The organism is Streptomyces sp. NPDC046821, from assembly GCF_040645335.1.
Lineage (GTDB): Bacteria > Actinomycetota > Actinomycetes > Streptomycetales > Streptomycetaceae > Streptomyces.
Genome location: NZ_JBEYYB010000015.1, coordinates 168,640 through 212,450, shown reverse-complemented (window position 1 = coordinate 212,450; position 43,811 = coordinate 168,640). Strand labels below are relative to the sequence as shown.

The 43,811-nt window shown below is 69.3% G+C and carries 46 protein-coding genes (1 of these 46 running past the window's edge); 22 read left to right on the top strand and 24 right to left on the bottom strand.

Annotated elements, in window-relative coordinates:
• Positions 1-82: 82 nt before the first annotated feature.
• Positions 83-493 (bottom strand): VOC family protein, encoded by a 411-nt coding sequence (locus ABZ893_RS29700; protein WP_361409698.1) that lies wholly within the window; start codon positions 491-493, stop codon positions 83-85.
• A 684-nt stretch (positions 494-1,177) separates the two neighbouring features.
• Between ABZ893_RS29700 and ABZ893_RS29695 the strand changes: the two genes are divergently transcribed.
• Positions 1,178-3,079 (top strand): protein kinase, encoded by a 1,902-nt coding sequence (locus ABZ893_RS29695; protein ID WP_361409695.1) that lies wholly within the window; start codon positions 1,178-1,180, stop codon positions 3,077-3,079.
• Positions 3,080-3,143: 64 nt separating this feature from the next.
• Here ABZ893_RS29695 and ABZ893_RS29690 read toward each other — a convergent pair whose 3' ends face one another.
• From ABZ893_RS29690 to ABZ893_RS29670, 5 genes are all read right to left on the bottom strand, one after another.
• Complete coding sequence (locus ABZ893_RS29690) at positions 3,144-3,437, bottom strand: zf-HC2 domain-containing protein (protein ID WP_361409692.1); 294 nt, start codon at positions 3,435-3,437, stop codon at positions 3,144-3,146.
• Between the two features lie 314 nt (positions 3,438-3,751).
• Complete coding sequence (locus ABZ893_RS29685) at positions 3,752-4,441, bottom strand: response regulator transcription factor (RefSeq protein WP_361409689.1); 690 nt, start codon at positions 4,439-4,441, stop codon at positions 3,752-3,754.
• Positions 4,438-5,700: a sensor histidine kinase gene (locus ABZ893_RS29680; RefSeq protein ID WP_361409686.1), complete on the bottom strand. Its 1,263-nt coding sequence runs from the start codon at positions 5,698-5,700 to the stop codon at positions 4,438-4,440. The genes ABZ893_RS29685 and ABZ893_RS29680 overlap by 4 nt, the downstream gene beginning before the upstream one ends.
• 159 nt (positions 5,701-5,859) lie before the next feature.
• On the bottom strand, positions 5,860-6,423 hold the full coding sequence (locus tag ABZ893_RS29675) for a hypothetical protein (RefSeq protein ID WP_361409683.1): 564 nt from the start codon (positions 6,421-6,423) through the stop codon (positions 5,860-5,862).
• Complete coding sequence (locus tag ABZ893_RS29670; RefSeq protein WP_361409680.1) at positions 6,420-7,226, bottom strand: ferritin-like protein; 807 nt, start codon at positions 7,224-7,226, stop codon at positions 6,420-6,422. Before ABZ893_RS29670 ends, ABZ893_RS29675 begins: the two co-directional genes overlap by 4 nt.
• Positions 7,227-7,454: 228 nt before the next feature.
• On the opposite strand from ABZ893_RS29670, the gene ABZ893_RS29665 reads away from it, so the two are divergent.
• Complete coding sequence (locus tag ABZ893_RS29665) at positions 7,455-8,576, top strand: aromatic ring-hydroxylating dioxygenase subunit alpha (protein WP_361409677.1); 1,122 nt, start codon at positions 7,455-7,457, stop codon at positions 8,574-8,576.
• A 15-nt stretch (positions 8,577-8,591) separates the two neighbouring features.
• Here the strand turns inward: ABZ893_RS29665 and ABZ893_RS29660 are convergent, their stop codons facing one another.
• The 6 genes from ABZ893_RS29660 to ABZ893_RS29635 all read right to left on the bottom strand — a co-directional run bounded on the left by ABZ893_RS29660 (position 8,592) and on the right by ABZ893_RS29635 (position 14,984).
• The gene (locus tag ABZ893_RS29660) at positions 8,592-9,260 is read right to left on the bottom strand and encodes a GntR family transcriptional regulator (RefSeq protein ID WP_361409674.1); all 669 of its coding nucleotides are present in this window, start codon (positions 9,258-9,260) and stop codon (positions 8,592-8,594) included.
• A gap of 86 nt (positions 9,261-9,346) precedes the next feature.
• A complete protein-coding gene (locus ABZ893_RS29655; protein ID WP_361409671.1) occupies positions 9,347-10,753 on the bottom strand; it encodes an amidase in 1,407 nt (468 codons plus the stop codon).
• A gap of 13 nt (positions 10,754-10,766) precedes the next feature.
• Positions 10,767-12,137 (bottom strand): amidohydrolase family protein, encoded by a 1,371-nt coding sequence (locus ABZ893_RS29650; RefSeq protein ID WP_361409668.1) that lies wholly within the window; start codon positions 12,135-12,137, stop codon positions 10,767-10,769.
• Positions 12,134-13,117 (bottom strand): polysaccharide deacetylase family protein, encoded by a 984-nt coding sequence (locus tag ABZ893_RS29645; protein WP_361409665.1) that lies wholly within the window; start codon positions 13,115-13,117, stop codon positions 12,134-12,136. The genes ABZ893_RS29650 and ABZ893_RS29645 overlap by 4 nt, the downstream gene beginning before the upstream one ends.
• On the bottom strand, positions 13,114-13,611 hold the full coding sequence (locus tag ABZ893_RS29640) for a nucleoside deaminase (protein ID WP_361409662.1): 498 nt from the start codon (positions 13,609-13,611) through the stop codon (positions 13,114-13,116). The genes ABZ893_RS29645 and ABZ893_RS29640 overlap by 4 nt, the downstream gene beginning before the upstream one ends.
• Entirely contained in the window at positions 13,611-14,984 is a 1,374-nt protein-coding gene (locus ABZ893_RS29635; protein ID WP_361409659.1) for an MFS transporter, read from the bottom strand. The genes ABZ893_RS29640 and ABZ893_RS29635 overlap by 1 nt, the downstream gene beginning before the upstream one ends.
• A 652-nt stretch (positions 14,985-15,636) precedes the next feature.
• Here ABZ893_RS29635 and ABZ893_RS29630 point away from each other — a divergent pair.
• The 6 genes from ABZ893_RS29630 to ABZ893_RS29605 all read left to right on the top strand — a co-directional run bounded on the left by ABZ893_RS29630 (position 15,637) and on the right by ABZ893_RS29605 (position 22,590).
• Positions 15,637-17,043: an MFS transporter gene (locus ABZ893_RS29630; RefSeq protein WP_361409656.1), complete on the top strand. Its 1,407-nt coding sequence runs from the start codon at positions 15,637-15,639 to the stop codon at positions 17,041-17,043.
• A 226-nt stretch (positions 17,044-17,269) separates the two neighbouring features.
• The gene (locus ABZ893_RS29625) at positions 17,270-18,781 is read left to right on the top strand and encodes an MFS transporter (RefSeq protein ID WP_361409653.1); all 1,512 of its coding nucleotides are present in this window, start codon (positions 17,270-17,272) and stop codon (positions 18,779-18,781) included.
• A 68-nt stretch (positions 18,782-18,849) separates the two neighbouring features.
• The gene (locus ABZ893_RS29620) at positions 18,850-19,926 is read left to right on the top strand and encodes a sugar phosphate isomerase/epimerase family protein (RefSeq protein ID WP_361409650.1); all 1,077 of its coding nucleotides are present in this window, start codon (positions 18,850-18,852) and stop codon (positions 19,924-19,926) included.
• Positions 19,927-20,002: 76 nt separating this feature from the next.
• A complete protein-coding gene (locus tag ABZ893_RS29615; RefSeq protein ID WP_361409647.1) occupies positions 20,003-21,022 on the top strand; it encodes a DUF6282 family protein in 1,020 nt (339 codons plus the stop codon).
• Between the two features lie 122 nt (positions 21,023-21,144).
• Positions 21,145-21,885 (top strand): aspartate/glutamate racemase family protein, encoded by a 741-nt coding sequence (locus ABZ893_RS29610; protein WP_361409644.1) that lies wholly within the window; start codon positions 21,145-21,147, stop codon positions 21,883-21,885.
• Positions 21,886-21,939: 54 nt separating this feature from the next.
• Positions 21,940-22,590, top strand: a complete 651-nt coding sequence (locus ABZ893_RS29605) for a GntR family transcriptional regulator (RefSeq protein ID WP_361409641.1) — start codon at positions 21,940-21,942, stop codon at positions 22,588-22,590.
• Positions 22,591-22,614: 24 nt separating this feature from the next.
• Here the strand turns inward: ABZ893_RS29605 and ABZ893_RS29600 are convergent, their stop codons facing one another.
• A complete protein-coding gene (locus tag ABZ893_RS29600) occupies positions 22,615-23,088 on the bottom strand; it encodes an SgcJ/EcaC family oxidoreductase (protein WP_361409638.1) in 474 nt (157 codons plus the stop codon).
• A gap of 95 nt (positions 23,089-23,183) precedes the next feature.
• Here ABZ893_RS29600 and ABZ893_RS29595 point away from each other — a divergent pair, with 95 nt between their 5' ends.
• Complete coding sequence (locus ABZ893_RS29595; RefSeq protein WP_361409635.1) at positions 23,184-23,684, top strand: MarR family transcriptional regulator; 501 nt, start codon at positions 23,184-23,186, stop codon at positions 23,682-23,684.
• Positions 23,685-23,752: 68 nt separating this feature from the next.
• Here ABZ893_RS29595 and ABZ893_RS29590 read toward each other — a convergent pair whose 3' ends face one another.
• Complete coding sequence (locus ABZ893_RS29590; protein ID WP_361409632.1) at positions 23,753-24,253, bottom strand: SgcJ/EcaC family oxidoreductase; 501 nt, start codon at positions 24,251-24,253, stop codon at positions 23,753-23,755.
• A 65-nt stretch (positions 24,254-24,318) separates the two neighbouring features.
• Between ABZ893_RS29590 and ABZ893_RS29585 the strand changes: the two genes are divergently transcribed.
• The gene (locus ABZ893_RS29585) at positions 24,319-24,783 is read left to right on the top strand and encodes a MarR family transcriptional regulator (RefSeq protein ID WP_361409629.1); all 465 of its coding nucleotides are present in this window, start codon (positions 24,319-24,321) and stop codon (positions 24,781-24,783) included.
• Between the two features lie 16 nt (positions 24,784-24,799).
• Here the strand turns inward: ABZ893_RS29585 and ABZ893_RS29580 are convergent, their stop codons facing one another.
• Complete coding sequence (locus ABZ893_RS29580; RefSeq protein WP_361409626.1) at positions 24,800-25,624, bottom strand: methyltransferase domain-containing protein; 825 nt, start codon at positions 25,622-25,624, stop codon at positions 24,800-24,802.
• Between the two features lie 352 nt (positions 25,625-25,976).
• Between ABZ893_RS29580 and ABZ893_RS29575 the strand changes: the two genes are divergently transcribed.
• From ABZ893_RS29575 to ABZ893_RS29565, 3 genes are all read left to right on the top strand, one after another.
• Entirely contained in the window at positions 25,977-27,335 is a 1,359-nt protein-coding gene (locus ABZ893_RS29575) for an aminotransferase class V-fold PLP-dependent enzyme (RefSeq protein WP_361409624.1), read from the top strand.
• A gap of 274 nt (positions 27,336-27,609) precedes the next feature.
• On the top strand, positions 27,610-28,533 hold the full coding sequence (locus tag ABZ893_RS29570; RefSeq protein WP_361409622.1) for a DUF2599 domain-containing protein: 924 nt from the start codon (positions 27,610-27,612) through the stop codon (positions 28,531-28,533).
• A 109-nt stretch (positions 28,534-28,642) separates the two neighbouring features.
• Positions 28,643-29,101, top strand: a complete 459-nt coding sequence (locus tag ABZ893_RS29565; protein WP_361409621.1) for a hypothetical protein — start codon at positions 28,643-28,645, stop codon at positions 29,099-29,101.
• Between the two features lie 108 nt (positions 29,102-29,209).
• On the opposite strand, the gene ggt is transcribed toward ABZ893_RS29565, so the two are convergent.
• The 3 genes from ggt to ABZ893_RS29550 form a co-directional block, all read right to left on the bottom strand.
• A complete protein-coding gene (ggt, locus tag ABZ893_RS29560) occupies positions 29,210-31,000 on the bottom strand; it encodes a gamma-glutamyltransferase (protein WP_361409619.1) in 1,791 nt (596 codons plus the stop codon).
• Positions 31,001-31,322: 322 nt separating this feature from the next.
• Positions 31,323-31,640, bottom strand: a complete 318-nt coding sequence (locus ABZ893_RS29555) for a metal-sensitive transcriptional regulator (RefSeq protein WP_361409618.1) — start codon at positions 31,638-31,640, stop codon at positions 31,323-31,325.
• Positions 31,637-32,038: a DUF302 domain-containing protein gene (locus ABZ893_RS29550; RefSeq protein WP_361409615.1), complete on the bottom strand. Its 402-nt coding sequence runs from the start codon at positions 32,036-32,038 to the stop codon at positions 31,637-31,639. The genes ABZ893_RS29555 and ABZ893_RS29550 overlap by 4 nt, the downstream gene beginning before the upstream one ends.
• 129 nt (positions 32,039-32,167) lie before the next feature.
• Here ABZ893_RS29550 and ABZ893_RS29545 point away from each other — a divergent pair, with 129 nt between their 5' ends.
• The 7 genes from ABZ893_RS29545 to ABZ893_RS29515 all read left to right on the top strand — a co-directional run bounded on the left by ABZ893_RS29545 (position 32,168) and on the right by ABZ893_RS29515 (position 37,492).
• Positions 32,168-33,538 carry an MBL fold metallo-hydrolase gene (locus tag ABZ893_RS29545; RefSeq protein ID WP_361409612.1) on the top strand — a complete coding sequence of 457 codons (1,371 nt, stop codon included), beginning with the start codon at positions 32,168-32,170 and terminating at the stop codon, positions 33,536-33,538.
• A gap of 72 nt (positions 33,539-33,610) precedes the next feature.
• Complete coding sequence (locus ABZ893_RS29540) at positions 33,611-33,979, top strand: rhodanese-like domain-containing protein (RefSeq protein ID WP_361409609.1); 369 nt, start codon at positions 33,611-33,613, stop codon at positions 33,977-33,979.
• Positions 33,976-34,719, top strand: coding sequence for a sulfite exporter TauE/SafE family protein (locus ABZ893_RS29535; RefSeq protein WP_361409606.1), 744 nt, complete (start codon positions 33,976-33,978; stop codon positions 34,717-34,719). Before ABZ893_RS29540 ends, ABZ893_RS29535 begins: the two co-directional genes overlap by 4 nt.
• A 51-nt stretch (positions 34,720-34,770) precedes the next feature.
• Positions 34,771-35,340 carry a rhodanese-like domain-containing protein gene (locus tag ABZ893_RS29530; RefSeq protein ID WP_361409603.1) on the top strand — a complete coding sequence of 190 codons (570 nt, stop codon included), beginning with the start codon at positions 34,771-34,773 and terminating at the stop codon, positions 35,338-35,340.
• Positions 35,341-35,420: 80 nt separating this feature from the next.
• A complete protein-coding gene (locus tag ABZ893_RS29525) occupies positions 35,421-36,161 on the top strand; it encodes a class I SAM-dependent methyltransferase (RefSeq protein WP_361409600.1) in 741 nt (246 codons plus the stop codon).
• A gap of 36 nt (positions 36,162-36,197) precedes the next feature.
• On the top strand, positions 36,198-36,635 hold the full coding sequence (locus tag ABZ893_RS29520) for a glutaredoxin domain-containing protein (RefSeq protein ID WP_361409597.1): 438 nt from the start codon (positions 36,198-36,200) through the stop codon (positions 36,633-36,635).
• Positions 36,626-37,492, top strand: coding sequence for a GNAT family N-acetyltransferase (locus ABZ893_RS29515; protein WP_361409594.1), 867 nt, complete (start codon positions 36,626-36,628; stop codon positions 37,490-37,492). The genes ABZ893_RS29520 and ABZ893_RS29515 overlap by 10 nt, the downstream gene beginning before the upstream one ends.
• A gap of 76 nt (positions 37,493-37,568) precedes the next feature.
• Here ABZ893_RS29515 and ABZ893_RS29510 read toward each other — a convergent pair whose 3' ends face one another.
• Positions 37,569-38,147: a TetR/AcrR family transcriptional regulator gene (locus ABZ893_RS29510; protein WP_361409591.1), complete on the bottom strand. Its 579-nt coding sequence runs from the start codon at positions 38,145-38,147 to the stop codon at positions 37,569-37,571.
• 91 nt (positions 38,148-38,238) lie between these two features.
• On the opposite strand from ABZ893_RS29510, the gene ABZ893_RS29505 reads away from it, so the two are divergent.
• Together ABZ893_RS29505 and ABZ893_RS29500 are read left to right on the top strand one after the other, a co-directional pair.
• Positions 38,239-38,685, top strand: coding sequence for a DUF1772 domain-containing protein (locus tag ABZ893_RS29505; RefSeq protein WP_361409588.1), 447 nt, complete (start codon positions 38,239-38,241; stop codon positions 38,683-38,685).
• 34 nt (positions 38,686-38,719) lie between these two features.
• Complete coding sequence (locus ABZ893_RS29500) at positions 38,720-39,070, top strand: antibiotic biosynthesis monooxygenase family protein (protein ID WP_361409585.1); 351 nt, start codon at positions 38,720-38,722, stop codon at positions 39,068-39,070.
• A gap of 100 nt (positions 39,071-39,170) precedes the next feature.
• On the opposite strand, the gene ABZ893_RS29495 is transcribed toward ABZ893_RS29500, so the two are convergent.
• The 5 genes in view from ABZ893_RS29495 to ABZ893_RS29475 are tightly spaced (at most 40 nt apart) and all read right to left on the bottom strand, a layout consistent with a single transcriptional unit that may run on beyond the window.
• A complete protein-coding gene (locus ABZ893_RS29495; protein WP_361409582.1) occupies positions 39,171-40,817 on the bottom strand; it encodes an ABC transporter substrate-binding protein in 1,647 nt (548 codons plus the stop codon).
• A gap of 40 nt (positions 40,818-40,857) precedes the next feature.
• Positions 40,858-41,661, bottom strand: a complete 804-nt coding sequence (locus ABZ893_RS29490) for an ATP-binding cassette domain-containing protein (protein WP_361409718.1) — start codon at positions 41,659-41,661, stop codon at positions 40,858-40,860.
• Between the two features lie 23 nt (positions 41,662-41,684).
• Positions 41,685-42,788, bottom strand: a complete 1,104-nt coding sequence (locus ABZ893_RS29485) for an ABC transporter ATP-binding protein (RefSeq protein WP_361409579.1) — start codon at positions 42,786-42,788, stop codon at positions 41,685-41,687.
• Positions 42,785-43,660, bottom strand: coding sequence for an ABC transporter permease (locus tag ABZ893_RS29480; protein ID WP_361409576.1), 876 nt, complete (start codon positions 43,658-43,660; stop codon positions 42,785-42,787). Before ABZ893_RS29480 ends, ABZ893_RS29485 begins: the two co-directional genes overlap by 4 nt.
• Positions 43,660-43,811, bottom strand: the 3' end of a protein-coding gene (locus ABZ893_RS29475; RefSeq protein WP_361409573.1) for an ABC transporter permease. Its footprint extends 802 nt past the window's final position; 152 of the gene's 954 nt are visible here — the last part of the coding sequence; its start codon lies beyond the right edge, outside the window; the stop codon is at positions 43,660-43,662. The genes ABZ893_RS29480 and ABZ893_RS29475 overlap by 1 nt, the downstream gene beginning before the upstream one ends.

The window sequence follows — 43,811 nt, the reverse complement described above, 5'->3', positions numbered from 1 at the left end:
GGGAGCGCTTCCGACGCGGTGTACCGAGAACCGCGTCGGCGGCCCGATCGGGCCGCCGACGCGTGAGATCCCGGGACTGCGCCTACTGCTCGCTGACGTTGACCATCCATGTGATGCCGAACTTGTCCGTGCACATGCCGAACACGTCGCCCCACATCTGCTTCTCCAGGGGGACGGACACGGCTCCGCCGGTGGACAGCTTCTCCCAGTAGCCGCGCAGCTCGCCCATGTCGTCGCCGCTGAGACTCACGGAGATGTTGTTCCCCGGCTTGTGCTCCATGCCGGGCGGAGTGTCGGCGGCCATCAGCGTGAAGCCGCCGGTGGTCTGGAGGCTGCTGTGCATGATCTTGTCGGCGAATCCGGGGGGAGCCTCGGAGCCGAAGGCGCCGAAGGTGTTGAGGGACAGCTCGCCCCCGAACACCTCCTTGTAGAACTCCATGGCCTGCTTCGCTTCACCGGAGAAGCTGATGTAGGGATTGAGACGAGAAGCCACATTCAGTCCTTTCGTCACGAATGGTCGGTGCGGGCAGCGTACGTGCGGCGGACCTGAATTCGGACGACCCGCACCCGCAATGAACCCGTCCGGGCGCGACCCCCGTCCCCATCCCTGCCCGAGACGGGGTGTGACCTGCGGATTTCGATTCGGCGTGCGAATTTTTCGGGGACCTCTTGACTTCGGTCAAATGGCGAGGAAACTAGTCATTACACCAGAAAAACCGCAGGATCGCACCGACGGCGGAGACGTCTACCGGCAAGAGATCCTCGTAGGCTCTGGCCAGGCCCTCGAAGCCCTTCGCTACCGGAGCCTCAGCGACGACTGAGGTAGATGGCAACGCGAGGACTCCGAGGACTGATTTTTTTGTGCGTCCGGGCCGGCCCGAAGCATTTGTGCGTCTGGGTCGGCCCGAAGCAGGTGCACCCGGAGGCCCGACGGAGACCTTCTCGAAGGTCCGTCGCCGGCCCACCCGGACTAGAAGATCTTTCTAGAATTTGTGCTCGAAAGCAGTTCCAATCTCCGTGGGTTGTGCATCAGACTGAACACCCGCTGCCGGTGATCACGAAGCAGAACTGACCCTGCCGCACCCAGCGTCCCCACTTCTGACGACCTATCAACAGCACCTGTCTCCACGCCGGTTCGCCATGCGGTGGTGGGGAACCGCGGGGGAGTGCACCGAACATGACCAATACGCCGGACCACGCCGGGACCAGCGAGGGCGCCGACGACAACCTCGACGGCGGCATCAAGCCGCTGACCGTCACCGACCCCGCCCGGATCGGGCCCTATCTGCTGCTCGGCAGACTGGGCGCCGGCGGCATGGGCCGGGTCTACCTCGCCCGCTCCGAGGGCGGCCGCACGGTCGCGGTCAAGGTGGTGCACGAGGAGCACATCGCGGACCCGCAGTTCAGAGCCCGTTTCCGGCGGGAGATCGACGCGGCCCGGCGCGTGGGCGAGCGTCACACCGCGCCCGTACTGGACGCGGCCCCCGACACCGAATTCCCCTGGGTCGCCACCGGCTACGTACCCGGGCTCTCCCTCGAACAGGTCGTACGCGGACACGGTGCGTTGCCCGAGGAGTCCGTACTCGCCCTCGCGGACGGGCTGTTGCGCGCCCTCCAGGACATTCACGCGGCCGGAATCGTCCACCGCGACCTCAAACCGTCGAACGTGATGCTCACGGTCGAAGGCCCCAAGGTCATCGACTTCGGCATCGCCCGCGCCGCCGAGACCTCCGTCGAATCCCTGCTGACCAGCACGGGAATGGTCATCGGCTCGCCCGGCTTCATGGCCCCGGAGCAGGTGCGAGGCGAGAGCGCGGTCCCCAAGAGCGACGTGTTCACCCTGGGCTGTGTGCTGACGTACGCGGCCACCGGCACGCTGCCGTTCGGGCACGGGGCAAGCAACCAGCACGCGGTCATGTACCAGATCGTCGAGGCCGAGCCCGACCTCGGAAGGGTCCGCGACGAGCGCCTGCGCGCCCTGATATCCCGCTGCCTGGCCAAGCCGGTCGACGAACGCCCTTCCGTGGACGAGCTGTTGGACGAATTCGGCGACGATCTCGTCGCCCCGTCCGGATCGTCGTGGCTGCCCGCGGAGGTCGTGGGCCACCTCGCCCGGCAGTCGGCGCGACTGCTGGACGCGGAGGCGGCGCCGGTGCGCGAGGAGAGCGTCGACCGGGGGACGGTCCGGCTCCGGTCCGACGGGGAGGCCGCCGGCGCCGAGGTCGTCAAGGCCGGCGGGGCGACCGCGGAGGAGCGTAAGGCCGAGGAGCGTAAGAAGGAGAAGCGCCGCCGCCCGTGGTTCGTGTCCGTCCCCGTGGCACTGGTCCTGGGCGTGGGCGGCGGAACGATCGTGATGGTGCAGCCGTTCGGCGGCGGGATCGGCAACAGCGCCACGCCCCCGTCGAGCGGGGCGCCCGCGACGCCCGCCTCGGCGTCCCCGTCACCGGCGGACGCCTCACCCTCCAAGGCCGAGAAGAGCCCCCAGGCCTCCAACAGCAAGGACAAGAAGGGCAAGGCGGGGGCGGACGGGAAAAACGGTAAAGACGGCTCGGACGGGGCGAACGGCGCCGATGGCCACAACGCCCCTGCTCGGGGCGGGAGTTCGGGCTCCTCCGGCGGCTCCGGTTCGGCGTCCGGAGGCGGCGGCCGAACCAGCACCTCGTCCGGGGGAGGCGGGTCGGCTTCCGGAGGCGGCTCCAGTAGCTCGTCCGGCGGCGGGAGTTCGAGCGGTGGCGGCTCGGGCGGCGGCAGCAGTAGCTCGGTCCCGTCGTCCTTCGTCGGCACCTGGAAGTTCGCGGAGACCTACAACACCGGGCAGCCCGGCACCATCACCATCTCCCGGGCGGGCGCGGTCCGGATGAGCGACTTCCCGTACAACGACTGCCCCTACTCGGCCAAGGTGACGTCCTCGTCGGCCAACGGCAGCCGCATCAACGTCAGTTCGGGAAGTCTCGTCGGCCCCAACCCGGGTTACTGCCAGCGCGTGATGAACGCGTCGTTCTTCATCGTGAACGGTAGCGGTGTGCGGCACGACGTCGGCGACGGCACGGCCAACGGGTACTACTACAAGCGAGGTTGAGACGTTGTCGGGCGGGCGGCCCGGGCCCGCCCGACACGTACCCCGGAATCAGCCGCGGCGGCCGTCAACTTGCCGCGGCCCACGTGTTCGACCTGACCCACTGGGCGAGCGTGAGCCGGGTGGCGCGCACCTGGTGGCGGCGGCCGAGTACGCGTCGGTGCGAGTCGTGGGCCAGTGCTTCCTTCAGCGGGGTGAGGTGGGCCGACACGGCCGCCAGGCAGTAGTGCTCGTCCTGGCAGTCGGCACACGTCGCCAGGTGGGTCCTGATGGCCGCGGCCTCATCCTTGGGGAGCGCGCCCAGCACGTAGTCGGCCAGTCGCTCGCGGGTGGTGTGGCATTCCTGCGTCGTGCTGAACATGGCGCCACGTCCTCTCTCGGCTGTGGGCCACGCGCGGGGCGCGGCCCGAACACCATGAGACGGAAGGTTTCCGTTCTCCCGTTCACTGTGGCCGATCCCGGGGGCGTTCCGCGTCGTCCCCCTGAAGCGAATCGCGTGTACTGCATCGGTGGTACTCGGAGCCCGGGGCTACCACTGACGTGGCCCTGAAGGGCGGCTCGACGTGGGCCTCAGCGCTCGGGCGACGTGGGCCTCAGCGCTCGGGCGACGTGGGCCTCAGCGCTCCGGCGACGTGGCCGTCACCGCTCGAGCCGGCCGGAGCGGCGACGTGGCCGTCACCGCTCCGGCCGGCTCGCCTCCACCGCCGGGCTGACCAGCCCGCTCTGGTACGCCATGACCACGAGCTGGGCGCGGTCGCGCGCCGCCAGCTTGGTCATGGCCCGGTTGACATGCGTCTTCGCGGTGAGCGGGCTGACGAAGAGCTTCTCGGCGATCTCCTCGTTCGAGAGACCCAGGGCCACCAGGCACATCACGTCGCGTTCCCGTGGCGTCAGGTACTCCAGCCGCTCCTGGACGACCGCCGGACACAGCTCGGGCTGCGCCAGGAACCGGGAGATCAGCGCGCGGGTCGCCATCGGCGACAGCAGCGCCTCACCGGCGGCCACCGTGCGGACGGCGTCGAGCAGGACCTCGGGCCGCACCCCCTTGCCGAGGAAGCCGCTCGCCCCAGCACGCAGAGCCTCGGCGACATGCTCGTCGTCCTCGAACGTCGTGAGGATCAGGACCTTCACCCCGGCGAGATCCTCGGACTCGCTGATCACCCGCGTCGCCGCGAGCCCGTCCGTCTCGGGCATCCGGATGTCCATCAGGACGACGTCGGGACGCAGCGCGTCCGCCAGTTCCACGGCCTCCCTGCCGTCGGAGGCCTCGCCCACGGTCTCCATGTCCTCCGCGGAATCGAACAGCATCCGGAAGGTGCCCCGGAGCAGAGCCTGGTCGTCGGCGAGCAGGACCCGGATCGTCACGCCCGTCCCTCCTCGGAGAACTCGGAGAACTCGGCGACCCGGCCGAGGTGCGCGGGCGCCACATCGGGCTCGCCCGCCGAGGACACGGGCAGGAGCGGCAGATCGGCGATCACGGAGAAACCGCCCTCGGGCCGCACCCCCGCCTGCGCCCGGCCACCCACCGTGCTCGCCCGCTCGTACATCCCGATCAGCCCGTGCCCGCTGCCGGACCCGGAGGGCGCGGGCACCGAGCGGCCGTCGTCCTCCACCGTGATCGTCAGCCGCCCTGGCCGGTAGTGGAGGTCGAGCCGCGCATGGTCCACCCCGGCGTGCTTGCGCACGTTGGTCAGGGCCTCCTGAATGATCCGGTACGCCGCGAGGTCCGCCGCCGGTGACAACGCCGCCGGGTCACCACTCACCGTCTGCTTCACGGCGAGCCCCGCACGGTCGAACGACGTCAGAAGGGCCGGTACCTGTTCCATGCCCGGCGTCGGATCGCGGGGCGCGGCCGTCTCGTCCGGCTGACGCAGCAGGCTCACGGTGACCCGCAGCTCGTCGAGCGCGGACTGGCTCACGTCGCGGATGCCCTCCAGAGCGGTGAGCACATGCTCGGGACGTTGCTCCACGAGATGGACGGCCACACCCGCCTGCGCGTTGATCAGGGCGATGTGATGAGCCACGGAGTCGTGCAACTCCCGCGCGATTCTCATCCGTTCCTCGGCCACGCGCTGCCGGGCCTCTTGGTCGCGGGTGCGTTCCGCGTGCTCCGCGCGTTCCTCCACGGCCGCCACATAGGCCCGGCGGGACCGCACCCCGTCACCGATCGCGGCGGGCAGCGCCATCCAGGCGAGCAGCGCGACGGCGTCCGGGGAGAACCATGCCCGGGGTTCCGTCGCCACGGCCGCGCCCACCATCACCGCGGCGGACAGCCCGGCCGTCGTCCAGGCCGTACGCCGGTCGGTGCACACGGCGACGGTGTAGACGGACACGATGAGCGGACTCGTGCTCAGCGGGCCCGACCGGAAGCCGAGCCCCTGGAGCACCATGGTGCAGACGAGGGCCACGACGAGTACGCCGAAGGGATAACGGCGGCGCCACATCAGCGCGGCGCAGCTGACCGCGATGAGCAGTACGGCGGGCCAGCGGAAGGCGAGCCGGTGCTGGTCGTGGACGACCGAGACGGCCAGCACCGACAACGCGAACAGCACGGCGGACATCGAGGCGTCCATGACGCCCGTGCGGGCCTGTGCCCCTGGACTCCTCGCGGTGGTCGATGCCATGCGACCAACGTAGGCCGGATGCCCGGACGCGGCATCGCGTCGCGAGCCGCGCCCGGCTCCCGCGGTCTCAGTGATCCTCGGCCAGTCGTAGGGCGGTCGCAGCGATCCTCGGCCAGTTGTAGGGCGGTCGCAGCGATCCCCGGCCGGTTGGAGGCGGTCTCAGTCGTCCTCGGCCAGTTGGAAGGCCGGGGCGAGGACCGTCTTCGCGCCCGGGGCGCTCGGGATCTCCATCAGCGCGCGTGCCTCACGGGCGAGCTCGTGCATCTGCCGCGCGGCCCTCGGCAGCTCGCCGGGGTGGCCGTCGAACACCCGGTTGAGCGTCCAGAGCATCTCGGTGTACGCGCGGTCGCACCGTTCGGAGGCCGCGTGCGCGTCGGAGCCCTCCTCCAGCCGCTGCGTGTCAGGACGGTCGGTCAGCCGGTGCACCCCGTGCGGGTCGAACGGGATCTTCTCCCCGTCGAACGTCCATTGGCCGTGCGTCTTGACCAGCCGACGCCCCTCCACGATCTCCATGAACCGGTAGTAGTGCGCCAGCTCGGAAGCGGCCTCCGCGGCCGGGGCGACCGATGAGGCGGCCACCGCCGCTTCCGGGGCGGGCGACGCCGAGGCCGACACCCCCGTGGCGGTCGCGAGCACCCCCGACACGGCGACGGTGGCGGCAAGTTGCAAAGCGGTACGCCTGTCGGGCCCGCCGGTGGATTCGTCCTGTCCCACGTCGCTCATGAAGCCCTCCCCGGAAGCGGCCCGACGGCCGGGTCGTGTGCATGGCCCTCGCCCTGGCCGACGATCTCCAGAATCGCCCAGAGCGCCGTCTGCAGATCGGTCACCCGGTACAGCCGTCCGGGCGCGTTCGGCCAGCTCACCTGCCTGCTCGGGTCACCGGAGAACAGGTCGTCCTCGCGCTCGTCGAGGTCGGTCAGGGCGTTGGCGACCTGCTGGTAGAACGCGCCGACGGTGCCGTCCTCGTAGTCGGCCATGGCGAAGAACCGCACAGGGGCGGAGAGGGCCTCGGTGGTGAGGTTCTGGATGTTCCCGTCGTCGTCGAGCACCGGGTCCTGCGCTTCGATGGCGGCGAGCGCTTGTCTGCCGGCCGGAGCCAGCGGTACGTGGGGCAGCTCGATGCCCATGAAGACCTCGCGCACCCGCTCGATCGAGCAGGCGCCGAGCGAGACCTCCAGGTCGGGGAGGACACCCCCGGGCAGCGGGCCGGGGTAGACGGGAACCCGGTCCGGATCGTCGAAGCGGGGGGTGGCACCGACCGCGTTCATGATGTTGCCGACGAGAGCCATGTGCAGCATCTCTTGCATCACGACGCTGTGGATGATCTCCCCGACGTCCTGGTTCTGCCCTTCCTTGAGGGAGAAGAGCGCACAGAGGTAGGGGGGAATGGTGGCGTGTTCGAGGGCGAGTGCCGTGCGGAGGAGGTCGTGCAGATCCGCACGATCGTGGACCGTGACCTGCCCTGGGTAAGCGTGATCGCGTCCGGCCCTGGCGCCTCGGGTGGGAGTCGAAACCGTTTCGTTCATACGTCCCTCTGATCGCGTCGCTCTGACGCTGCACGATCGCACAGAGTCATGGCCGCGCCGGACAGGACGAAGCCCGAGTAACGCGCCCAGGGGCGGCCGAACAGGCAAATGGCGTAAGGCATGAACGGGGCAAGGCAGGCGGGAACGGGGCAAGGCGGTGCCGCGGTTGCCGTCCGCGCGGCCTGCCTCCACCGTGGGAAGGGGAGTCCAGCCAAGGGAGCGGAGCACATGACCGAGGCGCTGCCGACAACGGAGGGTGACCGCGCCCACGGACCGCACGGCATCGCCGGCGGGGCCGTCGACGAACGCGGAGAACCGGTCCCCGACCTGCGGCGCATCGGCATCGACCCGGACTTCTGGTACCCGCTGGCCCTGTCACGGGCCGTACGCAGGGGACGCACCTTCGCCGCCGTCTTCGCCGGTGAACGGATCGTGCTCTACCGCGGACACAGCGGCGAAGTTCACGCACTGGAGGACCGGTGCGCGCACCGCCAGGTCCCGCTGAGCATGGGAGTCGTCGAGGGCGACACCCTGCGCTGCTGCTACCACGCGTGGGCCTACCGCGGGAACGGTCGCATCTCCCAGATCCCGTACCTGCCCAAGGGGTGTGAACGACCTCCGCGCGGTGTGCGTTCCTACCCCGTGCGTGAGGCGTACGGCCTGGTGTTCGTGTTCCCCGGTGACCCGGAGAAGGCCGAGTCGGCGCCGTTCCCGGTGCTGCCTGAGTTCGGCGCGGCCACACACCGCACCATGACGTTCTCCCGCACCGTGAACTGCCACTACTCGTTCATGCACGAGAACCTGCTCGACATGAACCACCAGTTCCTGCACCGCAGCGTGCTGGGCAGGATCCAGCCCGAGTTGCTGGGGTACGAGAGCGGTCCGAACTTCGTCGAGGCCCGCTATCTGTTCGTCCCCGCAGGGGGCAGGAAGGATCGCGGCGCCGGCTTCCTGTCCGCCGAGGGCCTCGGCGGAGCGCAGACACCCGACGAGATCACCATCCGCACCCAGTACCCGTACCAGACCCTTCAGGACGTCCCCGACGGTGCCCGACTGCCCGCGTTCTCCCTCTGGGCCGCCTACGTGCCCGAGGACGCCGAGCAGCGCGTCAACCACGCCTACGGCCTGCTGATGATCCAGAAGCCGCCCGTTCCCGGAGTGCTCCAGCTGGCGTGGCCGCTGATCCGGCGCTTCACCGAACGGGTGTTCGCGCAGGACCGGATGGCGGTCGAGGCCGAGCAACGTGCCTGGGACGAACAGGGCCAGGACTGGAACCACGAGGTGTTCCCACTGATCCTGGACCTGCGCGAGGTGCTACGAGCCAACGGCGTTCCGCTGGACGTGAGTTGACGCTTTCTGGCGACGTCAAGCCGTCTGCTCGGCGAGCGCCGCGTCGTAGTGGGCGAGCGCGTGGGCGCGGCCGATGTGCACATGTGCCAGGGCCGACGCGGCCGCCCGGTCGGCGTCGTGGTCGGCGATGGCTTCGAGGAGCGCGGCATGGTCGGCGCACTGCCGCTCGTGCTCGTCGCTGCGCTCGATGAGCCACCGCAGCCGACCGTTCAGCGGTTCCAGGGCCGAGGTGAGGAACCGGTTCCCCGCGATCTGCACGACCGTCTCGTGGAACTCGATGTTCGTCTGCTTCACCTTCTTGCGGTCACCCTTCTCGGTGGCCCGCCGGGCGCGCTCCAGCAACTGCTCAAGTCGCTTGATGTCCCTGGCAGTTGCGTTCTCGGCCGCCTGCCGGAACGCCAGTACCTCAAGCGCGGAGCGCACGTCGAAGAGACTCTCCAGGTCGCTCCGCGAAAGCTGGCTCACCACCACCCCGCGGCGGGGCACGGAGTCCACGAACCCTTCCGCCTGGAGCATCCGCAGCGCCTCACGCACGGGAATCCGGGACACGCTGAACTCGTTGGCGAGTTCCTGCTCGATGAGCCGCTTGCCCGGACCGAGCCGGCCGTCCACGATGCGGTCCCGGAGCTCGTCGCGTACCTGGTCCCGCAGGGGATAGTCCGGTCCGCCAATGACTCGGGTCATGCCTTTTCCGGTCAACTCCGCCTCCTCAGCAGCCGGTAGAGATCGTATACGGGCACACGTGCCACCCGGTCGCCCCTGTACGGAGCCTAGCTCCAGCCGAGTTCGGGCCGGGGCGAGGCCCACAGTCCCGCGGCTTCGACGGCCGCGGCGCACCGCAGAGCCGTCCTCTCCCCGTGCGGCCGTGCCGCGATCTGGAACCCGACGGGCAGCCCCTCGCGGCTCATGCCGCACGGCACGCTGACCGCCGGGTTTCCCGAGAGGTTGAACGGCAGCGTGAACCGGCAGTACTCCGGCAACATGCGTCCGGGGTCCATGTCCTCCATGCGCACTGCCTGGATGGGCAAGGTGGGCCCGCACAGCACGTCGAGCGCATGGTCGCGGAAGGCGACGTCGAGTGCCTTCTGCAGTCGGGCACGTGTCTCCTGAGCCGCATCGACCTCATCGACGGTGACATGTTCGCCGGCCAGGAGGGACTCGCGTGTGCGTGGGTGGTACAGGTCGCCGGACTCGGCCAGCCAGTCCGCGTGCAACCCGTACGACTCGGCCGACATGAGGGTGCCGTGCGCCTCGGCGGCCGCATCGAGTTCGGGGATGTCGAGGTCCACGACCACCGCCCCGGCGCCCCGGAGCGTGTCGAGGCACGCTCGGGTGAGCCGTTCCACCTCCGGGTCGAGATCCCGGAAGAAGAAGGACGGGCACCCGAGCCGCACTCCGTCCAGGTCAACTGCCCTGTGGTGGACCGGCAGTTGGGGCGCCTTGCCGCCCGTGAGCGCGTACAGCAGCAGGGCGGAATCGGCCACCGAACGGGTCAGCCACCCGATGTGGTCCAGGCTCGTGCTGCCGGGGACGACGCCGTTCATGCTGATCAGACCCGAGGTGGGCTTGAGCCCCACCAGCCCGTTCAGCGCGGCCGGTTTACGGATCGAGCCACCGCCGTCGGTACCGATGGCGGCGAACGAGGACCCCACGGCGACGGACACACCGCCCCCGGCCGTAGACCCGCCGGGATAGCGGCTCAGGTCCCAGGGGTTGCGGGTGGGCGGCTCGTCCATACCGCACCCGAATTCATGGGTCCACTGCTTGCCGACCACCACGGCTCCGGCGCGGCGCAGACGGCGTACGACATCGGCGTCGGCGGTCGGGCGGTGGCCGGCGAGGACGCGTGAGCCCGCTGCCGTCGGCATGTCGGCGGTGGCGATCAGGTCCTTCACGCCGATCGGGACGCCCTGCAAGGGGCCCGGGGGAATGCCGTCCGCCTGACGGCGATCTGTTTCCCGGGCCGCCGTGAGGGCCGCCTGCTTGTCGAGGTGCACATAGCCGTTCACCAGCGGCTCTGTGCGCCGGGCCCGGTCGAGGACGGCCTCCATCAAGTCGGTGGCGGTCAGCCGCCCGGACGTGACGGCGGCCGCGGCCTCGACGACGGAGAGCCGGTCCAGGTCGCCGAGTGGGCGCCCGGAGCCGGTCGCCTCCGCCGGCTGTGTCTGCTGCGTCATGACTCTTCCCCCGTCAGCAGCGGCAGTCGCCGGCGACGCCCGCCGGACGCCAGCCGCCGATCGACCGCCATAGTTCCTCCGCGCGATGCTGCGCCCGCTCGACGATCGCCTGCTCGTCGACGGTCAGCGCCTCGCGGTCCCGGACCACGAACTTGCCGCCGACCATCACACTGTGGATGTCCGAGGACTGGCCGGCGTAGACGAGATTGGCGACCGGGTCGAGGACCGGCGCGAGATGGGCGCCGTCGAGGTCGACGAGCACCAGGTCCGCGAGCTTTCCGGCCTCGATGGAGCCGAGTTCGTGGGCCCGGCCGATGGCCTGCGCACCCCGGATCGTCGCCATCTCCAGGACGTCCATCGCGGCGATGTGCTGCGGCCCGCCGTCGGAGACGCGGTTGACGCACAACGCGAAGCGGATCGCCTCCACCATGTCGTGCACCATGTGGTCGGTGCCGAGGCCGACGTTGGCGCCGAGCCGCCGCAGCTCCGCGACCGGAGCGATCCAGCCGCTCTTCGCGTTGACGACCGGCATCTGGCACACGTTGGTCCCGGACTCGGCGAGCAGTTCGGCATCACCGTCCTCCAGGAACGCGCAGTGCCCGGCGATGAGCCGCGGGCCGAGCAGTCCGAGGTCGGCGAGGTGCCGCACCGAACTCGTGCCGGTGCGGCCCCGGACCTGGGCCACTTCTCCCTTGGTCTGCGCGAGGTGGATGAACATCCCCACGTCGTACTGGTCGGCGAGCTCCCCCGCCCGTTCCAGGAGTGCCGTCGACGCGGTGTCCGGGCCGTGCGGACCGACGTGGCACGTGATGCGGCCCTCGTCGTGGCCGTGCCAGTCCTCGATGAGCTGCGCGTTGGCCTCGAGCAGACGCTTGCCCATGTCGGCGTCGTACACGTACTCGCCGTCCCGTACGGAGAACAGGTCGGCGTCGTGGACGCGTTCGCTGACGACCGCGCGGAGGCCGAGCTCGTCGAGGGCCGCGACATTGGTCTGCGCGTGGATGTAGTTCTCGACGACGGTCGTCGAACCGAACTTCAGCGCCTGGAGGCCGCCGAGCGATGTGAACGTGGAGGTGTCGGCCGGGGACAGGAGTACGCCCTGCGGGATGTCCTTGCGGTAGACGGGCGCGCCGCCGAGGTCGTCACCGAGGCCGCGGGTGACGGCGAGGGCGCAGTGGACGTGCAGGTTCACGAAGCCGGGCAGCAGCATCTGCCCGGTGGCGTCGACGCGTTCGGCCCCGGGGTGGGCGGCCTCGATCTCCGCGCGGGGCCCGACGGCGACGATGTGGCGGCCGGAGATGGCGACGGCTCCGTCACGGATGACGGTCCGCTTGTCGTCGACGGTGACGACGGTGGCGCCGGTGATGACCTTGTCGGCGGTCACATGTCTTCCTTTCGCCGTGGGATGTCCGAGTGGGTGGGTGTGTCCGAATAGCTGGGGGTGTGCGGGAAGGTCCGGTGCTGCGCGTGCCACCACTGCGCGATGTCGAGGCGGCGGGTGAACCAGACACCTTCGTGCGCCATGGCGTAGCGCAGGAACTCGCGCAGTGCGTGTGCGCGTGCGGGCTGGCCGATGATCCGGGGGTGCAGGCCGATCGTCATCATCTTCGGGTGGGTCGCGCCCTCCTCCCACAGGTAGTCGAAGGCGCGCCGGCAGTGGTCGAGGAAGTCGGTCGGCCCGGAGTAGCTCTGACCGGGCTGGAAGTGCCCGTCGTTGAGCGTGAAGGAGTACGGGACGATCAGGTGCTGCCGGCCGAGGACGCTGACGTAGTACGGCAGGTCGTCGGCGAACGAGTCGCTGTCGTAGAGGAACCCGCCTTCCTGGACGAGGAGTTCACGGGTGTTCACGGAGGCGGGCTGTCTGCTGTACCAGCCCCGGGGGCGTTCGCCGCAGGTATGCGTGATGGACTCGATGGCCATCAGGAGCCGCTGCCGCTCGGTCTCCCGGTCGAGGGTGCTGACGTTCTCCCAGCGGTACCCATGGCAGCAGACGTCGTGTCCGGCCTCCTTGATCCACGCACCCACCTCGGGGTTGCGCTCGAAGGCCCGCGCACACCCCTGGAAGGTGACGGGCAGCTGCAGCTCGTCGAACATGCGCTGCAGCCGCCAGATCCCGGCGCGTGCCCCGTACTCGAAGACGGTCTCGTTGCCCAGGTCCCGCACGGGCAGGGGTGGGTAGTCGTACTCCTGCGGGATCTCGTTGCGGCCGTCGCCGTCCGCGTACGAGTACTCCGAACCCTCCTCGTAGTTGATGACCAGGCACACCGCGACCCGGGCGTCGCCGGGCCAGGTCGGCGTTAGTCCGGAGCGGCCGTAGCCGACGAGGTCGCGGTCGGCGGTCTGCGATGCCGCAGGGGAATTCATGCCTGCTCCTTGAGGTCCGCTGTGGCCGAAATAGGCACACCGGAAAGGGACTTGGTGCGCAGCGCGACGCACTCGTCGCCGAACGGGCCGGTCTCCAGACGGAGCGCCGGGCCGCCCGACTTGACCACAGCCGCGAGATGTTCCGGCCGGTACGCGCCCCAGGCCCGGTCGTCGAGACGGCGGCGGCCACCCACGACCACGGCACCGATCCGCGCCACCAGGCACGCGCCGAGACACATGGGACAGGGTTCGAAGGTCGAGTACAGGGTGGCTTCCTCCGGCGGTGTGCCGGGGTGCAGCCGCTCGAACTCGCGCAGCGCCACGATCTCGGCGTGGGCGAACTGGTCGTTCGTACTCGTAGCCTCGTTGCCGCCACGGGCCACGACACGGCCGCTGTGGACGACGACGGCACCCACCGCGAGATCCCCTCGCGCACCGGCGAGGTGTGCCTCGGCCAGCGCCTCACGCATGTGGTTCGCGTGCTCGTCGGGCATCAGATCGCCTTCCCTGCGTCGGCGGTCGCGGCGGTCCCAGTTGGGCCGGTGACCTCGGTCGTCTCGATGTCGCGCAGGTCCGAGTTGGCGGTCTCGCGGACGGCCAGGACGCAGGCCACCAGCAGGGCCAGCATGGCGCCGAGGTAGAGAGCGACCGGGACCCACGAGTGGTAGACCGCGATGAGGTAGGTGCTGATGATCGGGGCGAGCGCGCCGCCGAACACACCGGCCACCTGGAAGCCGAGACCCGCGCCGGTGTACCGGACGCGCGTCGGGAACAGCTCCGGCACGTAGGCGGCCAGCGGCCCCCACATCGCCGCGATGAACACGTTGCCGATGACCGGCGCGAGGACGACCAGCACGGGGGTGGAGCTGTCGAGCAGCGGGAAGAACGCGAACGCCCAGAGTGCCGACCCGACCGCCCCCGTGATCAGTACCGGCCGCCGGCCCAGGCGGTCCGCCAAGTACCCCCACACCGGGATGCTCACGGCCTGGGACGCCGCCGCGAGCAGCACGGCGTTGAGCAACAGCTGGCGCTGGATGCCGAGTTGGGTGGTGCCGTACACGAGCACCAGGACGTTGAAGACGTAGAACGTGACGTCGCTGCCGATGCGGGAGCCGACCGCGAGGGCCACCTTGCGCCAGTGGCGGGTGCAGACCTCGGCCAGCGGGGCCACCTTCTCGTTCTGCTCCGGCTTCTCGAACAGCGGTGACTCGTGGACCTGCGTCCTGATCCACAGGCCGGTCACCACGAGCAGCGAACTGAACAGGAACGGGACCCGCCACCCCCACGCGAAGAAGGCGTCGTCGGACACCAGGTAGGTGACGAGCGAGAAGGCTCCGTTGGCCAGGAGGAGGCCGAGCGGGCTGCCGATCTGCATCAGCGCACCCATGAACCCGCGCCGCCGGCCGCTGCTGTGCTCGCCGACCATCAGCGCCGCACCGCCCCACTCGCCGCCGAGCCCGATGCCCTGCAGGAAGCGCAGGGCCACCAGGAGCACGGGGGCAAGGGTGCCGGCCTGCCCGTACGTGGGCAGCACACCGACCAGGGTGGTCGCGACGCCCATCAGCAGCAGCGTCACCACCAGGATCGACTTGCGTCCGTACTTGTCACCGAGGTGCCCGAATATCGCCGCGCCGAGCGGCCGGGTCACGAAGGCCACCGAGTACGTGGCAAGGGACAGCAGGGTGGCGGTCAGTGGGGCGCTGCCCGGGAAGAACAGCCTGGGGAAGACCAGGGCTGCCGCCGAGCCGTAGATGAAGTGGTCGTACCACTCCAGGGTCGTCCCGGCGAGGCTCGCTCCGACGACGCGTCGAAGTGAGCTGACCGGTCTTGACCCGGGGGACGGGGATGCCGGGGGAGAGGTGTCCATCATTCCTCCGCAGGGTTGCGCGATGCCCTCGCGCCGGCGGGGCATCTCGAAACGCGGTACTGGCGGGCCGACTGTCAGCTCGGCCGGCGGAGCAGGATGTCCCTGAGCCACCGACCGACGTGCGGGGAGGTACGAGGAGGATGCGGCGCTCACCGAACGGCCGCGACGGGGGAGGAGGGTGATCCGTCCCGCCGGGGCGAGAGCACCGCGCAAGGTGTATCCCGGATACTGAAACCCAGCGGTGCCGGTGTCAATGACTTTGTATCCAGGATACGTTTGACGAAGTGTCAGGAAGGCCTGGTGACCCGGCGGTAACGCGGCCCTGACCTGCGGCGTCACGCAGCGCCCGCGGAAATGAAAGTTCCGGACTTCAGTGGCGCGAACCGCGAACTCTTGACGCGCCCCGCTCAAGCCTCCACAGTCTGCCGTGGCTCCGCCCCAAGACCTGAAGGGGCGCCGCCGGGCTCCGATCCCCGGCGTCGCCCGACTCCCCACGCCCGCGGTACGACCGAATCCGCGCCATGACACGGCATCCCCGTGCGGCCACCGGCGACAGGCGTGAGCCGCTCACCGACTCCCGACCGCGGCACACCCGTGTGCGCCGCGCCGCGAGTTGTCCGATTCCGCACGACGGATCAGGAGGCAACTGGGAATGGCCGAGCACGAACCCGCACCCCTCACGACGAATTCCACCCCTCAGGAACGCGACCGCACTTTCCGGCGCGTGGTCCTGCGGATCGTCCCGTTCATTACCGTCGTCTACGTCATCGCCTGGATGGACCGGGTCAATGTCGGATTCGCGAAACTGACGATGCTGGACGACCTGTCCTGGAGCGAGGCGATCTACGGCGCCGGCGCCGGAATCTTCTTCCTGGGGTACTTTCTCTTCGAAGTGCCGAGTAATCTGCTGCTCGAAAAGATCGGCGCCCGCCGGACCATCATGAGAATCGCCCTGGGCTGGGGCGTGGTCTCCGTACTCATGGCCTGGGTCACCCAGCCGTGGCACTTCTACGTGCTCCGCTTTCTGCAGGGCGCGTTCGAGGCCGGGCTGCATCCTGGCATCATCCTGTACCTCACGTACTGGCTGCCGGCGCACCGGCGGGGCAAGGCCGTGGCCATCTGCATGTCGGCCTCGCCCCTCGCCCTGCTGATCGGAAGCCCGCTGGCGGGCAACATCATGAAGTACACCGACGGAATGCTCGGCGGCCGGGACTGGCAGTGGCTTTTCATCATCGAGGGAATCCCGTCCGTCATCCTCGGAATTCTCGCGTACTTCCTTCTCACCGACAGGCCGAAGGACGCCACCTGGCTCAGCGCGGAGGAACACGCGCACGTCGCCTATGAACTCGGAAAGGAAGCAAAGGAACTCAGCGGTCGTGACCACTCGGTGCGGGGTGCGCTGCGCAGCCGCACCACCTGGATTCTCATTCTGAGCCTGTTCTGCATCATCACCGGAAATGCCACGCTTTCCTTCTACGGGCCGAGCCTCGTGGCGGACGTGGGATTCTCGGATCTGGCGGAGCTCGGCTGGATCATGTCGGGTATCTTCGCGTTCGGCTGGCTGGGGATGCTCGTCAACGGCTGGTGGTCCGACCGCCGGCGGGAGGCGCGCAGGCACGCTGCGCTGGCCGCGGGAGTGGGCGCACTCGGCCTCGCCCTGGCCGCCGTCGCGGAGCAACAGGGCAGCGCTGCCGGTCTCCTCGCCGCCCTCGCGCTCTCGGCGGCGGGCACCATGGGCGCGATCCCGGTGTTCTGGAGCCTGCCTCCGCGCTTCATGTCGGGCACCGCGCTGGCCGCGGGCGTCGCGCTCATCAACTCGTGCGCCAACCTCGCGGGCTACTTCTCGCCCCAATTCCTGGGCAGCGTCAAGGAGTCGACCGGCTCGTACACCACGGGTCTCTTCGTCATCGCCGGCGTGGAACTGATCGCGGTGGTGCTCATCTTCGCCTTCATCAAAAAGGAACCCGCGACGGGGGCGGAGGCGGCTTCGCCGGGCGCGGGCGGGGAGTCGTATCCGGACACGGATGAGGACCCGAGCGCCGCCCCGACCGGGCGGTAACCCCTGCATCGAACCCCAATTTGAGGGCGAATCAGCAGGTCAGACAGCATTTGGAAAATAATGGGATCCCATCTGTTGACGCTGCTCGCCAGCCGGTTCTAGCTTGAATGGGATCCCAAGTAGGTATGGATTCGGCCTCCACATGGCCGGACCTGAGGTGCTGTCGGGGGACGGCTCAGACCGAAGGTCCGCGACTCATGCTCGTGCCCAGTGCGCAAAAGGAGCAATGACGATGCACTACCGCTCGGACCCCGAACCTGTGAACATCCCCCCGGGGGAACCGTCCGCCTCGTCGGCGGCCCCAGGGACCCTCCCGCCCCCGGCAGCCGGGGCACCGGCCAATGACCTGCGCAGGGCCAACCAGCTGCTCGCCTCGGAAATGGACCGAATCGGCACCAACCGGTGCCACAAGATGATCCTCTCCATCGTCATCATCGGCGCGTTCTTCGACGTCATCGAGCAGAACACGGTGGGCATCGTCGGACCCTCACTCAAGGAGCAGTGGGGGCTCTCGGCGACCGGGATCGGCGTCCTCGCGTCGGCCACCTTCGGGGCGATGTACGTGGGAGCCGCCCTCGCCGGGTGGCTCAGCGACCTCAAGGGCCGCAAGACCATGTTCAACTTCAACCTCGCGCTCTACAGTCTGGGTGCGCTCGTCTGCGCCTTCGCCCCGAACTTCGGGGTGCTGATCACCGGACGTGTCATCGTCGGCCTCGGCCTGGGCGGCGAGTTCGTCGTCGGCATGACCCTGCTCGCGGAAATGACGTCGACCAAGTTCCGCGGCACCGCCATCTCGCTGCTCCAGGTGGGCGCCGGCGGCCTCGGCAACCCGGCCGCCTACCTCTTCGGTCTCGTGACCGTCGGCATCGTGGGCCCGCACCTGCCCGAGTTCCTGGGCGGACCGGACTCCAGCTGGCGATGGGTGTTCGCCCTGCTCGCCCTCCCGGCCCTGCTGATCCTCTACACACGCCGCCACATGCCCGAGACACCGCGCTACCTGGTGTCCAAGGCGCGGGTCAAGGACGCCAACCACTCCCTCAGCGTCCTCGAATCGGGCCGGCTCAACCCGCGCGACCTCGTCGAGAGCGACCACCTCCCCAGCGACCTCAAGCTAGTCGAGGAGAAGCCGCGTCTGTCCGAGATCCTGCGCGGCAGGCTGGGACGCAACTCCGCCGTCCTCGGCTCCTGCACCGCCGCGCTCTTCGGCGCCCAGTTCGTCCTGCTCACCTTCTGGCCGACGATCCTCGTGGACCAGGGCTACAAGGTGACCACCAGCCTCACCTTCACCATGATCATCTTCATCGGCGCCGTCACGGGAGCGATCTTCGCCTCGTACCTCAACACCCGGTGCCGCCGGCGCCCGACGGTGTTCGTCGCGGCAGCCCTGTCCTGCCTCTCGGCCATCGCCTTCCCGTTCTTCGCCCACGGGCCCACGGGCATCCTCGTCCTCGGCTTCCTCTTCGAGTTCTTCTCCTGGTGGGCGAACTGCTCCATCTCCGCCTGGTGCCCGGAGCTGTACCCGACCCGAGTCCGCGCCCTGGGCATCGGCTGCATCTCCAACCTCGGCATGATCGGCGGCGCCCTGCTGCCGCCCATCGCCGGCGCCCTCCTCGGCTCCCTCGGAGCCTCCGCCCTGCTGACCCTCGTGGCCGCCATGTGCGCGGTCGTCCTCATCGCCGTTCCCTTCGGCCCGGAGACGTTCGGGAAGTCCCTGGAGGAACTGCACGACGAGAGCTGAACGCCACTGACACCCGCCCCACACACCCACCTCGGCCATGAACCACCACAACCGGATTGGACGGAACGTTGCGCATAGGTATTGACGGGCTCAAGATGCCCGAGTCGGCCAAGCGCGGGCCCATCGGAACTCTCGCGCACGCCAAGGAGAACGGCCTCGAAGGTGTCTTCTTCCGTTCCGTCCTCGGCATCAGCCCCACCCTCGACCCGGCCGAGCTGCGGAACGCCCGTGACCGTGCGGACGACCTGGGGCTGTACCTGGAGACCGGCCTCGGCAAGGTCAACCCGTTCGCCATCCCGGAGGTGCCCGAACTCCGCGCCGTGGGCGACGGCGACACCCTCCTCGGCTTCCGCCGGATGATGGAGGCCTGCGCCTCCATCGGCTGCCGCGAACTGTGGGCCTCCACGGCCAACGTCAAGCCGCAGTTCCACGGCCGCCTCGCCTGGGACCGTTTCAGGACCGACGTCACGTGGGAGGAACAACTCGTCGCCATCGAGCGCTTCCTGGGCCGCCTCGCCCCGTACGCCCGTGACCTCGGTGTCCGCATCAACCTCGAGACCCACGAGGAGATCACCTCCTTCGAGCTGGTCCGCCTGTGTGAGGCCGTGGGCCCGGACGTCATCGGCATCACCTTCGACACGGCCAACGCACTGCACCGCGTCGAGCACCCGGTGTGGACCGCCCGCCGCGTGGCGCCCTACGTCCAGCAGACCCACATCAAGGACGCCCACGTCGCCCACGGAGAGGACGGCCTGTACTACCAACTGCGGCCCTGCGGCGAGGGAGTTGTCGACTTCGACGAGATCATCCCGATCATCACCGCGGCCAACCCGAACGTGAACTTCACCCTGGAGAACTACGAGTCCTACGAGGACCGGCCGAGGGACCCCGAGAAGTGGCTGCTGGAGATCTACGAGGAGGAGTACATCAGCGCCCACCCCGACCTGACCACCGCTGAGTTCTCGGCCTATCTCAAGATGGTCCACGACTACGAGGCACGCATCGCGTCCGGCGAGCTGCCCGACCGCGACACCTACGCGCAGCAGCCCTTCGGCTACTCCGAGACCATCCGGTACATCACCGACAGCGCGGCCCACATCCGCAAGATCTGCGCCGCCGCCGAGACCCCGCACAGCGTCGCCTAGCTCCATCGGCGATCAGCCAAGTCCCTTAAGAACAACACCAGTTGAGCATCCGTCACACATCAAGGGAGACACCGAAATGACCGCTCTGTACGAGACGTTCGACGAAAGGTCGATGGAGCTGCCCGACGAGCTGATCCGCGGGACGAGCGACGTGCACGTCCACAGCGGTCCGTGGCTGAAGTCCTGCCCCGGCCGTCTGGACCCGTTCGCGATCGCGGAGCAGGCCAAGGCCGCCGGCATGAAGTCGCTGGTGTTCCTCGACCACACGCTGGGGATCAGTAACGGCACCTCCATGCTGGTCAAGAGGCAGGTGCCCGGCATCGAGATCTTCGGCGGCATCATCATGACGAGCGTCCTCGGCGGGCTCAACCCGCGCGCCGTCAAGACCGCCCTGCACTACGGCGCCGGCGCCAAGTTCGTGCACTTCGGCGCGCACTGCACCCACTTCATGGCCAGCCACGAGGGCAGCTACGTCGACGGCAAGCCCGTCCCGTTCAAGGACCAGTACCCGAAGTTCGCCAAGGACGAGCTGTCCCGGGCGATCCAGATCCCGCTGGAGGGCCCGGCCCCGGACGACCTCCAGGAGATCCTCGGCCTGATCGCCGAGCGCCCGGACGTCCACCTGAACACCGGGCACGTCTCGGTCGAGGAAGCCTTCCGCCTGGTGGAGCTCGCCCAGGAAGCCGGCATCCGGAAGATCGTCGTGGCGCACCCCTGCCGCGGCCGGATGTCGACCGAGCAGCAGAAGCAACTCGCCGCCAAGGGCGTCATGCTCGAAGGCGCCGTCTCCGACTGGATGTTCCACCGCGGCCTGCCCCGCACGAACTACTACGTGGAACGCGAGTGGGCGGACGAGATCGCCGGCATCGCCAACGCGCCCGAGTTCAGCGGCATCATGCCGTGGGCGCGCCAGATCCGGGAGGTCGGCATCGAGAACTTCATCCTCGGCACCGACTACGGCATCCGCTCGGGCCCGACGCCGGTCGAGGGTATGCGCACCCTGATCAGCTCGCTGCTCGACCTCGAGTTCAAGCCGGACGAGATCAACACGATGATCAAGGACAACCCGGCCCGGCTGCTCGACCTGGAGCCGTAAGCCGTAGCCGGGCGGCCCGGCCCGCGGCGCGACCGCGGGCCGGGCCCGAGCAGGACACACAGGCGCCTACGGGCGGCCTGTGTGCGCACGTCGCATGGGCACACTTCGAGAGGACCGATGCCTTGCACACCGGAACCCGGACCGTGATCCTGGTCAACCCCAACACCAATCGTGGGACGACGTCGATGATGGTCGAGCTGGCGCGCGCCGAGCTGGCGCCCGCGGGTCTGGTGGTCGAGGGGATCACCGTCGAACACGGCCCGTCGATGATCGTGGACCCGGTCACCCTGGACGAGTCCGCGCAACATGTCGTCGACGCGGTGCGGCGCCGGCTCACCGCACCCGTCGCGGCCGTGATGGTGGGGGCCATCGGGGACCCGGCGCGTGAGCAGCTCGCCGCCGAGCTGGACGTGCCGGTCGTCGGCATCGGGCAGGCCTCGATCCTGGCGGCGGCGGGGGAGGGGCGCCGGTTCGCGATGGCGACCAGCACCCCGCTCCTGGCCGACTCCCTGACCAAGCTGGTCGCGCAGCACGAGCGGTCCGCGGGGTTCACGGGGGTACGGCTGACCGCCTCGGACCCGGTCGTGCTCGCGGCCTCCGCCGAGCAGCAGTTTCTGGAGCTGGCGGCGGCCGTGCGGGCCTGTGTGGAGGAGGACGGGGCCGAGGCGGTGATCATCGCCGGCGGGCCGCTCAGCGAGACGGCCCGCCGGCTCGCCGCACTCGACCTCGTCGAGATCATCGAGCCGGTGCCGTGCGCCGGCAGGCTGGTCGCCGAGCTGGTGGGCGGGTCCGGCGGCCCGGTGACGCCCATCGGGCCGGGCCTGGGCCAGGGGTCCGATGCCGTGCCGGTGCACCGGCTTTAGACTGGCGGTTCCTGTAGTGGTCTGTTGAGCGAACGTGGGCTGAGACCAGTGGCGATGTCGTCCTCGAAGTTGTACCGGAACAAGCTGCCGTTGCGTGACATCGTCGGCGAGAGTATCCGCAGCAGCATCTACGACGGCACGTTCGCACCCGGAACGCGGCTCGTGGAGCAGGAGTTGGCGGAGCGCTACTCGGTGTCCCGGCTCCCCGTGCGCGAGGCCCTGCGGGTGCTGCACAACGAAGGCCTCGTCGAGCATCTGCCGACGCGCGGCATGGTCGTACGCACGCTGGACGAACGGCAGGTCGGCGAGTTGTACGACCTCCGTGAGGTCCTGGAGGTGCTCGCCGCCCAGCAGGCGAGCGAGCGGGTGGCGCAGGGCGCCGAATGCGGTCTCGCGGCCGCGTTGCAGAAGGCGAGCGAGGCCGCGGGAGCGGGTGACTCACCAGGTGTGCACGCGGCCAACTCCGTGCTCCACCAGGAGATCACGGCACTGGCCGACAACACGCTGCTGGCCCAGACGCTCGAACCCATCGTCGGCCGGGTCGACTGGCTGCGCCGAGGGGTGGAGAGCTTCGGCGTGATCTTCGCCGAACATGTGGCGCTGGCCGACGCCATCTCCATCGGCGATGCCGAGGGTGCGGGTGAAGCGGCCCGCGCTCATGTACGCGCGTCGCGCGAGCGCACCCTGTCGGGACTGTTCGGCTGAGGCGCCACCTGATCCGGGTGGCGCCTACTTCGCGTCTGCCGTGGTGCCGCCGGGAGCGAACCGGCGGGAGACGAACTCCATCAACGGCTTCCGCTTGGTGTTGTGGAACGCGGCGATACGCCACCGGCCGTGGCCTTCACCGTTGCCGTCGCCGTCGCTTTCGCGGACGAACGTATAGGTCTGGATCTTGCTGAGCTTGCGCGGCCGCCTGCCCTTGTAGGTGTCGCCGCGCCCGCTGACCACGGCCGCGTCGGGCCCCTGGAACCTGATGTCGATGACCTCGTCCGCGAGCTTGGTGCCTTTCAGGAACGACATGAACAGGGCGCGATGGCTGTCCGTGATCTCCTGACGCCCCTGGTAGAGGGACCCGGTGAAGGTCACGTAGGTGGCGTCCTGGGTGAAGAGATCGCCGTACGCCTGGGCGTCGTGTCGTCCCCAGGCTGCGGTGAGTTCGTCGAGTACGGAAGTGATCGCGGTGCTGTCCTGTGCAGTCGTCATGGCGACGGCCACCTCCTTTGACTAGACTGATGCAGATTCTGAACTCAGGCAGTATCTGCGTCTATGCAGATAACTCTAGGAGGTGGCTCCCCGCGATGGCAACCCCAACGGGTGACGAGGGCGAGCGCGCGGTCTTCCGCAGCTATCTGGACGCGGTGGGGCTCCAGGGTCTGGCCAGCGCGGAGGCGGTCGGACTGCATACGTCGGAGTGGTACGCGCTGAGCCTGATCACCCGGGAGGGCAGCCTCACGTCGGGCGAGCTCTCGGCCAGGACCGGACTCACCACCGGCGCCACCACTCGCCTGATCGACCGCCTCGAACGGGCCGGCTACGCCCGCCGCACCGCCGACCCCAAGGACCGCAGGCGGGTGATCGTCGAGCCGGTGCCCGACGCACTCGACGGCGCAGAGGAGGCGGTGTTGCCGGCCCGCCGCCACATCGCCGAGGTCATGGCCCGCTACACCCCCGAGCAACGCGCCCTGCTCTTCGACTACTTCAGAAATGCCGCGCCGGCGTTCCTGGCGGCCACGGAGGAGATCAGGAAGGGAGCGGCTGCCCGGCGGGCTCGGCCTGCTCGGGGGATGGGGGACGGGTGACGAGTGACGAGTGACGGAGTCGGGCTGCGAGCAACTCGTGGCCCGGGGCTGATGGTTGACTCAGGGCGTTACGGGAGCGTGACCTCTCGCGCCCGGCCGATGCCGAATCGCTGAGCCAGTCGGGTCATGGTCTGCGACATTCTCGCCGGCAGGGAGTCCGGCTCTGGGATGGTCACCGGTCGCTGCCGCCCGTTCTGGATCGCCGCGATCCGCCAGCCCTCCGGCGTCCGTACGCAGACGATGATCTGCCGCGACAGCCTGCGCTTCGGTAGCTTGCTGCGCCAGGGCATGAGAACGGATCCATTGCCCACGATCACCGCCACGGAGTCGGTGACGAAGCGTAGCGATTCGATCTCGCCGACCATCGCCGATCCGGCGATGACGCCGCGGAACAGTGTGTCGTGGTTGTCGCGCAGTCGTGCCGCACCGGCGGCCCAACTGCCGTCGTAGGACACGTAGTCAGCGTCCTCGACGAACAGCCGCCCGAACGCGGCAGAGTCCGCTTCGGTCCAGGTCCTGCAGAACTCGGCGAAGAGCTCGCGAACCTCGGCCTCGTGGATGTTGTCCATGGGGTTACCTCGCTCCTTCCGGCCTGATATGTTTCGTTCGACCGAACTAAATATATGGAGCGGACATGGGGCAGTCAAGGGAAGAACTTCTCGCCGAACTCGGGGAAGAGGGGCGGGTACACAGCAACGCCGCCGTCATGTACCACGCGGCGATCAGTACCCGGATGGGCCTGACTCCGGTGGAGGAGAAGACGCTCGACCTGCTCCAGCGGTCCGGCACCCTCAGCGCGGGCGATCTGGCCGAACTCGCCGGCCTGGCACCTGCTTCCGTCTCCGGGCTGATCGATCGGCTTGAGCGCAAGGGGTTCGCCCGCAGAGTGAAGGACTCACACGACCGCAGACGGGTCAACGTCGAGATCGCCCCAGGCACCAACGCCCGCTTCGCACCACTCTTCGCCCCGTTCGCGGCCGAGTTGGCGGACCTGCATGCGAGGTACTCGGACACGGAGCTCGGGGTGATCCTCGACTTCCTGCGCCGCTCGGCAGAGATCCAGCGGGAGGCGACCCGCGCCCTTACGGAAGAGGAGTGACGGACGGAACGCGGGCCTAGCTCGGCTCCTCGGGCTGCCAACCCCACGCGGTGAGCATGCCGGCCGAGAGTGCGGCACAGTCGTTGGAGTCGAGGTACTGGATCGCCGCGTCCACATCCGCGTCGTCGATCAGACCAGTGGCGAGCATCGCCGCCCTGCCGCGTTCCCAAGTGTCCGCCCAGAAGCGGCTGATGGGACTGCCCGGCGTCAGAGGTGGCACATGGACCTCGGCTGCGACGGACACGAGCCCCGCTCCGCGCAGGAGGTGCGGATAGGACGGCACCCAGGAGACGTCGGTCCCGATGCCGGCCTTCAGCCCGTGCCACATCGCTCGCATCATCGTGGCGTACGGCGTGCTGGGTGTCCGGTCGTTCGTCAGGTCGATCGCGTCGCTGAGCACCAACACACCGCCAGGCTCGACGAGTTCGCTCAGTTTCGCGATCAGGCGCTCTCGCTCGGGCAGGTGCATCAGTACGAAGCGCGCGTGGACGAGCCGGAACCGGCCGGGCGCGAAGTCCGGGGCCGTGATGTCGGCCTCCAGCACGTCGAGGCCGGGCGTGGGCAGCTCGGTGAGGAACCGTACGTCGCGGTCGACGGCGAGCACGCCGGCCACCCGAGCCTCGTCCAGCAACCTCCGGGAGACCGTGCCCGTACCGGCTCCCACGTCGAGACAGCGCCACCCCGGACCGACCCCGAGCGCCCACAGCCGCGCCATCGTGGTGTCGTCGTAGGCGAGGGCACCGAAGTCGATGCGTTCCGCTTCGCCCGCCTGTCCGGGAGGGAAGACGCGCTCCCCGTAGCGGCCGCCACCGGGCGTGTCCCCGCGCGCTGAGCCGGTCACGTGGCCGTCGGCTTGGCTCTGAGGGGATGTTCGTTTCATCGCGGGGCCTCTTCACGCGGTGGGGCGGGTGCCTGGCGGCCCCTGGCGTGGCCGCCGCCTGACCGATGGTCCACCGGAGGCCGTCCGTACCGCCGAGGCGCGCCGCGCCTGCGCTGATCGGCCCAAGCCGAGCGCGTCTCAGCGGTGTGCGACGGCCTCGTCGTTGGCGGTACTGCATCGATGACGGGATCACCACGATGCACGGACGTCTATCCACGTACACGTGGTGGACAGGGACGGTCGGTCGTGGCGGAATGGGGCTGGATGCCATAAATGGCGCACGTGGCGCCGAGGCAGGGGGAGACGAAAACCTGTGCACGAGTTCACGCCCAGCGTCGAGGCGACCGTCCGGGAGCTGGCCCGCCTGAGCGTGGAGCGACTGGCGTCGGACGCCCCGCTGAACGGCCCGGTCGCCCCGGAGCTGCTGGACGACGCCGCCGGAAAGACTGTCACTCCCGCCGGCCTGGGTGGTGACGAGGCGGTCCGGCTGTGGACCGACGTGCTGGCCCCTGCCTGCATCTCCGTCGACCACCCGCGCTACCTGTCCTTCATCCCGGGCGCACCGACCAAACTGGCGGCCGCCTTCGACATGCTCGTCGGTGTGTCGAGCGTCTACGGCGGCACGTGGCTGGAGGGCGCGGGCGCCGCGTTCGCGGAGAACCAGGCGCTGCGCTGGATCGCCGACCTGGCCGGACTCCCGGACACGGCAGGTGGCACCTTCGTCCAGGGAGGCTCGACCGGAAACCTGTCCGCCCTGGTGGCAGCCCGCGAGACGGCGAAGGCACGGCGCGCCCACCCTCCCCGGCGCTGGGCGGTCTGCGTCACGGAGGAGACCCACTCCTCGGTCGCCCACGCCCTGCGCGTGGTCATGGACGTCGACGTCGTCCTCGTACCGGGCGACGAGCGCGGCCGGATGACGGGAACCGCGCTGCGGGCCACCGTCGCCGAGCTCTCCGCCGAGCAGCGGGAAGGCGTGTTCGCGGTCGTGGCCACCGCCGGATCGACCAACCTCGGCATCGTCGACGACATCGCCGGCATCGGCGAGGTGGCCCGCGAGAACGGCTGGTGGCTGCACGTCGACGGCGCCTACGGCGGCGCCGGCCTGGCAGCCCCGGCCGCCCGCCACCTCTACGACGGCATCGAGCAGGCCGACTCGTTCATCGTCGACCCGCACAAATGGCTGTTCGGCCCCTTCGACTCCTGCGCGCTCCTGTACCGCGACCCGAACCTCGCCCGCACCGCACACACCCAGCACGCCGCCTACCTCGACCCCGTCACGGTCGACGGCGAGTGGAACCCCTCCGACTACGGCCTCCACCTCACCCGGCGCGCCCGCGGCCTGCCCTTCTGGTTCTCCCTCGCCGCGCACGGCACCGACGCCTACCGCGACGCCGTCGAACGGACGCTGGCCGTCGCCCAGGCCGGCGCCGAACTCATCAGGAACGCCGACCACCTCGACCTGCTCGTCGAGCCCGACCTGACCGTTCTCACCTTCGAACGTACCGGCTGGCAACCCGACGACTACTCCAGCTGGAGCGCCGAACTCCTCGACGCGCAAAGGGCGTTCGTCACCCCGACCAGCCACCGAGGCCGCACCTGCACCCGGCTCGCCCTCGTGAACCCGACGACGACGGAGGACGACCTGCGCCTCGTGTTCGACTCCATGAGATGAATCTTTGTTCCGTAGCCGTGCGATGAGTCCGGCACGACGAGTCCGGCACGACGAGTTGCCGTGTCTGGCCGGATTCGGTCGCAGCGGTCGTGATCGCACCTGCGAAGTCTGGAGACTTGTCGGCCCAGTCGCTACGGTGACCGCCGTGACTCGACAGAGGACGTCCCGAACAGAGACATCGCATCGGTTACGGCCCAGGCGGACAGCCAGGTTCAACAGGTTCAGAGGCGCGGTCGTCGCACTCGCATCCGCGATCGTCGCCCTGACAGTCCAGGTGTCACCGGCTTTCGCGGACGACCCGCCTGCCGACATCTGCGGCCACCGAGTGGGCGGCGAGATCCTGAAGAAGTACCAGCAAATGGGCGGAGAGACCTCCCCGCTGGGGTGCCCGACGAGCGATGAGCTGTCCACTCCGGACGGGCGCGGCAAGTACAACACCTTCACCGGCGGCTCGATCTACTGGACGGCGTCGACCGGGGCCCACCCGGTGTGGGGCGTCATCCGGGACAAGTGGGGCTCGCTCGGATGGGAGGCGGGGGCACTCGGTTACCCCGTCTCCGACGAGCTGACCAACCAGGACGGGCAGGGCAGGCGCCAGCAGTTCGAGGGCGGCACGATGTACTGGCACCCGACGCTGTCCCACGGTGCGCACCCGGTATGGGGGAAGATCGGACACCTGTGGGGTCAATACGGCTGGGAGAGCGGGGCGTTCGGCTATCCGACGACCGACGAGCAGCCGGACAGCGACATCAAGGGGAAGGTCCAGTACTTCTCCACGAACGGCACGGCCCTGTTCTGGAGCGCAGGGCAGGGCAAGGGCCATGAGGTCTGCACGGGCGAATGCGTCGGCTACCAGGCCGCCTCGACGTCCGACTGGGTGAAGAGGACCCAGGTCTCCTTCAACGCGGCGAACGGCGACATCGAGACCAGCGTGTATCCCACGGACCTCGGCTTCACCGCCGCCGGCCTGAACTTCAAGAAGCTGTGGAACGAGACCTGGCAGAACGTCCCCTACCCGAACGGCCTGACGGACTCGCAGAAGTCGTCGATGTACAAGCAACTCGCCTGCCACGCCACGTACGACCTCCCGGTCCCCGGCGGCAACCTCGGCGGGCCGTCCTGGGACGTCGAATCCTGGCGCCCCGACGTGTCCTGGGTGAGAGCCATGAGCCCGCTCGGCATCTGCAACTGGAACTGACGTGGAGGGCAGGTGAGGAGCACACCGCCCTGACCACATCTCGCTACACCTGACCACACCTGGCTCGCGCGGCCTCGCTCCGGCAGCCCCGCGCACCTATCTTGGCCGCATGGAACCACAGCAGCCGTACTCCGCCCCCGCCCAGGCAGCCGCTCCGGTGGCGCCCCCGCCCGCCCGAAACCGTACGACGGCCGTGGTCGTCTCGCTGTTGCTGGGGCTCGTGGTCGGCGGCGGGGGAGTGGCACTGGCCTGGTCCCTCACCGGCGGCAGCGGCAGCGCCGCCGCTGAGGGAACCACGGCCGTGGGCGACGCCCGTGCCGCGTGCCAGGCGCTCGACGGATTCGACGAGTCGAAGTACGTCACGAGGGGGCCGGACGGCGAGATCGCCCTCAACCGGTACGCGGCTGCGGGAGCACTCTCCGCCTCGGCCGCCGCCGGGGACCCCAAATACCAGCCGCTCGCCCAGGCCATCCGCCGTTCTCAGGACCGCCACGCCCGGGTCTTCGCCTTCGACGCGCAGGTGAAGAAGGACCTGAGCGAGGCCCGGGGGATCTGCAAGGACCTGTAGCCCGTCACGGACGATCAGCGAGACGCGTGCCGCCCTGCTCACAGAGACATGAGGCGAGACGCGTGCCGCCCTGCTCACAGAGACATGAGCAGGGCGGCACAGTACCGGTCAGCGGTTCTCGCGTACGACCATGGCGGAGCCACCGCCACGGCGCTTCGGCTCGGCCACCGCTTCGAGCCTGCCGTCGGGCAGGAACTCCAGCGCGGTCGCCGCCCCGATCTCCGGAGAGGGGGTGAACGCCTGTGGGGCCAGGACGAATTGGTGTCCCAGGCGCTCGAGGGCCGGGCGTTCCGGTGAGTCGAGGAACGCGGGCTCGGCCTCGGTCGTCGTCCGGTTCCGCTGGGAGATGCGCGGAGCGGCGACGGCCTCGGGCAGGCTCATGCCGAGGTCGAGCCGGTTGACCAGGGTCTGCAGCACGGTGGTGATGATCGTGGCGCCGCCGGGGGAACCGACGGCCATGCGCGGCTTGCCGTCCTGGAGCACGATCGTCGGCGACATGCTGCTGCGGGGACGCTTGCCGGGGCCGGGCAGGTTCGGGTCCGGCACACCCTCCGTCAGAGGCATGAAGTCGAAGTCGGTGAGCTCGTTGTTCAGCAGGAACCCTCGCCCGGGCACGGTGATGGCCGAACCGCCGGTCTGCTCGATGGTGAGGGTGTAGGAGACGACGTTGCCCCAGCGGTCCGCGGTCACCAGGTGCGTGGTCGAGGGACCCTCGTACGGCTCTTGAGTACCAGTGCCCTTGGTGCAGCCCGAACCCGGGTGGCGCGGGTCGGCCGGGGCCAGCGGGCTGGTGAGCGCGGAGTCGGGCTTGATCAGGCAGGCGCGCTGCTTGGCGAAGTCCTTCGACAGGAGATCCTGAGTGGGCACGTCCGAGAAGGCGGGGTCGCCGACCCAGCGGTTCCGGTCCGCGAAGGCGATCCGGCTGGCCTCCAGGTAGTGGTGGAGCGCCTGCACCCGGTCGGCCTTCGACAGGTGGAAGTTCTCGAGGATGTTCAGCGCCTCACCGACGGTCGTTCCGCCGGACGAGGACGGCGCCATCGAGTAGACGTCGAGGCCGTCGTGCGTGACGTGGGTGGGGGAACGGCGCAGGGCCTGGTAGCCGGCCAGGTCGGACGTCTCCATCAGGCCGGGGCGGACCACGCTCTTCGATCCGGCTGCCACCGGCGGATGCTGCACGGTCCGCACCACATCACGCCCGATGCCACCGCGGTACATCGCGCCCACGCCTTCGCCGGCGAGCGTGCGATACGTCCGCGCGAGGTCCGGGTTACGGAAGCGGGTGCCGACCACGGGAAGCTTTCCGCCGGGCAGGAACAGGTCCGAGGTGGAGGTGAAGTCGCGGAAGCGCTTCTCGTTCATCGAGGTCTGCGCGCGGAACTCGCCGTTGACGACGAACCCGTCGGCGGCGAGCCGGGTGGCCGGCCGCAGCGCCGACGCCAGCGAGACAGTCCCCCAGTCCTTGAGCGCCTTGTCCCACGTCGCGGGGGTACCCGGAATGCCCACGGACAGACCGGAGTTGACCGCCTCGTCGAACGGGATGGGCTTCTTGGTCGCGGGGTCGACGAACGCGTCCGAGTTCATGTGGGCGGGCGCGGTCTCGCGGCCGTCGATGGTGTGCACGGTATGCGTCGCGGCGTTGTACGACACGAAGTATCCGCCGCCACCGATGCCCGCCGAGTAGGGCTCGACCACGCCGAGCGCGGCCGCCGTGGCCACCGCGGCGTCGACGGCGTTGCCTCCGTGGCGCAGCACGTCCAGGCCGGCCTGGGACGCGTACGGGTTCACGCTGGAGACCGCGCCTCCGCTGCCGACGGCGACGGGCTGCTTGGCGGGTGGACGCAATCCTGAACCGCCGCCGTCCGACGGGGCGGGCGCTCCGAGTGCGCTGCTGGGTGCCATTACGGGCAACAAGAGCGCTGCCGCGGACGCGGCGACGACAAGGGTACGACGGACAGCCAAGGGAGCCTCCGGTGACCTGCGTTGAGGGGCGAACGGCCGAAACACTCGCAGCGTTACGGCAGGTCAGCAACGAGACATCGCAAGATTTGCGCGAGATCTGAGGTTTCCGGCGGACACCCTCCCTCGCGTGGCGCACATGACACGCGTAGATCATGATGCGCTCAAAGGCATAGATCACGGAGTGCTCAAACGCGTAGATCACGGAGCGCTCAAGAAAGAGCCCCGCACCGCTGATGCGGGCGGGGCTCCTCGTATGCGGGGGTCAGGCCAGGGTGAGGAACAGCTTCTCGAGTTCCGCCTCGTTCATGGAGGGGGTGCCGCCGTCCTCGGGAGCGGTCAGGCACTCGCGCATACGTCCGGCGATGATCTTGAAGCCGGCCCGGTCAAGGGCGCGGCTGACGGCGGCGAGCTGTGTGACCACGTCCCGGCAGTCGCGGCCTTCCTCGACCATGGTGATGACCCCGGCCAGCTGCCCCTGCGCGCGGCGCAGACGGTTGAGCACCGCACGGGAGGCGGCCTCGGCCTCGACCGTCGCGGCCTCGGTGGTTTCGGGGGCCGGGTTCGGCAGGGTCGGGTTCATCCGTTGAGCTCCTCGGCGAGTTGGGCGAGCGCGTTGTCCAGTCTATGGGTGGCTTCATCCGCGACCGGAGCCATGGTGTCCAGGCCGGTCAGTGTGACCATGCTCGCGGGGTCGATGGCCTGCACCAACGTGTGCGCGCCGTCCGCGCGGATCACCACGTTGCACGGGAGCAGGAGTCCGATGCTGCGGTCGGCGTCGAGGGCTCGGTCCGCCAGCTGCGGGTTGCAGACTCCCAGGATCAGGTAGTCCTCCATCTCCCGGCCGATCTTGGCCTTGAGGGTCGCGGACATGTCGATCTCGGTGAGCACGCCGAAACCCTGCGCGGCGAGTGCCTGCCGGGCGGCGGTGACGGTGCGGGGGAAGTCGGCCTGGACGCGCACACTCCGGTCGTAAGTCACGATCTTCCTTCCCGGGGCTGTATGAATTCGGGCAATTCTCATTCCAGTATACCCCCGGGGGTAATCTGTTACGGTGGAATCAATACCCGGGGGGGTATCCATTCGGGACTCTGAGGAAGTGAGCGGCACGTGTTCTTCGTCGACACCATCGAGATCGAGGGCCTGGGTAACCGGCACTACCTGGCCGGAGGCGCCCGCACCGCGGTGGCGGTGGACCCGCCCCGTGACATCGACCAGGTGATCGCGGCGGCCGCGCGGCGCGGCGTGCGCATCACCCACGTGGTGGAGACGCACATCCACAACGACTACGTGACCGGCGGCCTGGAACTGGCCCGGCTCACCGGCGCCGCCTACCTGGTCCCGGCCGCCGCCCAGGTCTCCTTCGCCCGCGTCCCCGTCAGCGACGGCGACGTGATCGAGGTCGACGAAGAACTTTCCGTCCGGGCCCTGGCCACCCCCGGTCACACCCCGCACCACACCGCGTACGTCCTGGAGGAGGGCGGGAAGCCGGTCGCCGCGTTCACCGGCGGTTCCCTGCTCCTGGGCACCGTGGGCCGTCCCGACCTGGTCGAACCCCGCCTCACGGAACGCCTCGCCCGCGCCCAGCACGCCTCCGCGCACCGGCTGGCCGCCGAGCTGCCCGACGACACCTCGGTCCTGCCCACCCACGGGTTCGGCAGCTTCTGTTCCTCCGGACAGGCCGACGGGGACGCGAGCACCATCGGCCGGGAGAAGACCGTGAACTCGGCGCTGGCGCAGGACGTCGACTCGTTCGTCGCCGAACTCCTGGCAGGCCTGGAAGACGTCCCCGCCTACTACGCGCACATGGGCCCGGCCAACTCCGCCGGCCCCGACCCCGTCGACCTGACCGCCCCACAGCGCGCGGACGCCGACGAGATCGCGGCCCGGCTCGCGGCCGGGGAGTGGGTCGTGGACCTGCGCAACCGCGTCGCCTTCGCCCAGGGCCATGTCGCCGGATCGTTCAACTTCGAGGCCGACGGAAAGATCGCCACCTACCTCGCCTGGATGATCCCGTGGGGCAAGCCCGTCACCCTGCTGGCCGATACGCCCCAGCAACTCGCCGAAGCCCAGCGCGAGTTGGTGCGGGTCGGCATCGACCGCCCCGCAGCCGCCGCGATCGGTGACCCGTCCGGCTGGCTGCGCCCCGGGGACGCCCCGGCCTCGTTCCGCCGAGCGGCCTTCGCCGACCTCGCCGCCGAGCTTTCCCGGGCGCAGGAGCCGCCGGTGGTCCTGGACGTACGCCGTGACTCGGAGCGGGCGGGCGCGCACATCGAGGGCTCGGTCCACATTCCCGTACACACGCTGCACAAGCGGATCGACGAGGTGCCTGCCGGGGAGGTGTGGGTGCACTGCGCGGGCGGTATGCGGGCTGCTATAGCGGCCTCGCTCCTTGACGCGGCAGGGCGTGACGTGGTCGCCGTGGACGACGGATTCGACCGGGCCGCGGCCGCCGGGCTGAACCTGCGTACCGCCGCCTGAGCCTCAATCCACGCCATGTGAGCCTCGACCGACACCACCTGAGCCTCGACCGACCCCAAAAGGAGCCGCGTCATGCCCTTCTTCCGTAGATTCATCTCCCGTCCCGGGCGCCTCGGCGTCGCGGAGGCGCACCGCAGGTTCCGGGACGGCACCGCCGTTCTGCTGGACGTGCGAGAAGCCGACGAATGGCAGGCCGGGCACATCCCCGGCGCCCGGCATCTGCCGCTGTCCCGGCTGACGTCCGGCGCGAAGGTGCCCGGCGTGTACGCCGACTCGCGTCTCGTACTGATCTGCCGTTCCGGTCAGCGTTCCCAGCGGGCGGCGCGTCTGCTCCGTGAGCAGGGCTGGGACGCGGTCGACGTCACCGGCGGCATGAAGGCGTGGGCCGGCCAGGGGCTGCCCGTCCAGAGCGCTGCCGGGGCGGCGGGAACCGTCATATGAGCGTGCTCATCCTCGCGTTGGTGGCCGGAGCGGTGGTCGGCCTGGCGCTGGGCGGACTCGGTGGGGGCGGCAGCGTCCTGGCCGTGCCCGCACTGATCTACCTGCTCGGCTTCAGCCCGGTGGCCGCAACCACCGCGAGCCTGATCATCGTCGCGGCGACGTCCCTGAGCTCGCTGATCGCCCACGCCCGGGACGGCAACGTGCAGTGGCGGGCGGGGCTGTTGTTCGCGGCGGCCGGCATAGTCCCGGCCATGCTCGGCGGCCTTGTCGCCGGGCGCCTCCCGGACACCGTGCTCACCGTCGCGTTCTCGGTGATCGCCGGCTTGGCGGCCTGGCGAATGCTCCGCCCCGGCCGTCCCGCGTCCGACGGTCCCGTGCGGCCGGGCAGGGCGGCGGGCGCCGGAGCCGGGCTCGGCGCTGTCACCGGGGTGCTCGGAGTCGGCGGAGGGTTCCTCGCCGTACCGGCACTCGTCGGCGTACTCGGCCTCCGCATGAAGGCCGCCGTCGGCGCCAGCCTGCTGGTCATCGTCATCAACTCCCTTGCCGCGCTGGCCACTCGCACCGGGACCGCCCACGGCCTCGACTGGGCCGTCATCGCGCCCTTCACCGCCGCCGCGATCCTCGGCGCCTGGGACGGCAAACGCCTCGCCGCGAAGATCTCCGGCAACCGCCTGCAGCAGGTCTTCGCCTACGTGCTGCTGGCAGTGGCCGCCTTCATGCTCGTCGACAGCCTTGTCTGAGGTCTTTTCGGCCTTTTCAGACCACTCCGACCAGAAATTGAGAACACACCCATGAACGCGACGCTCACCGCCGGCGCCGTCCGCGAACGCCTGCACACCTTCGTCGTCATCGACGTCCGCACCCCTGGTGAATACGCCGGCGGACACCTGCCCGGCGCCCACAACATCCCCCTCGACGCGCTCGAACACGCTCTGCCCACACTCCGTGAGGTGGCCGACCGGGGTGACCTGCTCGTGGTCTGCGCGTCCGGCACCCGTTCGCAGAACGCAAGCGCCGCGCTGGCCGGAGAGGGCATACCGTGTGCCTCTCTCGAAGGCGGCACCACCGCGTGGGAATCGGCGGGCGAAGAACTGCACCGCCCGGCATCCACCGAGGCGCCGAAGTGGGCCATGGACCGCCAAGTCCGGCTCACCGCAGGCTCGTTCGTCCTGCTGGGACTGCTCATCGGCCTGTTGATCCACCCGGCGTTCCAGCTCATCTCGGCGGGCGTCGCCGCCGGGCTCGTCTACTCCGCACTCTCCAACAGCTGCGCCATGGCCACGTTGCTCGGGAAGCTCCCGTACAACCGCACCGACCGCACCAATCTCAACGACACCCTCACCGCCCTGCGGAACCACTGACCCTGACGTGGTGCTGTCGGGGGGAGGCGGACGATAAATGCGTCGACAGTGCACCGGGCAACGCGGCAAAGTGGACTCCCGTGACAAGCAGCGAACTGTGGACCCGCGCGAACGCCGACCGCTACGACGCCGAGGATGCGGAAATGTTCTCGGCTGCTGTTCTCGAACCGACCCTCGACTTCCTGGCACAACTCGCCGGAGAAGGCCGGGCGTTGGAATTCGCCATCGGGACCGGACGAGTGGGTGTCCCACTGCGTGAACGCGGCGTACCGGTGGTGGGCATCGAACTGTCCGAGCACATGGCAGCGGTGCTGCGACGCAAGGTGGACGAGGCCACGCTGCCGGTGATCCTGGGGGACATGGCCACCACGGTCGCCCCCGGCGAATTCACCCTGGTCTATCTCGTCTACAACACCATCTCGAATCTGCTCACCCAGGACGAGCAGGTCGAGTGCTTCCGCAACGCGGCACGCCATCTGGCGCCGGGTGGCCGATTCGCCATCGAGCTGGGTGTGCCGCCGCTGCGGTTCCTGCCGCCGGGCCAGGTCGCGGTGCCGTTCGACGTCTCCGACCGGCATATCGGCTTCGACACCTTCGACCTGGTCGAGCAGATCCTCGTCTCGCACCACCTCACCCGCGACGGCGACGACGGCCGCTACCGACGCGACAACTCCCGCCACCGGTACGCCTGGCCGGCGGAACTCGACCTGATGGCACGCATCGCCGGCCTCGAACTGGAACGCAGAGTCGCCGACTGGGACGGAACGCCGTTCGCACAGGACTCGGCGAAGCACATTTCCGTGTGGCGCAAACCGGCCTGACCGCGGCGCCTTGACCCATAGATAGGCTGCGCAACCATGATGCGAGCTTGGATTCTGCCGGGACTGCTCCTGCTCTGTGGCTCCCTCGGCGCGACGATGCTGTTCCTCAGCGGAGGCTTTGGAACAGCCGCAGCGCTGCTGACAGCATTCGGGCTGCTTGCGTTCATGAATTCACCTCTGCTCTTCCCGCGGTCGATCGGTGTACAGGAGGCGCAACGCCGCAGCGCGGTCGACGGTCGGCCGATCGTTTTCTGGCGCCCGGGTTGCAAGTACTGCCAGAGGCTCCGCATCAGGCTGGGCAATAACGCCCACCAGTTGCACTGGGTCGACATCTGGCGCGACCCGGCTGGGGCCGCATTGGTCAGGGAGGCCAACGGCGGCAACGAGACGGTTCCGACGGTCATAGTGGCGGGCCGAGCGCACACCAACCCCGATCCCGCATGGGTACGTGGGCAACTGGAGGTATGGCGATGATGCTGAGCGTGCCGGGCGTCGACGGGCTGGGCGAGGTCGTAGGTGTGCTGCGTCAGTGGCAGTGCGCCGGGGCGCCGATGCAGCTGCATCCGGGGGATGTGGGGTGGTTCTGGCGGTCGGGTGCGCGGGCTGCGGCGGCAGCGATCAGGACGTGGCGGCGGGACGGACGGATTCTCGCCGTCGGGCTGCTCGACGGTCCAAGGCTGCTGCGGCTGGCGATCGCGCCGGATGCGCTGCTTGACGAAGAGCTTGCGCAGCAGGTGGTTGAGGATGCCGCTCGGCCCGAGCGGGGCGTGTTGCCTGAGGGCGAGGCGAACATTGATGCGTCGGCGGGGGCACTTGTCGACGATTTCCTGTCCAGGCGCGGCTGGCTGACCGATGAGCCCTGGACGCCGCTCTGTCGCGAACTGGCTGATCCGGTGGGCGACTTGGGCGTGCGGATCGAGGTGGTGGGGCCGGAGCGGGCGCATGAGTCTGTCGCCATGCACCGGTCGGCGTTCGACGGCTCGCCGTTCACCCGCGAGCGCTGGGATGCGATGGCTGCGGGGTTGCCGTTTGCCGATGCCCGGTGTCTGCTGGCGTACGACGATCGGGGCTGCGCCGTGGCGGGGGTGACCGTGTGGTCGGCCGGTCCGGGCAGGCCGGGGTTGCTGGAGCCGATGGGCGTGCACCGGGAACATCGCCGCCGCGGCTACGGCGAGGCGATCACCGTGGCCGCAGCGGCGGCGCTCCAGGAACTGGGCTCGTCGAGCGCGATGGTGTGCACGCCGAGTTCCAATGTCGGCGCCGTGGCCACGTACAAGGCGGCGGGCTTCCGAGAACTCCCGGAGATCCGGGACCGTTACCGGGGCGACTAGGGCGTCGCCCTCGGGGCTGTTAAGGGCCGGTGCCTTAGCGGCCGGGCCCCGCCTGCGTGCCCGCCGGGCCGGTGAGTCAGACCACGGGGAGCCGGTCCACCAGTAGCTTCACCCTGCGTTCGGTGTCCTCCGGTGGGAGGCGTCGCGCCCGGGTCAGGGTGGCCAGTCCGTGCAGGGCCGCCCAGAACGTCTCGGTGAACAGCCCCGGGTGGACGCCGTCCCCGGCGACCTCGGCGAGGTTCTCCAGCAGGGCGGCGAAGGCGTCCTTCAGCGGCTCGGGGGTGTCCTCCTGCGCGTACGCCAGGCCTCCGTCGAGCTGGAACAGGGCGTCGTAGACCGCAGGGTTGCGTACGGCGAAGTCGAGGTAGGCGCGGGCGAGGGCGGCGACCCGCTCGCGCGGGCCGTCCGCGCCGGCGGCCGCGGCACGTACCGCCACGGCCATCTCGGTGGCGCCTTCGAGGGCGACCGCGCCGATGATCTCGCGCTTGCCCCGGAAGTGGCTGTAGAGGACGGGCTGGCTGTATTCGATGCGCTCGGCGAGGCGGCGGGTGGTGACCGCGTCCCAGCCCTGCTGCTCGGCGAGTTCGCGGGCCGTCGCCACGATGAGGCGTTCGCGCTCCGCCCGCTCGCGCTGCTTGCGTTCCTGTACCGACATGATTCGATCCTAGCACCGCTAGACAAAAGAGCGGCAGCAGGTCTAGCGTTGCATCATCAGCTAGCAGCGCTAGATCCCAGGAGGGGTCATCATGCTCAACGCACTCGAGGTGTTCACCACCGTGGTCGTCGGCGTGATGGTGGGGGTGGAGTTCTCCGTCGCCTTCGTCATGAACCGGATCTTCAACGCACTCCCCGAGGACGCCGACCAACTCGCCCGCGCCCACGGAGGCCGGATGCTCGGCGCTGTGATGCCGGTCTGGTACATCACCTCGGTCGTCCTCGTCGCGGTCTGGGCCATCGCCGGATGGCACCGCCCCGGCGCCGGCCTCGCCGTCACCGCCGGCGCGCTGCTGATGGTCAGCGTGATCATGTCGATCCTGCTGCTCGTCCCGATCAACAACCAGGGCAAGACCTGGACCCCCGAGAACCGGCCAGCCGACTGGAAGGAGCAGATGAACCGCTGGGACCGCTACCACTACGTCCGCGTCGCCGTCATCATCGCCGCCTTCGCCTTCCTGGCCGCCGCCCTCGTCTGAGCAAGGACCCATTAGCGAGAGGAAGTACCCGAAAATGGCCAAGCTGCAGAGTCTCGACCCGAATACGCCGATGTTCGCGCAGTTCAAGGAGAAGACCGGGCCCATCGTCCTGGCCAACACCTTCTTCGTTCCGAAGGAGAGGACCGAAGCGTTCCTGAGCCTCTTCCGGAGGCAGGCGGAGTTCATGAAGGCTCAGCCGGGATTCGTCTCCCTGCAGATGCACCAGGGAACGGCGGACAGTCAGCTTCTGATGAACGTCGCGGTCTGGGAGTCGACCGAGGCTCTCGCCGCGGCGTTCGGCAGCCCGGAGTTCCAGCGCATGGCTGCCGAGTCCCCCGACGACATCGTGTCGTACCCGCACATCTTCGAGCAGGTCGACGTATGACACAGCAGATGTAGAGGTGTGACTGTGCCGTGGGCGCGGTTGACGCGGGACGAGTACGCCCTGTCCCGGCAACCGCACCCACGTGCTGCTGCGAGGCGGGTCAGCTGGCGGGGCCGGTGCCGATGTCCGCGGCCCAGGGGTAGCTGAGTTGTACCGACGTGGTGGGTGCTCCGGTCAGCCCCTTCTTGAGGTAGACGGGGTTGAACGGGGCGTACAGAGGTATCCAGATGTTCTGGTCGACGGCGATCTTCTGTGCCTGGGCGACGAGTTGAGCACGTCGGGTGGTGTCCGTGGTGGCTCCGGCCTCGTTGATGAGCCGGTCGAAGGTCGGGTCGGACCACTGGGCGAAGTTGAACGTGTTGCCGGACTGCAGGTACTGGTAGATCTGCGTCGGGTCCGGGTAGTCGGGCTGCCAGAGCGAGAAGAGCAGGTCGATGCCTTTGCGGGCCTTCGCGTCGCTGTACAGGGCGTTGTAGTTGTCGGCCGGCAGCGTCTTGATGGTGGCTTTGAGGCCGATCGACTCGGCGGCACGTTTGATCTCCGTGCCGATGACCGGCATCTCCGACTGTGAGCTGGTAACCGCGATGACGATGGGTTTGTTCGGTGCGCCCGCTTCCTTGACGAGCTTCTTGGCCTGGCTCGGCGAACCGCCGGGTTCGGGCAGTGCCGCGTAGGCCTGCTTCAGTTTCCCCTGGTCGTATCCCCAAGTGCCAGGTGCCGCAGGGGCCTTGAGCGGTTCGGCCGCGTTCGAGGCGGCGGCCTCTATGATTCCCCGTCGGTCGATCGCCATGGAGAGCGCCCGGCGGATCCTGACGTCGGCCAGCGGCCCCTTGAGGTCGGTGACCATGGCGACGTAACTTCCGCCGGAGCGGCCGAAGGAGAGCTTCCCCTGGTCCGTGTTCCGCAGCTTCGCGTAGCCGGGCGCGGGGACGAACCAGGAGCCGTCGAGTTCCCCGGAGAGCATCGCGGTGACGCGTGCGGCGGGGTCCCGGATGAACTCGAACTGGACCTTCTCGGCCCGTGCCCGGTGCTTCGTGTTCCAGTAGCCGTCGAAGCGGTTGAGGGTGATGGACTTTCCGGTCGCCCAGTGGGCGAGTGCGAAGGGGCCGGTGCAGTCGACGCCTCCGGTGGGGCGGCCCAGTTTCTTGCCGGCCTTCTCGGACGCGGCCTTGCCCATGATGCGCCCTGCCGCTGTCGCCATCGCCTGGTTGAACAGCGCGTCCGGCTTCTTCAGCCGGACGGTGACCTCCAGTGCGCCGGTGGCCTTGATCGACTCGACGTTCTGGTAGACGGCGCCGTAGTAGGAACCGAGCTTCTTGTCGAGGTTGCGTCCCAGGCTGTAGGCGACGTCCTCGGCGGTCAGCCGGGAGCCGCTGTGCAGTTTCACCCCGTCGCGGATCCGGTACACCCAGGTGCGCGGGTCGGGGTTCTTCCAGGAAGCGGCGAGTGACGGCTGGAACGAGAAGTCAGGGTTGATCTTGAGGAGGCTCTCGCAGACGTTGGCCAGGACTTCCAACGGCGGGAAGTCATTGCTGTAGAGGGGGTCCAGCGAGGACGGCTCGGCATAGAGCGCCCAATTGAGGGTGTGGATGTCGCCGGTGGCCGGTGGCAGGGAGCGCGTGAGTTGAGGTGCGCCGGCGGCTGGGTTTCCGGCGTTCGCTCCTCCGCCGCAGGCGGAGAGGGTCAGGGCCGTGCAGGCGGCCAGGGCGACGAGGGCCGTGCGGCGGGTACGCGGTCGAGCGGGCATGGTTTTTCCTCCAGCAGCGCCCCGGTCAGGAGGCGGAGGGTCACAGAGTGGCGAGGAAGTCGCGTCGCGAGGTGGAGACATGGGCGGGGTCCCAGCCCAGGCGCGGGACGCTCGACAACAGCAGCTTCGTGTACGGGTGTTGGGGCTCGTGGAGCACCTCGGCGGTGCGGCCGCGTTCGACCACCGCGCCGCGGAACATGACGACGACCTCGTCGGCGACCCATCGCACGACTTCCAGGTCATGGCTCACGAACACGAGCGCGACCTTGGTGTTGCGGCGGATCTGGGCCAGCAGGTTGAGGATCTGGGCCTGGATGGACACGTCCAGGGCGGCGACGGCCTCGTCGAGTACGAGGAGCCGCGGTTCGGTGGCGAGCGCCCGCGCGATGGCGACGCGTTGGCGTTGTCCGCCCGAGAGTTCACGCGGCAGGGCCGCTGCCTCACGGGTACCGAGGCCGACCTGTTCGAGCAGTTCGACCCGCCGCCGGACGCGGCCGGTGCCGTCCAGACCGGAGTGGAGGCGCAGGATCTCGTCGATGGCGTCGGCCGCGGTCTGACGCGGGTCCAGGCTCTGGTAGGGATCCTGGAAGACGAGTTGCACGATGCGGGCGCGCCGCCTGCGCGATCGCCGCCCGGCGCCCGGGACCGTCTCCTCGCCGTCGAAGAACACCCGGCCGGAGTCCGCCTGTTCAAGCCCGACGATCAGTCTGGCGGTGGTGGTCTTGCCGGAGCCCGATTCCCCCACGATGCCGAGGGATCCGCCGGCGGGCACCTCGAAGGAGACGTCGTCCACGGCCACCACCTTGCCGTGGTCGTACGTCTTGCGGAGCGCCTCGACCCTCATCACGGGGGGTGTAGGTGTACCGGTCACGACAGCTCTCCCTTCTCCGGCGTCATGGGTTGGGGCGTGCCCTGTGCGCTCGGCGTCTCTGGTGTCTTTGTCGACCCCGGCGGCTCTAGCGGCGTCCCGGCGAGTGATTCGCGGCCCGCGCCGTGGCCCGTATCCGACACGGCCAGGTCGGAAGCCCGGTGGCACGCCACCTGATGTCCGGCGACGGCACGTGTCTCAGGTGCCGTGTCATGGCAGGAGTCCCGCACCTGCGGACACCGTGGTGCGAACGCACACCCACCCCGCACCTCGAACAGCCCCAGCGGCCGCCCCGCCACCGCGTGGAGTTCGGGCCGGTCCGGTGCGGGCCGGGCGGCGAACAGCGCGGCGGTATAGGGGTGGACCGGCCGCCGGGCGAGTTCCTCGGCCGAGGCGACCTCGACGATCGAGCCCGCGTACATCACATGGATGCGGTCGCAGGTGGACACCGCGAGGTCGAGGTCGTGTGTCACCAGGACGATCGACAGTCCGCGTTCGCGGCGCAGTCGCTGCAGGATGGCCATGATCTCGGCCTGGGTGGTCACGTCGAGGGCCGTCGTCGGCTCGTCGGCGAGCAACAGGTCCGGTTCGCCGGCCAGCGCGGCGGCGATCATCACACGCTGGAGCATGCCGCCGGACAGTTCGTGGGGGTAGCGGCGCATCTGCCGTACGGGATCGGACAGTTGGACTTCTTCGAGCAGTCCGATGGCCGTCCGCCGGGCCTGCTCCCGGGACATGCCCCGGTGGAGGCGCAGTCCCTCGGTCATGAAGGCGCCGATGCGCTGGAAGGGATTGATGTGGGCCTGGGGGTCCTGGAAGATCATGGCGACTCTCCGCGCCCGCAGGTCGGCGAGTTCCTTGGCCGACACGCCCAGCACATCCTGCCCGGACACCTGGACCCGGCCGCTGACCTCGGCCTTCGCCGGTGTGAGGCCGACCGCCGTGCGGAGGGTCATGGACTTGCCGGACCCCGACTCGCCCACCAGGCCGACGATCTCGCCCTGGGCGCAGGTCAGGGACACGGACGCGAGGATGGGCCTGCTGTCCCGTTCATGGGGCACCGCGAGCGACAGCTCTGCCACGTCGAGCATCGCGGAACTCATCGGTCCGCCTTCCTGATGCGATCGGCGACCGACTCGCCGATGAGACTGAATGCGACGACGGCCGCGACGATGAGCGCGCCGGGGGCGAGTGCTGACAGCGGTGCGCCCTGGAGCAGGGCCACTTCGCCCTCGGAGATCATGGCGCCCCAGTCGGCCTGCGGCGGCTGGACTCCGAAGCCCAGGAAGGACAGACCGGCGAGGTCGATCATCGCGTAGCCGAAACACAGCGACGCCTGCGCAAGCACCAGCGGCGCGATGTTGGGCAGTACATGCCGCACGATGATGCTCACGGCGGAGAACCCCTGGAGTTCCAGGGCCCGGACGTAGGGGCGGTGCCGTTCGCTGAGGGCGGCGCCACGGGTCAGCCGGGCCAGGTATGGGGTGTATGCGATGGCGAGGGCCGGCACGGTCGAGCCGAGACCGGCGCTGAGCACCGCGACCAGCAGGATGGCCAGCAGCACGCCGGGGAAGGCGAAGATCAGCTCGATGACGCGGGACAGCAGCGCGTCGACCCAGCCGCCGCGCCACGCGGACACCACGCCGACCGCCAGTCCGAGGACGGTGGCGCCCACGACGACGCCGAGCGGCGCGAGCAGTGAGGTGCGGGCGCCCCAGATGAGCCGGGACAGGGTGTCGCGTCCGGACTGGTCGGTGCCCAACAGGTGTTGTGCGGACGGCCCTTTGAGGCTCTGGGTGAGCGATACGGCGTTGGGGTCGTGCCCGGCGAGCCAGGGCGCGAACACCGCGACCAGGACGAGCAGAACCAGTACGCCGATGGACAGGGTCGTCGCCGTGCCGCCGCGCAGCAGGCGGGGGAGTCCCCGGCGCCGGATCAGCGAGGCGCCGGCCGGAGCGTGAGCCGTGACAGACATCAGGCACCCGCCCGGTTGCGCACCCGCGGGTCGATGAGGGGATAGAGCAGGTCGACCACCAGGTTGGACAGGGCGAACACGGCGACGATGATCAGGACGATGGCCTGGGTGACCGGGAAGTCCTTGGAGTTGACCGACTGCACGAGCAGTG

Coding starts and splice junctions, on each gene's coding strand:
- ABZ893_RS29675 (WP_361409683.1), bottom strand. CDS start 6,423: ATGAGCGACGTGGGACAGGACGAATCCACCGGCGGGCCCGACAGGCGT.
- ABZ893_RS29605 (WP_361409641.1), top strand. CDS start 21,940: ATGTCGTCCTCGAAGTTGTACCGGAACAAGCTGCCGTTGCGTGACATC.
- ABZ893_RS29615 (WP_361409647.1), top strand. CDS start 20,003: ATGACCGCTCTGTACGAGACGTTCGACGAAAGGTCGATGGAGCTGCCC.
- ABZ893_RS29680 (WP_361409686.1), bottom strand. CDS start 5,700: ATGGCATCGACCACCGCGAGGAGTCCAGGGGCACAGGCCCGCACGGGC.
- ABZ893_RS29630 (WP_361409656.1), top strand. CDS start 15,637: ATGGCCGAGCACGAACCCGCACCCCTCACGACGAATTCCACCCCTCAG.
- ABZ893_RS29660 (WP_361409674.1), bottom strand. CDS start 9,260: ATGACCCGAGTCATTGGCGGACCGGACTATCCCCTGCGGGACCAGGTA.
- ABZ893_RS29495 (WP_361409582.1), bottom strand. CDS start 40,817: ATGCCCGCTCGACCGCGTACCCGCCGCACGGCCCTCGTCGCCCTGGCC.
- ABZ893_RS29670 (WP_361409680.1), bottom strand. CDS start 7,226: ATGAACGAAACGGTTTCGACTCCCACCCGAGGCGCCAGGGCCGGACGC.
- ABZ893_RS29520 (WP_361409597.1), top strand. CDS start 36,198: ATGATGCGAGCTTGGATTCTGCCGGGACTGCTCCTGCTCTGTGGCTCC.
- ABZ893_RS29555 (WP_361409618.1), bottom strand. CDS start 31,640: ATGAACCCGACCCTGCCGAACCCGGCCCCCGAAACCACCGAGGCCGCG.
- ABZ893_RS29665 (WP_361409677.1), top strand. CDS start 7,455: ATGACCGAGGCGCTGCCGACAACGGAGGGTGACCGCGCCCACGGACCG.
- ABZ893_RS29515 (WP_361409594.1), top strand. CDS start 36,626: ATGGCGATGATGCTGAGCGTGCCGGGCGTCGACGGGCTGGGCGAGGTC.
- ABZ893_RS29500 (WP_361409585.1), top strand. CDS start 38,720: ATGGCCAAGCTGCAGAGTCTCGACCCGAATACGCCGATGTTCGCGCAG.
- ABZ893_RS29565 (WP_361409621.1), top strand. CDS start 28,643: ATGGAACCACAGCAGCCGTACTCCGCCCCCGCCCAGGCAGCCGCTCCG.
- ABZ893_RS29485 (WP_361409579.1), bottom strand. CDS start 42,788: ATGAGTTCCGCGATGCTCGACGTGGCAGAGCTGTCGCTCGCGGTGCCC.
- ABZ893_RS29505 (WP_361409588.1), top strand. CDS start 38,239: ATGCTCAACGCACTCGAGGTGTTCACCACCGTGGTCGTCGGCGTGATG.
- ABZ893_RS29655 (WP_361409671.1), bottom strand. CDS start 10,753: ATGACGCAGCAGACACAGCCGGCGGAGGCGACCGGCTCCGGGCGCCCA.
- ABZ893_RS29530 (WP_361409603.1), top strand. CDS start 34,771: ATGAACGCGACGCTCACCGCCGGCGCCGTCCGCGAACGCCTGCACACC.
- ABZ893_RS29600 (WP_361409638.1), bottom strand. CDS start 23,088: ATGACGACTGCACAGGACAGCACCGCGATCACTTCCGTACTCGACGAA.
- ABZ893_RS29480 (WP_361409576.1), bottom strand. CDS start 43,660: ATGTCTGTCACGGCTCACGCTCCGGCCGGCGCCTCGCTGATCCGGCGC.
- ABZ893_RS29510 (WP_361409591.1), bottom strand. CDS start 38,147: ATGTCGGTACAGGAACGCAAGCAGCGCGAGCGGGCGGAGCGCGAACGC.
- ABZ893_RS29490 (WP_361409718.1), bottom strand. CDS start 41,661: ATGAGGGTCGAGGCGCTCCGCAAGACGTACGACCACGGCAAGGTGGTG.
- ABZ893_RS29590 (WP_361409632.1), bottom strand. CDS start 24,253: ATGGACAACATCCACGAGGCCGAGGTTCGCGAGCTCTTCGCCGAGTTC.
- ABZ893_RS29540 (WP_361409609.1), top strand. CDS start 33,611: ATGCCCTTCTTCCGTAGATTCATCTCCCGTCCCGGGCGCCTCGGCGTC.
- ABZ893_RS29585 (WP_361409629.1), top strand. CDS start 24,319: ATGGGGCAGTCAAGGGAAGAACTTCTCGCCGAACTCGGGGAAGAGGGG.
- ABZ893_RS29635 (WP_361409659.1), bottom strand. CDS start 14,984: ATGGACACCTCTCCCCCGGCATCCCCGTCCCCCGGGTCAAGACCGGTC.
- ABZ893_RS29625 (WP_361409653.1), top strand. CDS start 17,270: ATGACGATGCACTACCGCTCGGACCCCGAACCTGTGAACATCCCCCCG.
- ABZ893_RS29535 (WP_361409606.1), top strand. CDS start 33,976: ATGAGCGTGCTCATCCTCGCGTTGGTGGCCGGAGCGGTGGTCGGCCTG.
- ABZ893_RS29695 (WP_361409695.1), top strand. CDS start 1,178: ATGACCAATACGCCGGACCACGCCGGGACCAGCGAGGGCGCCGACGAC.
- ABZ893_RS29595 (WP_361409635.1), top strand. CDS start 23,184: ATGGCAACCCCAACGGGTGACGAGGGCGAGCGCGCGGTCTTCCGCAGC.
- ABZ893_RS29645 (WP_361409665.1), bottom strand. CDS start 13,117: ATGAATTCCCCTGCGGCATCGCAGACCGCCGACCGCGACCTCGTCGGC.
- ABZ893_RS29640 (WP_361409662.1), bottom strand. CDS start 13,611: ATGCCCGACGAGCACGCGAACCACATGCGTGAGGCGCTGGCCGAGGCA.
- ABZ893_RS29690 (WP_361409692.1), bottom strand. CDS start 3,437: ATGTTCAGCACGACGCAGGAATGCCACACCACCCGCGAGCGACTGGCC.
- ggt (WP_361409619.1), bottom strand. CDS start 31,000: ATGGCACCCAGCAGCGCACTCGGAGCGCCCGCCCCGTCGGACGGCGGC.